At 70.7% G+C, this 57,671-nt stretch carries 40 protein-coding genes (1 of these 40 running past the window's edge); 19 read left to right on the top strand and 21 right to left on the bottom strand.

All coding sequences use genetic code 11. The features are described 5' to 3' along the window. The 4 genes from ACFYWI_RS07125 to ACFYWI_RS07110 form a co-directional block, all read right to left on the bottom strand. Positions 1-602, bottom strand: partial view of a hypothetical protein gene (locus tag ACFYWI_RS07125; protein WP_389226472.1) — the 5' portion only. It extends 88 nt beyond the left edge of the window; only the first 602 of its 690 coding nucleotides appear in the window; it begins with the start codon at positions 600-602; its stop codon lies beyond the left edge, outside the window. A gap of 270 nt (positions 603-872) precedes the next feature. Further along, the gene (prfB, locus tag ACFYWI_RS07120) at positions 873-1,979 is read right to left on the bottom strand and encodes a peptide chain release factor 2 (protein WP_389226469.1); all 1,107 of its coding nucleotides are present in this window, start codon (positions 1,977-1,979) and stop codon (positions 873-875) included. Positions 1,980-2,081: 102 nt separating this feature from the next. After that, positions 2,082-3,353 (bottom strand): serine/threonine-protein kinase, encoded by a 1,272-nt coding sequence (locus ACFYWI_RS07115; RefSeq protein ID WP_389226466.1) that lies wholly within the window; start codon positions 3,351-3,353, stop codon positions 2,082-2,084. Positions 3,354-3,492: 139 nt separating this feature from the next. Further along, complete coding sequence (locus ACFYWI_RS07110; RefSeq protein WP_389226462.1) at positions 3,493-5,145, bottom strand: serine/threonine-protein kinase; 1,653 nt, start codon at positions 5,143-5,145, stop codon at positions 3,493-3,495. A 475-nt stretch (positions 5,146-5,620) separates the two neighbouring features. On the opposite strand from ACFYWI_RS07110, the gene ACFYWI_RS07105 reads away from it, so the two are divergent. The 6 genes from ACFYWI_RS07105 (at position 5,621) to ACFYWI_RS07080 (ending at position 17,975) form a co-directional block, all read left to right on the top strand. After that, complete coding sequence (locus ACFYWI_RS07105; protein ID WP_389226459.1) at positions 5,621-9,172, top strand: FtsK/SpoIIIE domain-containing protein; 3,552 nt, start codon at positions 5,621-5,623, stop codon at positions 9,170-9,172. A 372-nt stretch (positions 9,173-9,544) separates the two neighbouring features. Beyond that, on the top strand, positions 9,545-10,900 hold the full coding sequence (locus ACFYWI_RS07100; protein ID WP_389226456.1) for an ABC transporter substrate-binding protein: 1,356 nt from the start codon (positions 9,545-9,547) through the stop codon (positions 10,898-10,900). Between the two features lie 4 nt (positions 10,901-10,904). Further along, on the top strand, positions 10,905-12,251 hold the full coding sequence (locus ACFYWI_RS07095) for a carbohydrate ABC transporter permease (protein WP_389226453.1): 1,347 nt from the start codon (positions 10,905-10,907) through the stop codon (positions 12,249-12,251). Next, entirely contained in the window at positions 12,248-13,156 is a 909-nt protein-coding gene (locus ACFYWI_RS07090) for a carbohydrate ABC transporter permease (RefSeq protein ID WP_389226450.1), read from the top strand. The genes ACFYWI_RS07095 and ACFYWI_RS07090 overlap by 4 nt, the downstream gene beginning before the upstream one ends. Before the next feature lie 156 nt (positions 13,157-13,312). Next, complete coding sequence (locus ACFYWI_RS07085) at positions 13,313-15,574, top strand: CDP-glycerol glycerophosphotransferase family protein (protein ID WP_389226447.1); 2,262 nt, start codon at positions 13,313-13,315, stop codon at positions 15,572-15,574. Positions 15,575-15,644: 70 nt separating this feature from the next. Then, positions 15,645-17,975, top strand: a complete 2,331-nt coding sequence (locus tag ACFYWI_RS07080) for a CDP-glycerol glycerophosphotransferase family protein (RefSeq protein ID WP_389226444.1) — start codon at positions 15,645-15,647, stop codon at positions 17,973-17,975. A 42-nt stretch (positions 17,976-18,017) separates the two neighbouring features. On the opposite strand, the gene ACFYWI_RS07075 is transcribed toward ACFYWI_RS07080, so the two are convergent. The 5 genes from ACFYWI_RS07075 to ACFYWI_RS07055 all read right to left on the bottom strand — a co-directional run bounded on the left by ACFYWI_RS07075 (position 18,018) and on the right by ACFYWI_RS07055 (position 25,657). Continuing rightward, positions 18,018-18,392: a hypothetical protein gene (locus ACFYWI_RS07075; protein ID WP_389226441.1), complete on the bottom strand. Its 375-nt coding sequence runs from the start codon at positions 18,390-18,392 to the stop codon at positions 18,018-18,020. 34 nt (positions 18,393-18,426) lie between these two features. Then, entirely contained in the window at positions 18,427-19,962 is a 1,536-nt protein-coding gene (locus tag ACFYWI_RS07070) for a methyltransferase domain-containing protein (protein WP_389226438.1), read from the bottom strand. A gap of 44 nt (positions 19,963-20,006) precedes the next feature. Beyond that, complete coding sequence (locus tag ACFYWI_RS07065) at positions 20,007-21,212, bottom strand: glycosyltransferase 87 family protein (RefSeq protein ID WP_389226435.1); 1,206 nt, start codon at positions 21,210-21,212, stop codon at positions 20,007-20,009. Positions 21,213-21,459: 247 nt separating this feature from the next. Further along, positions 21,460-24,924 (bottom strand): CDP-glycerol glycerophosphotransferase family protein, encoded by a 3,465-nt coding sequence (locus ACFYWI_RS07060; protein WP_389227305.1) that lies wholly within the window; start codon positions 24,922-24,924, stop codon positions 21,460-21,462. A 115-nt stretch (positions 24,925-25,039) separates the two neighbouring features. Further along, positions 25,040-25,657 (bottom strand): TetR/AcrR family transcriptional regulator, encoded by a 618-nt coding sequence (locus tag ACFYWI_RS07055; protein WP_389226432.1) that lies wholly within the window; start codon positions 25,655-25,657, stop codon positions 25,040-25,042. A 116-nt stretch (positions 25,658-25,773) separates the two neighbouring features. On the opposite strand from ACFYWI_RS07055, the gene ACFYWI_RS07050 reads away from it, so the two are divergent. Genes ACFYWI_RS07050 through ACFYWI_RS07040 form a run of 3 tightly spaced genes read left to right on the top strand, consistent with a single transcriptional unit; the run spans position 25,774 to position 28,483 of the window. Continuing rightward, entirely contained in the window at positions 25,774-26,673 is a 900-nt protein-coding gene (locus tag ACFYWI_RS07050) for an ABC transporter permease (protein ID WP_389226429.1), read from the top strand. Next, complete coding sequence (locus tag ACFYWI_RS07045) at positions 26,666-27,442, top strand: ABC transporter ATP-binding protein (protein WP_389226426.1); 777 nt, start codon at positions 26,666-26,668, stop codon at positions 27,440-27,442. The genes ACFYWI_RS07050 and ACFYWI_RS07045 overlap by 8 nt, the downstream gene beginning before the upstream one ends. 60 nt (positions 27,443-27,502) lie before the next feature. Beyond that, complete coding sequence (locus tag ACFYWI_RS07040; RefSeq protein WP_389226423.1) at positions 27,503-28,483, top strand: serine/threonine-protein kinase; 981 nt, start codon at positions 27,503-27,505, stop codon at positions 28,481-28,483. Positions 28,484-28,739: 256 nt separating this feature from the next. Here the strand turns inward: ACFYWI_RS07040 and ACFYWI_RS07035 are convergent, their stop codons facing one another. Further along, on the bottom strand, positions 28,740-33,677 hold the full coding sequence (locus tag ACFYWI_RS07035) for an NAD-glutamate dehydrogenase (protein WP_389226420.1): 4,938 nt from the start codon (positions 33,675-33,677) through the stop codon (positions 28,740-28,742). 445 nt (positions 33,678-34,122) lie between these two features. Between ACFYWI_RS07035 and ACFYWI_RS07030 the strand changes: the two genes are divergently transcribed. Further along, positions 34,123-34,689, top strand: coding sequence for a DJ-1/PfpI family protein (locus ACFYWI_RS07030; protein WP_389226417.1), 567 nt, complete (start codon positions 34,123-34,125; stop codon positions 34,687-34,689). Positions 34,690-34,929: 240 nt separating this feature from the next. Here the strand turns inward: ACFYWI_RS07030 and ACFYWI_RS07025 are convergent, their stop codons facing one another. Together ACFYWI_RS07025 and ACFYWI_RS07020 are read right to left on the bottom strand one after the other, a co-directional pair. Further along, a complete protein-coding gene (locus tag ACFYWI_RS07025) occupies positions 34,930-35,595 on the bottom strand; it encodes an HAD family hydrolase (protein WP_389226414.1) in 666 nt (221 codons plus the stop codon). Positions 35,596-35,641: 46 nt separating this feature from the next. Next, on the bottom strand, positions 35,642-36,148 hold the full coding sequence (locus ACFYWI_RS07020) for a DUF6912 family protein (protein ID WP_389226410.1): 507 nt from the start codon (positions 36,146-36,148) through the stop codon (positions 35,642-35,644). Between the two features lie 277 nt (positions 36,149-36,425). On the opposite strand from ACFYWI_RS07020, the gene ACFYWI_RS07015 reads away from it, so the two are divergent. Continuing rightward, positions 36,426-36,851: an Rv3235 family protein gene (locus tag ACFYWI_RS07015; protein WP_389226407.1), complete on the top strand. Its 426-nt coding sequence runs from the start codon at positions 36,426-36,428 to the stop codon at positions 36,849-36,851. A gap of 395 nt (positions 36,852-37,246) precedes the next feature. On the opposite strand, the gene ACFYWI_RS07010 is transcribed toward ACFYWI_RS07015, so the two are convergent. Next, the gene (locus ACFYWI_RS07010; RefSeq protein WP_389226403.1) at positions 37,247-37,690 is read right to left on the bottom strand and encodes a MarR family winged helix-turn-helix transcriptional regulator; all 444 of its coding nucleotides are present in this window, start codon (positions 37,688-37,690) and stop codon (positions 37,247-37,249) included. 81 nt (positions 37,691-37,771) lie between these two features. Between ACFYWI_RS07010 and ACFYWI_RS07005 the strand changes: the two genes are divergently transcribed. Continuing rightward, positions 37,772-38,266, top strand: a complete 495-nt coding sequence (locus ACFYWI_RS07005; protein WP_389226400.1) for an SgcJ/EcaC family oxidoreductase — start codon at positions 37,772-37,774, stop codon at positions 38,264-38,266. 112 nt (positions 38,267-38,378) lie between these two features. On the opposite strand, the gene secA is transcribed toward ACFYWI_RS07005, so the two are convergent. Further along, positions 38,379-41,198, bottom strand: coding sequence for a preprotein translocase subunit SecA (gene secA / locus ACFYWI_RS07000; RefSeq protein ID WP_389226395.1), 2,820 nt, complete (start codon positions 41,196-41,198; stop codon positions 38,379-38,381). 240 nt (positions 41,199-41,438) lie between these two features. Here secA and ACFYWI_RS06995 point away from each other — a divergent pair, with 240 nt between their 5' ends. Together ACFYWI_RS06995 and ACFYWI_RS06990 are read left to right on the top strand one after the other, a co-directional pair. Next, positions 41,439-42,014: a GNAT family N-acetyltransferase gene (locus ACFYWI_RS06995; protein ID WP_389226392.1), complete on the top strand. Its 576-nt coding sequence runs from the start codon at positions 41,439-41,441 to the stop codon at positions 42,012-42,014. A gap of 191 nt (positions 42,015-42,205) precedes the next feature. Then, complete coding sequence (locus tag ACFYWI_RS06990; protein WP_389226389.1) at positions 42,206-43,369, top strand: winged helix-turn-helix domain-containing protein; 1,164 nt, start codon at positions 42,206-42,208, stop codon at positions 43,367-43,369. A 54-nt stretch (positions 43,370-43,423) separates the two neighbouring features. On the opposite strand, the gene ACFYWI_RS06985 is transcribed toward ACFYWI_RS06990, so the two are convergent. The 7 genes from ACFYWI_RS06985 to mtnA all read right to left on the bottom strand — a co-directional run bounded on the left by ACFYWI_RS06985 (position 43,424) and on the right by mtnA (position 51,907). Further along, a complete protein-coding gene (locus ACFYWI_RS06985; protein WP_389226386.1) occupies positions 43,424-44,179 on the bottom strand; it encodes a response regulator in 756 nt (251 codons plus the stop codon). A 189-nt stretch (positions 44,180-44,368) separates the two neighbouring features. After that, complete coding sequence (gene hpf / locus ACFYWI_RS06980; RefSeq protein WP_389226383.1) at positions 44,369-45,061, bottom strand: ribosome hibernation-promoting factor, HPF/YfiA family; 693 nt, start codon at positions 45,059-45,061, stop codon at positions 44,369-44,371. Between the two features lie 331 nt (positions 45,062-45,392). Further along, a complete protein-coding gene (locus tag ACFYWI_RS06975; RefSeq protein ID WP_389226380.1) occupies positions 45,393-46,118 on the bottom strand; it encodes a ComF family protein in 726 nt (241 codons plus the stop codon). Between the two features lie 101 nt (positions 46,119-46,219). Then, entirely contained in the window at positions 46,220-48,079 is a 1,860-nt protein-coding gene (locus ACFYWI_RS06970) for an LpqB family beta-propeller domain-containing protein (RefSeq protein WP_389226377.1), read from the bottom strand. Then, positions 48,069-50,063 carry an MtrAB system histidine kinase MtrB gene (mtrB, locus tag ACFYWI_RS06965; RefSeq protein WP_389226374.1) on the bottom strand — a complete coding sequence of 665 codons (1,995 nt, stop codon included), beginning with the start codon at positions 50,061-50,063 and terminating at the stop codon, positions 48,069-48,071. The genes ACFYWI_RS06970 and mtrB overlap by 11 nt, the downstream gene beginning before the upstream one ends. Before the next feature lies 1 nt (position 50,064). Further along, positions 50,065-50,754 (bottom strand): two-component system response regulator MtrA, encoded by a 690-nt coding sequence (mtrA, locus tag ACFYWI_RS06960; RefSeq protein WP_199922743.1) that lies wholly within the window; start codon positions 50,752-50,754, stop codon positions 50,065-50,067. Positions 50,755-50,758: 4 nt separating this feature from the next. Further along, entirely contained in the window at positions 50,759-51,907 is a 1,149-nt protein-coding gene (gene mtnA / locus ACFYWI_RS06955; RefSeq protein WP_389226370.1) for an S-methyl-5-thioribose-1-phosphate isomerase, read from the bottom strand. 182 nt (positions 51,908-52,089) lie between these two features. Here mtnA and ACFYWI_RS06950 point away from each other — a divergent pair, with 182 nt between their 5' ends. From ACFYWI_RS06950 to ACFYWI_RS06930, 5 genes are read left to right on the top strand one after another with little or no spacing between them, the layout of a single operon-like run. Then, positions 52,090-53,310: a hypothetical protein gene (locus tag ACFYWI_RS06950; protein ID WP_389226367.1), complete on the top strand. Its 1,221-nt coding sequence runs from the start codon at positions 52,090-52,092 to the stop codon at positions 53,308-53,310. 4 nt (positions 53,311-53,314) lie between these two features. Continuing rightward, complete coding sequence (locus ACFYWI_RS06945) at positions 53,315-54,004, top strand: DUF4129 domain-containing protein (RefSeq protein WP_389226364.1); 690 nt, start codon at positions 53,315-53,317, stop codon at positions 54,002-54,004. Then, entirely contained in the window at positions 54,001-55,227 is a 1,227-nt protein-coding gene (locus tag ACFYWI_RS06940) for a DUF4350 domain-containing protein (RefSeq protein WP_389226361.1), read from the top strand. The genes ACFYWI_RS06945 and ACFYWI_RS06940 overlap by 4 nt, the downstream gene beginning before the upstream one ends. Then, positions 55,224-56,207, top strand: a complete 984-nt coding sequence (locus tag ACFYWI_RS06935) for an AAA family ATPase (protein ID WP_389226358.1) — start codon at positions 55,224-55,226, stop codon at positions 56,205-56,207. The genes ACFYWI_RS06940 and ACFYWI_RS06935 overlap by 4 nt, the downstream gene beginning before the upstream one ends. A gap of 13 nt (positions 56,208-56,220) precedes the next feature. Then, complete coding sequence (locus ACFYWI_RS06930; RefSeq protein WP_389226355.1) at positions 56,221-57,531, top strand: DUF58 domain-containing protein; 1,311 nt, start codon at positions 56,221-56,223, stop codon at positions 57,529-57,531. Positions 57,532-57,671 lie beyond the last annotated feature (140 nt).

Raw genomic sequence — 57,671 nt, 5'->3', positions numbered from 1 at the left:
AGGAACGTGGTCTCGGCGGCGCCGGTCTCCGCCAGCTCCTCCTTGGCCTTGCCCTGCTCGACCGGCTGGGAGCCGGCGCTGTCGGTGTCGGTGTTGTCGCTGCACGCGGCACCGTCGGCGTCAACGGTGCAGGTGCCGGCGTCACCGTCGGCGTCGTTGTCGTTACCGCCGCCGTTGCCGTTTCCGCCACCGTTGCCGTTTCCGCCGCCATTGCCGTTGCCCGGCTGCGACGGGGTCGGCTCCGGGTCCTCGGTCGGGTCCGGGTCCTCGGTCGGGTCCGTCGGAACGTCGGTGGGGACGTCCGTCGGAACGTCCGTCGGGACGTCGGTGGGAACGTCGGTGGGAATGTCCGTCGGAACGTCGGTCGGGATCTCCGTCGGGATCTCGGTCGGCTCCTCCGTCGGCTCGTCGGTCGGGTCCTCCTTGATGCCGAGACCCACGTCGATGCTGTTCTTGCCGGCGTTCGCCTTGGCCTCGAGGGGACCCACGTCGATACCGATGCCCACGGCGCTCGCGGCGCCGGCGGCGGTCAGCGACGCACCCGCGGCGATCACCGCACCGGCGGCTATGCGCGCGACACGGAGCCGCGTCTTCTTCGTCATCTGGCTGCTACCCCCAGTAGCTGATCTCGTCAATGGAGCAGCGTCCGGGGCAGCGATCCCAGAGGGCGTATTACCGCGCCCCAGGACACACACGCCCCAGAAATACGCATGCCGCGCGTCAGCTTTGCTGGTTGTCGCATGACCGTCAAGCTCGTTGCGCGTGCGATGTCCGATATGAAGTCAGTTGACTGACCTGCGGGGATGCAACTGTGACATAAAAGGGAACTGCCGCCCACGGGGCGGCAGTTCCCTTGTCGATAAAGCGAGTTGCTACTTCTCCTGCTGCTTGCGCCAGCGAATACCGGCCTCGAGGAAGCCGTCGATCTCACCGTCAAGCACCGCCTGCGGGTTGCCCACTTCGAACTCCGTACGCAGATCCTTGACCATCTGGTACGGGTGCAGGACGTACGAACGCATCTGGTTTCCCCAGGAGTTGCCGCCGTCGCCCTTGAGGGCGTCCATCTTGGCCTGCTCCTCCTGGCGGCGGCGCTCGAGCAGCTTCGCCTGCAGGACGTTCATCGCGCTCGCCTTGTTCTGGATCTGGGAGCGCTCGTTCTGGCAGGAGACGACGATGCCGGTGGGGATGTGCGTGATGCGGACCGCGGAGTCGGTGGTGTTGACGCCCTGGCCACCGGGGCCGGAGGCGCGGTACACGTCGATGCGCAGTTCCGTCTCGTCGATCTCGACGTGGTCGCTCTGCTCGACGACCGGGAGAACCTCGACACCGGCGAAGGACGTCTGGCGGCGGCCCTGGTTGTCGAAGGGCGAGATCCGCACCAGACGGTGCGTGCCCTGCTCGACGGAGAGCGTGCCGTATGCGTACGGGGCCTTGACGACGAAGGTGGTCGACTTGATGCCGGCCTCTTCCGCGTACGACGTCTCGTAGACCTCGGTGCCGTAGTTGTGCCGCTCGGCCCAGCGCATGTACATGCGCTGCAGCTGCTCGGCGAAGTCCGCCGCGTCCACGCCGCCGGCCTCGGCCCGGATGTTGACCAGCGCCTCGCGCTCGTCGTACTCGCCGGACAGCAGCGTGCGGACCTCCATCTCGTCCAGAGCCTTCCTGACCGACACGAGCTCGGTCTCGGCCTCGGCGAGGGTGTCCGCGTCGTCCTCCGTCTCGGCGAGCTCGAAGAGCACGGCGAGATCATCGATCCGCCCACGGAGCGCCTCGGCCTTGCGCACCTCGGCCTGGAGGTGCGAAAGCTTGCTGGTGATCTTCTGCGCCGCCTCCGGGTCGTCCCACAGGGACGGCGCCGCGGCCTGCTCCTCGAGCACGGCAATGTCTGCCCTCAGCCTCTCGAGGTCCAGGACGGCCTCGATCGACCCCATGGTCGAGGAGAGGGACTTCAGCTCTTCGGATACATCGACGACTGCCACGGGTCCAGCGTAACGGCTGAACGGGGGAGACCGTGCTGGCCCCGTTCCACGGTGCCAGGGCCCGCGAGCGGGGCAGGCCCCGACGACAGCCGATGGCGGCCCCTACGGCTCCGAGGGGGCCGACTGCTTCGAGTCGCGGGGCGGGGTCTCGATGTCGTCCCCGCCCGTGGCCAGCCAGCTGCCGACGCCGACCGCCACCACGACCGCGAGCGCCGCGACCCCCAGGGTGATACGGCGCTTGCGCACGGCGTCGGACCGGTGGCGGGCCGAGCCGGGGCGGCGCTGGCCGGGGGCTCGGGGGGCCCGGGCCGTGCCGTGGGCGCCACCGGCGAGCTCGTCAGGGGCCGGAACGCGCATGGAGGTGTGGGTGTCGCGGTTGGAGTCCGCGGGGGCCGCGCCGGGGACCAGGGGGACGGCACCACGGCGGCGGGGCTCGCCGGGGGTGGCCGGGGCGATCTCCTCGTACGGCTCGGCGGGCGGCTCGGCGTCCGGCTCGTCCACATCCAGCGGCGGCATGCCCGCCAGCAGCGGAAGCACGTCGTGCAGCCGGGCGGCCAGCTCCGAGGCGCGCAGCCGGGACGCGGGGGCCTTGGCCAGGCACTGGACGATCAGCTGCCACAGCTCGTCGGGGATGCCCGGCAGCGGGACGACGGTCTCGGTCACATGCCTGCGCAGCACCGCGCCGGGGTGGCCGCCGCCGAAGGGGGTGAAGCCGGCCAGGAGCTCGTACAGGACCGTGGCCAGCGCATAGATGTCGACCGCCGCGCGCGGCGGCAGGCCCTCGACGATCTCGGGCGCGATGTAGTCGGGGGTGCCGATGATGCCCGAGGGGCTCGGTGCGCCGCCCGAGGCGGGGCGCAGCGCCTTGGTGCGGCGCGGGGTGTCGATCAGCTTGGCGACGCCGAAGTCGGTGAGCAGCGCGGGGTGGGAGCCGGCGGGTCCGAGCGGACCCTCCATGTCCAGCAGGATGTTCTCCGGCTTGACGTCCCGGTGCACCACCCCGGCCGCGTGGGCGACCGCGAGTGCTTCGGCGACGTCCGCGATGATCGCGACGGCGGCCTCCGGGGCGAGGCGGCGCTCGCGGTCGAGCCGGGTGCGCAGATCGGTGCCGCGTACGAGGTCCATGACCAGCGCCAGGTCGTTGCCGTCCACGACGAGGTCGCGGACGCCGACGACACAGGGGTGGTCGAGCCCGAGCAGGGCGGTGCGCTCCTGTACGAAGCGGCCGACGAGCTCCTGGTCGGATGCCAGGTCCTCGCGCAACAGCTTGATGGCGACGGGCCCCTCGGGTCCTTCACCGAGCCACACCGTGCCGGCGCTGCCCCGCCCCAGGATCTGATGGGCCGTGTACCGGCTGCCGATATTCCGTGCCAAGACTGCTCCCTCAGCGGCTGGCGTTGGCCCTTAACGTACGCGGGCATCCGGGTGCTGTGTGCCCAGGATGGCGCCAACCTTCACTCCTGCGGGACGAATCGGCCCGCAGGAGTCGACAAATCGACAGAGTTACTGTGGGTTACGGCACGTTGTTGCCGACCTCGTCGGCGGTGCCCTTCGCCTCGCCGAGCTCGGAGACCCAATTCGTGACCTTCGAAATGCCGTCACCGATCGCGTCCCAGTAACTTTTGCCCTCGGCGATCCAGCCCTGGAGCGGGGTCAGCTCCCAGATGAGCCAGCCCGCGACGAAGAACAGCACCACGGTGAACAGACACCCCTTGAGGCATCCGAGGCCGGGGATCCGCATCCGGTTCGCGCTGCGCTGCCGCGGCTCGCGGGGTGGGCGCCGCGCGGGCTGCTGGGGTGGCGGCTGCGGGGGCGCGTACTGCTGCTGCGGCGGCGGCGCGTACGCGTGGGGCTGCGGGCGCTGGGGCTGCTGGTACCGGGGCTGCGGCGGCTGCGCGTACGGCTGCGGCTGGGGGCGCTGAGGAGGCCGTTGCTGCTGCGGCTGCTGGGCGTGGCGCTGCGGACGGCGGCGCAGCGGGTCCTGGCTCGGGTCCAGGTACTGCATCTGCGTCTGCTCGTTGCGGTCACGCACCCCCTGCAGCTGCGACTGCCAGGGGTGCGGGTCCTGGGGACCCTGCCCCTGCGGTACGGGCGGCATCACCGAGGTCGGGTCGCCGCCGCCCCCGGGCGGCCCCGTCTGCGGCAGCACGCTGGTCGCGGCCGCCGGGTCGAACGCGCCGGCGCCCGCGGCGTTGCTCGGAAGCACCTGCGTCGGATCTGCGGCACCGGGAGTCTGCGGCACCGGGGCCGGCGAGGGGTCGGGCGCGAGCAGCGCGGCCACACCGAGCGCGGCCTCGACCTGTGCGCTGGAGGAGTGGACACCGATGCCGGCCGCGACGGTGCGCAGGCCACGGGCGAGGTTCTCGGCGCTGGGCCGTTCGGCGGGCTCCTTGCGAAGACACCTCTCTATGACCGTCCACAGCGGCTCGGGGACGGTCGTGGGCCGGCGCGGCTCCTCGCTGAGGTGCCGGTGCAGCACCTCGAGTGCGGTGCCTCCCGCGAACGGTGGCCGTCCCGTGACGAGCTCGTACAGCAGGATGCCGGCGCCGTAGATGTCGACCGCGGAGGTCTGCGGGCGGCCCTCGGCGGACTCGGGCGCGACATACGCGGGGGTGCCGACGAACTCGTGCGTCCGGGTCAGGCCCGGGGAGTCCGCGAGGCGGGCGATGCCGAAGTCGGTCAGCATCGGGTGCATCTGGCCGTCGGCGTCCGTCTTGAGCAGGACGTTCGCGGGCTTCAGATCACGGTGGACCACGCCGTCGGTATGGCTGGCGGCGAGCGCGTCGGCGATCTGCGCGGTCATCAGCGAGGCGGCGACCGGGCTGAGCGGGCCGCTTTCCCGCAGATAGCGGTGCAGGTCGGGACCGTCGACCAGGTCCATGACGAGGGCGAGCAGATCGCCCTCGACGACGAGGTCGCGGGTGCGCACGATGTTCGGGTGGGTGAGGCGGAGCAGGACGGAACGCTCCCGCAGGAAGCGCATCACCACATCCGCGTCGTTCGCGAGCTCCTCCTTGAGGACTTTGATCGCGACGGTCTCACCGGGCTGGCCGGCAACGGCCGCCTCGGCGCCCGCGGTCTCGCGCTGGCGGGCTCGCCAGACGGTACCCGTGGCACCGCGCCCGAGGGGCTCCTCGAGCAGGTACTTGCTGCCTACCGGCCGCACGTCATGTGCTCCCTGCTGATCGTGGTCCTCTTACGGTCCCGAGCGTGCCAGGTCGATCCTGTGCCCGCGAGGGTGTCCGACCCACTTTAGTGCCGGAGTAGAAACACTGGCGGATCGTCGTACCGCCGGCCTTCCGGTCGTGTTCGAAAGAGAGACGCGGGCATCGTACGGACGGTTGCCGTGTGCCCGTGCAGTGAACATCACCTCGGGGCTCCCGGACCTTCCGGATCGGACCCAACCAGGCACTTTTACGTCCAGAGCCGACCATTCAAGATCACTGACAGATGAAGGCCGGGCGTGTTGTCAGTGGCAGGTGCGAGGATGCCCCCAGCACACAGTCACATGGGGGTGGCTCCTCGGCGCGCCTGCGCGCAGGGGGTGTGGGGGCCCGTGGCTCGTGCCGACCTGCCGGGTGGGGCGATCACAGGGCGGCTCCCCTGCCGGGTACCCCGCGCAGAAGGGATTGCTGACGGCGATGCAGATCCGGCTGACCGTTCTCGCGCCGCGCGGCGGCCAGTCCGTGCCCGCGGGGCGCCCGTGCGACGTGCTGGTCACCGCGCCCGCCGGGACCGCGCTGGCCGCGGTTGCCTCCGGTCTGGCGGCCGCAGTCTCCGGTCCGGACGCCTCGGGCTCCGTGGTGCTGTACGCGGGAGCGGAGCGCCTCGATCCGCAACGCCGCACCCTGGGCGAGCCACCGCTGGTCGACGGCGCGGTGCTCTCCCTCCAGCTGCCGGGTGAGGAGGAGACCCCGGGGACGGATGTCTCGGCGCAGCTCCATGTCGTCGCCGGTCCCGACGCGGGCGGGGTCCATCTGCTGCACGGCGGCCGGGTCAGCATAGGCAGGTCCGCCGAGGCGGACGTGCCGCTGGACGACCCGGACGTCTCCCGCCTCCACTGCGCGGTCACGGTCGGGGACGACGGCCGGGTGACGGTCGCCGACCTCGGCTCCACGAACGGCACGACGGTGGACGGCAGCGCCGTGACCACCCGTCCCACGCGCCTCCCGGCGGGCGCCCTGCTGCGCCTCGGCGAGTCCACGCTGCGCCTGGCTTCTCCCCAGGGTTCCGCACCCCTGCGGACCGCCCCGGACGGCGAGGGTCATCTCCGGGTGACGCGTCCGTCCGCGGACAGGAAGGCCTCGGGGTCCGCCGGGGCGGGGGCTCAGGACCCGACCGGGCCGCAGGGACCGGCCGACCCCGGTGGGACACATGACGAGGCGCTCGCGTCGTACGGGTCCGCCGTACGGGACGCGCCTGGCCACGAGGCGTACGGGTCCGCCCAGCAGGGAGCGGCCTCCGGACCCGCCTGGCTGCCGGCGCAGACCGGGCCGGTCACCGGAGCCGCGGGGGCGTTCGGCGCCGGCGGGGCCTCAGGTGCCCCGGGACACACCACGCCCTCCGCGTCGCGTCGCACCCCCGGACATGAGGCTCCTGGCGCGGCCGCGGCGGCCCCCGGCGACGGGCGCGCGTCGGCCGGCCCTCCCCGCCGGCACGGTCGCGGCGAGCCCACGTGGGCCGCGAGGCCGGCCGGTGCCGACACGACGGCCGACGGCGGACGCGGGTCCTACGGATCCGCCGGACCGGACAGCCCGGCAGGGCCGCACGGGCCGGCCGGAACCGGTGCCCCCGGCGCGGTGGGACCGGGTAGCGGGCAGGCCGGCGACGAGACGCACCACCTGGTGGCCCGTCCGCAGGCCCCCGACGGCACTCACCCCCGCGTGCCCGACCCGTACGACCGCGCCGCGCCGACGAGCGGCGGGCACAGGCCGGACACGGCCCCGTACACCGGCCCCCCCTCCGCGCACGGCCGGGCCGGTGAAGAGACGCACCCGGAGGGGCCCGCAGGGCACAGCCGGGGCGCCGGGACGCCCCCGCGGGGCACCCGCACGAGCGAGAGCCCCCGGAGGCGGGGCATAGGCGCCTGGGCGCGGCGGCTCGCGGGCGGCCGGGAGGACCGGGCGCCCGAGCAGTTCAGCGCGCCCGGTCCCGCGGCAGGCGCCGCGGCGCCTGCCGCCGAGCGCTGGCCCGACCCCGCCGCGGTGCTGCTCACCGCGCTCGGACCGGGGCCCCGGCTGTGGGAGCGGGAGCCCGGGCACCCCGAGTCCCTCGTACTGCGCCTCGGTACCACCGACCGGGCCGAACTGCCCTCCGTGCCGGTGACCGTCGCCCTGCGCGAGGCAGGATCGCTCGGCCTCGCCGGCCCCAGGGCACGGCTGGCCGGGCTGACCAGGTCCGCCGTGGCCCAGCTCGCAGCGCTGCACTCCCCCTCGGATCTGGAGATCGTGCTGATCAGCGCGGACCGGACCAGGAGCCTGGAGGAGCGCAGGAGCGAATGGGCCTGGCTCGGCTGGCTGCCGCATCTGCGCCCGGCGCACGGCCAGGACTGCCGGCTGCTGCTCGCCTACGACCGCGACCAGGCCGGTGCCCGTACCGCCGAGCTGACCCGCCGGCTGGACGACGGACCGCTCGGTCCCGGCTGGCCCAGTGCCGACCGCAGGGCCGTCGCGGACGCCGCCGCGCGTCACACAGGTCCGCGCACGGTGGTGATCGTCGACGGCGACCCGGGTTCGGCCGAGCTGCGCGAGACGACGGCCCGGCTGGCCGGTGCGGGCTGGGCCGCCGGGATCCATCTGCTCTGTCTGGCCGAGACCCCGGCCGCCTCCCCGCTCTCCCCGGTCGCAGCGACGTACGAGACGGCCTGTGCGACCTCGCTGCCCTTCCGCGAGTGCGGGGCGGTCGCGCTGCTGAGCGGCGATGTGGCGACGGCACTGCGGCTGATGCGGGTGGCCGGCGGGCAGCCCGCGGGCCATGGCACGGTCGGCGCGGTGGATGCGGTGTCGGCGGCCTGGGCGGAGCGTTTCGGGCGGGCCCTCGCGCCTCTGCGCACGGACTCCCCCGCCACCGGCTCCGGTGGCCGGGTCACGGCGCTGCCCCGGTCCGCGCGCCTGCTGGACGAACTGGAGCTGGCCCGCGCCACCCCCGCATCGCTGATGGCGCGCTGGGCCTCGGCCGGCGACGGCACGGTGGTGCTGGGCGCGGGCCCCCGCGGCCCGCTGGCCGTGGACCTCGCCGAAGAGGGCCCGCATCTGCTGATCGAGGGCCCCGCGGGCAGCGGCCGCACCGAACTGCTCCGCTCGGTCGCGGCCTCGCTGGCCGCCGCCGGCCGCCCCGACCGGCTCGGCCTGCTCCTGGTCGACGGCGCGGGCGGTGAACGCGGCGAGGGACTCGCGGCCTGTACGGAACTGCCGCATGTCACCGAGCATCTGGTGGCGAGCGACCCGGTCCGTATGAGGGCGTTCGCGCAGGCCCTCGGCGCCGAGCTGAAGCGGCGCGCCGAACTGCTGGGCGAGGACGGCTTCGCCGCCCGGCACGGGCGGAACGAGACGGCCGGCCGGCGCGCCCCGAGCGCGGCCGAGCAGCGCGGCGACCTGGACTCCCCCGCGTCCGGGACGCTCCGGCTGCGTCCGGGCGCGCGTACGACGAGCCACGAGCCGGACCCGCTGCCGCGTCTTGTGGTGCTGGTGGACGACTTCGACGCCCTGGTGGCCCCCGCGCTCGGCAGCCCGGGCCGCCCGGCGGCCGGTTCGGTGGTGCGGGCGCTGGAGGCCGTGGCCCGGGACGGCGAGCGGCTCGGCATCCATCTGGTGGCGACGTCCTCGCGGCCCGACCGGACCGCGGACACCGCGCTGGCCGAGGGGGCACGGCTGCGGGTCGTCCTGGAGGCGCCGCCCGTGTCCCCGGGCCCGGACGATCCGGCTCCCGGCCGCGGCAGGCTGGGGCATCCGGACGGCCGGGTGACCCCGTTCCAGGGCGGCCGGGTGACCGGCCGTATTCCTCGGACGGCGACCTTGCGTCCCACTGTGGTCCCTCTCGAGTGGGAGCGCATGGGCGATCCGCCCACCCGCCGGCCCGTGCGCGAACTGGGCAACGGCCCCACCGACCTGGCGCTGCTGGCCAGTGCCCTGGAACGAGCTGCGCGTTCGGTGGACGCGGCTCCGCTCGCGCCGCTGACCCCTGCTCGTCCCTGACACCGCACCGCCCCCGAGCGGGCCGAAGGGGCGCGCGGCCCACGGCCGGAGGCCGCTGTCGAGCAGAGCGAAAAGGGTGGGGTTCCCCCGGACAGGGTCCGGGGGAACCGGAGGTCCCGGGGGCTGTGGTCGATGTGCGGCTCCGCCGCGTGCGGGATCGAGCACGATCGAGTGTCGACACACGCTGAGGCGCCCGGGGGCCCACGGAGAAGCCAGGGGGAGAGCCGAGCCCCGAAGACGCCGTCGTCCTGACATCGCGTCACAAGGCCATCACGAAAGGCCGGTTGTCGCCGGGGGCGGTATTGCGACACCCGTACCACGGGCGTAGACCTGGATCACGGGACAGCAGCGCACGGGAGAGACGGGGCAGTGATGCGCACAACTCTTCGTACGGGCAGGGCCGCAGTGATATGCGTCGCCATCGGGGCGCTCGCCCTTGCCGGATGCGGCGGCGACAAGGACAGCGGAAAACCGAAGGACAACGAGAGCGAGGACGCGGCCGCAGCGGTCCAACTGCCCAAGCTGAACGGCGAGAAGATCGAGGTGGCCGCCGTCTGGAGCGGCCCGGAGCAGGAGAACTTCACCAGGGTTCTCAAGGAGTTCGAGAAGCGCACCGGAGCCACGGTCACGTTCGTCCCGGCGCAGGACCCGATCGTCAACTTCCTCGGCACGAAGATCGCGGGCGGCTCTCCCCCGGATGTGGCGATGCTGCCCCAGGTCGGCGCGATCCAGCAGGCCGTGGAGCGCAAGTGGGCCAAGCCCGTCGGCCCCGAGGCCAAGGCGCAGCTGGCGAAGAACTACTCGACGGGCTGGCAGCGGCTCGGGGCGGTCGACGGCACGCAGTACGGCGTGTACTACAAGGCCGCCAACAAGTCGCTGATCTGGTACAACAACACGGCCTTCGAGAACGCGGGCGCGCAGGAGCCGAAGACCTGGAAGGACTTCCTGGCGACGGCCGAGACGATCTCCGCCTCGGGTGTCACCCCGGTCTCGGTCGCGGGCGCGGACGGCTGGACACTCACCGACTGGTTCGAGAACGTCTATCTCTCCCAGGCCGGCCCCGAGAAGTACGACCAGCTCGCCCAGCACAGGATCAAGTGGACCGACCCCTCGGTGAAGAACGCGCTGACCACGCTCGGCGAGCTGTTCGGCAAACCGGCGCTCATCGCGGGCGGCGCGGACGGCGCGCTGCAGACGGAGTTCCCGGCCTCGGTCACCCAGACGTTCAGCGGCGGCGACCAGCCCAAGGGCGCGATGGTCTTCGAGGGCGACTTCGTGACCGTGAACATCGCACAGACCGACGCCAGGATCGGTACGGACGCCAAGGTGTTCCCGTTCCCGGCGGTCGGCGCGCAGCCCCCGGTGGTGACGGGCGGCGACGCGGCCGTGGCGCTGAAGGACAGCAAGGGCGCGCAGGCGCTGCTGACATTCCTCGCCTCGCCGGACGCCGCGAAGATCCAGGCCCAGGCGGGCGGGTTCATCTCGCCCAACAAGTCCCTGGACCCGGCGGCGTATCCGAACGACGTCCAGCGCGACATCGCCAAGGCGCTGATCGCGTCGGGCGACGACTTCCGCTTCGACATGTCGGACCAGATGCCGCAGTCGTTCGGCGGCACGCCCGGCAAGGGTGAGTGGAAGGCGCTGCAGGACTTCCTGAAGAACCCGAAGGACGTCGCGGGCGCCCAGCAGAAACTGGAGCGGGACGCGGCCAAGGCGTACAAGGGCTGACGAGATGCCGGCCGTCACCGCGGGGGGCCCGGCAGGCCCGGTGCCCCCCGCCGGCACACGCAAGAGCGTGACAGGCACCCGGAAAATCGTCGCGGCCGGCTTTCTGCTGCCCGCGCTGGTGCTGCTGGGCGCGCTCGTGGTCTACCCGATCGGGTACTCCCTCTACCGGTCCTTCTTCGACCAGTCCGGCAGCGGCTTCGCCGGACTCGGCAACTACCAGGAGATCTTCACCGACGACACCATTCTGACCGCGGTCGAGAACAACGCGATCTGGGTGGTCGTCGCGCCGACCGTCTCCACGGCCCTCGGTCTCATCTTCGCGGTGCTCACCGAACGGGTGCGCTGGGGCACGGCGTTCAAGCTGATCGTCTTCATGCCGATGGCGATCTCGATGCTCGCGGCGGGCATCATCTTCCGGCTGGTGTACGAGCAGGACCCGCAGCGCGGCGTGGCCAACGCCGTGTGGGTGGGCGTCCATGACACCTTCGCCGAGTCGGCCGGGTTCCCCAAGGCGCATCCACTGCCCGTCCACCCGCTGAAGGCGGCGGACGGCGGGGCGTTCGTCACCAGGCAGCCGGTCGCCGCGGGCACCCCGGTCCAGCTTCCGCTGGTCGGTGTGGCGCCCGCGAAGATGCCGTCCGACGCGAAGCCCGCGAAGGCGCCCGGTCCCGGCGACGGCAGCATCACCGGAACGGCCTGGCTGGACTTCACCAAAGGCGGCGGCGGCAGGCCGAACGCGATCGACCCCGAGGAACTCGGGCTCAAGGGCATCAAGGTGGAGGCGGTCAAGGACGGCACCGTGGTCGCCGACGCCCGGGCCGACGCGGACGGCACCTTCACCCTGCCGGCCGCCGCCGACGGCGCCCTGCTGCGGCTGCCCGCCGAGAACTTCCGGGAGCCGTACAACGGCGTGAACTGGCTCGGCCCGAACCTGGTCACCCCCGCGATCATCGGCAGCTACGTGTGGATGTGGGCGGGCTTCGCGATGGTGCTGATCGCGGCGGGACTGGCGAGCGTGCCGCGCGAGCTCCTCGAAGCGGCCCGGGTCGACGGCGCGAACGAGTGGCAGGTCTTCCGCAAGGTCACCGTGCCGCTGCTGGCTCCCGTGCTGGCGGTCGTCCTGGTCACCCTGATGATCAATGTGCTGAAGATCTTCGACCTGGTCTTCATCATCGCGCCGGGCTCCTCCCAGGACGACGCGAACGTACTCGCCCTCCAGCTCTACCGCTCCTCGTTCGGCACGGACGCGGATCTGGGCCTGGGCAGCGCGATCGCCGTCCTGCTGCTTCTGCTGGTACTGCCGGTGATGTTCTTCAACATCCGCAGGATGCGAAGGGAGGCCCGGCGATGAGCACGTCCGACCTCGTGGTGAAGGCGCGGGAGGCCCCTGCCGCGGTGAAGGCGAAAGGGTCCGTCGCCGCCCGCCTCGCCGCCCGCACCGGGGGCGGCGCCCTGCGCGTCTTCCTCGTCCTGGCCGGCCTGTTCTGGCTGATGCCGACCATCGGGCTGCTGCTCTCCTCGTTGCGGGGCTCCAGCGACATCGGCGAGAGCGGCTGGTGGCGGGTGTTCTCCGCACCCGCCCAGCTGACCGGCGAGAACTACTCGCGGCTGCTGGAGAACGAGGCCATCACCGACTCCCTCCTCTCCACCGTGATGATCACCGTCCCGGCCACCGTGCTGGTCGTGGTGATCGGCGCGCTCGCCGGGTACGCCTTCGCCTGGATGGAGTTCCCCGGCCGCGACTGGTGGTTCATGGTGGTGGTCGGCCTGCTGGTGGTCCCCGTGCAGGTCGCGCTCGTGCCCGTGTCCAAGCTGTTCGGCGCGATCGGGATCTTCGAGACAACCATCGGCGTGATCCTCTTCCATGTCGCCTTCGGTCTGCCGTTCGCGATCTTCCTGCTCCGCAACTTCTTCGCGGAGATCCCGCGTGAGCTGCTCGAGGCGGCCCGCCTCGACGGGGCGGGTGAGATACGGCTGTTCACCCAGGTCGTGATGCCGCTGGGCGGGCCCGCGATCGCCTCGCTCGGCATCTTCCAGTTCCTGTGGGTCTGGAACGACATGCTGGTCGCGCTGATCTTCGCGGACTCCGAGTCCGCGCCGATCACGGTCGCACTCCAGCGCCAGGTACGGCAGTTCGGCAACAACATCGATGTGCTGGCTCCCGGCGCCTTCGTCTCGATGATCATCCCGCTCGCCGTGTTCTTCGCCTTCCAGCGCCAGTTCGTCACGGGCGTGATGGCGGGGGCGGTCAAGTGAGCTGCTGACGCACGGACGAACGCAGGAGGGCGGCCCGGTTACCCCGTAACCGGGCCGCCCTCCGCCGTTCGTCCCCCGTATGCCACGTCCGGCGTAACCAACTCACCCCATTGGCCGTTCTCGGGCCATCTGTCCGCGCCGATCCATGGATGTGACGTGCCCCGGTTCAGCGTCATCGTGCCCGCGTTCAAGGTCCAGGCGTATCTGCATGAGTGCCTGGAATCGGTCCTGACACAGGGCTTCGACGATCTCGAACTGATCGCGGTCGACGACTGCTCCCCGGACGCCTGCGGCGCGATCATGGACGAGTTCGCGGCGGGCGACCCCCGCGTCACCGTGGTGCATCTGGCCGAGAACGGGGGTCTCGGCCAGGCCCGCAACGCCGGTCTCGCCCGCGCGAGCGGCGAGTACGTGATCTTCCTGGACAGCGACGACACCCTCGTCCCCGGCTCGCTGCAGGCCATCGCCGACCGGCTGGAGCACACCGACGACCCGGACGTGCTGATCTACGACTACGCCCGTACGTACTGGACGGGCGAGGTGACCCGCAACACGTTCGCCCCGCTGCTCACCGAGCAGGGGCCTGCGACCTTCCGGCTCGACGACCGCCCCGGCCTGCTCAAGCTGCTGATGGTGGTCTGGAACAAGGCGTACAAGCGGGAGTTCGTCGAGCGCGAGGGCCTCACCTTCCCGCCCGGCTACTACGAGGACACGCCCTGGACCTATCCCGCCCTGCTGGCGGCCTCCAGCCTCGCCACCCTGGACCGGGTGTGCGTTCACTACCGCCAGCGCCGCCAGGGCGGCAACATCCTCGCCACCACCAGCCGCAAGCACTTCGACATCTTCGACCAGTACGACCGGGTGTTCGCGTTCCTCGACGCCCGGCCCGCGCTCGCGCACTTCAGGCCCGTCCTGTTCCGCCGCATGATCGACCACTTCTCGACGCTGGCCACCGCCCGGGGCCGGCTGCCGCGCGGCAGCCGCGCCGAGTTCTTCCGCCGGGCCCGCGCCCACTGCAAGCGCCACCGCTGTGCCGGCGCCACCCTGCCCCTGCGCGGCCGGCTGCGCCATGCGCTGATCCGGCACGGCAGCCACCGTCTCTACCGCGCCCTGTGGTCGGCCGATCTGCTGCGGGTACGGGCCCGCCGCCTCGCCGGATCCGGCCACCGGGCCGTACGGGCGGCCGCGTTGCAGCTGCACTACCGCATCCAGCTGCGGCTTCCGGTCCGCTCCGACCTCGCGGTGTTCGCGGCGTACTGGAACCGGGGATACGCCTGCAATCCGGCGGCGATCGAGGCGGCCGTACGCGAACTCGCCCCGCACATCCGCACCGCCTGGATCTCCTCGGCCGAGCACCGGCACACCGTCCCGGTGGCGACCCGCAGGCTCACCCCGGGCACGTTCGGCTACTGGTCGGCGCTGGCCCGCGCCAAGTACCTCGTCAACAACGTCAACTTCGACCGCCGCATGGTCAAGCGGCCCGGCCAGATCATGCTGCAGACCCATCACGGCACCCCGCTGAAGACCATGGGCGTCGATCTGCGGGAACGCCCCGCGGCGGGCGGAGCGATGGACTTCGAGCAACTGCTCGCCAATGCTGACAAGTGGGACTACTCGCTGTCCGCCAACCGCCACTCCACCCTCGTGTGGGAGAGGGCGTATCCGTCCCGGTGCACCACGCTCGAGTACGGCTATCCGCGCAACGACATCTTCCAGCGCGCCACCCGCGACGACATGGCGCGCCAGCGAGCCCTGCTCGGCATCCCCGAGGGCGCCACGGCCGTGCTGTACGCCCCCACCCATCGCGACTACCGCCGCACGCAGCGGCCGCCGATCGACGTGGCACGTCTCGCCGGCGCTCTCGGTCCGCGCTTCGTCCTGCTCACCCGCGCCCACTACCTCAGCGACACGACGCTCGGTGGCGATGCGGCGCACCGCGTCGTGGACGTCTCCGGACACCCCCGCGTCGAGTCCCTGGCGCTCGCCTCGGACGCGCTGATCACCGACTACTCGTCCCTGATGTTCGACTACGCCAACCTGGACCGGCCGATCGTGCTGCACACCGGCGACTGGGAGGCGTACCAGGCGGCACGCGGCACGTACTTCGACGTGCGGTCCTGCCCGCCGGGCGCGGTGGCCCGCACCGAGGACGAGCTGATCGACATCTTCACCGGCGGCCAGTGGCACAGCTCCCGCTCGGCCCAGCTCCGGGCGGCGTTCCGTGAGCGCTTCTGCCCCTACGACGACGGGTACGCGGCCGAGCGCGTGGTGCGACGGGTCTTCCTGAACGAGACCGGCGGCCTGCCCGCCGTCCTGCCCCTGCCGCACCGGGTTCCCACGCGGGCAGGCGGGTCCGTCCCGCGCCAGCAGGCGCCTCAGCGCGTCCCCGGCGGGCGGGTGCCCCTCCCCCGCACCTGACGGGCTCGTGCCCCTCCGCCCCATCCGACACAGACCGTCCGAAGCCGTACGTGCGCGAGAAAGAGTGTCCATGCCCCGCCTGAGCATCATCGTCCCTGTCCGTCGTGTGCGCGGGAGTCTGCGCGAGTGCCTGCGGTCGGTGCTCGACCAGTCCTTCACCGACTTCGAGATCATCGGGGTCGCCGACGGTTCACCGGACGGCTCGGGGCAGTTGCTCGACGAGATCGCCTCCGGCGACCCCCGGGTGCGCGCCGTCCATCTCGCGCAGCCCGCGGGCTCCGACGGCCGGCGCACCGCCGGCACCGAGCGGGCAAGGGGCGACTATCTGCTGTTCCTGGAGGGCACCCATGTCCTGCTGCCCGGGGCGCTGCGGCGCATCACCGACCGGCTCGCGGCCGCCGAGGACCCGGATGTGCTGCTCTACGGCCATGTCCGCACCCCTTTCCGCGGTGTTCCGCAGCCCAGCCACTCCCTGCAGCTGCTGAGCGAGCTCGGCGACAGCACGGTGTGCACGCTCGCCGAGCGTCCTGAGCTGCTGCAGGTCGCGGCCGTGTGCTGGAACCGGGCCGTGCGCCGCGACTTCCACGAGGCGGGTCAGGTGTCCTTCGCCCCGGGGCAGTACGGCGACCGGATGTACGCCCTCGGCACGCTCGCCGCAGCGCGGCGTGTCGCCGCCCTCCCCGTGCCCTGTGTCGAACACCGGCAGCAGCGCCGGATGCCCGCGCCTGCCGAACCGGAGGAGCGGGTCGTGCCGCACGATCTGGTCGAGCAGTTCAGCGACCTGTTCGGGGCCCTGCAGGGCACGGAGCGCTTCGACGCCGTGCACGGCCCGCTGTTCACAGTGGCCTGCAGGGAGCTGCTGGAGACGTACGCGACGCTCCCGGGCCGACGGCGTTCCTTCGCACGGGCCGTGGCCGCCTTCCACCGGGACCACCGGCCGCGGGACCACACGGCGCCCGGCGGGTTCGCGGCGCTGCGGATGAGGCTGCTGACCAGGGGCCGCTGGGGCAGGCTGAGGGCGCTCGATGCGGCGCTCACCGTCCGGCGGGGGCTGCTGGCCGCCGTGCCGGCGTCCCGCAGGGAGGCGGCACGGCGGCTGTTCCCGCTCTACTACCGGCTCCAGCGGCTGCGGCCGCTGGACCGCAGGCTCGCCGTCTACAGCGCGTACTGGAACCGCGGTGTGAGCTGCAACCCGGCCGCGATCCACCGCAAGGCCGCCGAGCTGGCGCCGGCCGTGCGCGGGGTGTGGGTGGTGTCGCCCAAGGCCGCGGCCGAACTGCCGCCCGGTGTCGCGCATGTGGTGCCGGGAACACGCCGCTACTGGTCGGTGATGGCCCGGGCCACGTACTTCATCAGCAACGTCAACTTCCCCAACCAGGTGGTCAAGCGGCGTGGCCAGGTGCATGTGATGACCCACCACGGCACCCCGCTCAAGGTGATGGGCGTGGGCCAGCACCAGTACCCGGCGGCCGCCCAGGGGCTCAACTTCAAGGAGCTGCTGGGCCGCATCGACCGCTGGGACGTGAGCCTGTCGTCCAACCCGCACTCCACGGAGGTCTGGTCGCACGCCTACCCCAACGCCGCCCGCCATCTGGAGTCCGGCTATCCGCGCAACGACGTGCTGGTCACCGCCACTGACGAGCAGATCGGCGCCGCCCGTGCCGCGCTCGGTATCCGTCCCGGGCAGCGGGCGATCCTGTACGCCCCCACGTTCCGCGACTACGAGCGGACCTTCACCTGCCGCCTCGATCTGGAGCGGTTCGCGGCACAGCTCGGCGAGGACAGCGTGCTGCTCGTCCGCGCCCACTACTTCCACGAGGGCAGCGGGCTGAACGCGCACCCCGGCATCGTGGACGTCTCGGGCCACCCGAGCACCGAGGAGCTGTGTCTGGCGGCCGACGCACTGATCACCGACTACTCGTCCGTGATGTTCGACTACGCCAACCTCGACCGGCCGATCGTGGTGCACGCCCCCGACTGGGAGATCTACCGGGCCGTGCGCGGGGTCTGCTTCGATCTGCTCTCCGGCGCGCCCGGCGACACTCCGGGGGCGGTGACGCGTACGACGGACGAGCTGATCCGGGTCTTCTCGGACGGCACCTGGGACAGTGCGGACAACCGGGAGCTGCGTGCCGCGTTCCGGGCCCGGTTCTGCGCGTTCGACGACGGCCGGGCGGCCGAGCGGGTCGTACGGCACGTGCTGCTCGGTGAGCGGGAGCCGCTCGAGGTGGTGCCGCTGGCACAGCGCCGCCCGGTCGCGGTGCCGCGCCAGACGGATGTCAGCACGGCTCCTGAGCCGAAGGCGAAGCGCAGGCCGAGGCCCAAGCCAAAGGCCAAGGCCAAGCAGCAGCCGAAGGCGAAGCCGGAACCGGTGCCCGAGCCGGTCGAGCACGACGCCTGATGCGTACGGGCGGGCTCCGGGATCCCGCCCGTACGCCGCGGATCAGCGTTGCTGGCCTGCCATCACCGTGACCAGGCCGGCCACCACCATCAACGATCCGCCCCAGGTCCAGATCGAGGTCCGCTCGTGCAGCACGGTGGAGCTGGCCAGCACGATCAGCAGGTACCCCAGTGCGTTGAAGGGGTACGCGATGTTCAGCGGCACCTGCGCCAGGGTCGACATCCAGGCCAGGGCCGACACGGCGAACACGAGCAGCCCGAGCACCACCCAGGGGGTGGACGCGGCCCGCAGCATCGGCGAGACCCCGCTGTGCTCGGCCGCGGCGGCCGCGGACCGCATCCCGTGCTTGAGCATGATCTGGCCGGCCGCCGACGAGAAGACCGCGAAGAGCAGCAGCAACAGACTGGGCAGCGTCAAGATCTTCCTCCTGGCAGGGGGCCCGGGCCTCGGCTCAGGTACCGGCGCCCACTCGGCCCGCTCGCTCGGTGGGGACGTACTGGCGGTTGAGAATGTCTTGGACATCGACGTGCTCCCCGGCGATGATCGTCTGTGCCGCATGCGGGGTGAGCACTGCGACGTACTGATAGCCGAAGAGTGTCGGCCGCATACGGGTCAGGAGCCTGGAAAGTGCGCCCAGGGTCCCGGCGATGATCCCGCCACCGAGCACGGACCAGAACGGCGCGCCGGTCGAGGTCACCTTCAGCAGGTCGTAGCCGGCCGAGCGCACCGTACGGCGCAGGCTGGCGCGGGTGAAGAAGCGCAGATGCGTCTCGTCGAGGATGCCGCGCCGGTCGTAGTCGAAGATGCCGAGCGCGACGCGCAGGCGTGCGTACCAGTGGCTGAAGTTCGGTACGGACAGCAGCACCTTGCCGCCCGGGCGCAGTACCTCGGCGAACTGGGCCAGCACCCGTTCCGGGCGGGAGAGATGCTCGATGACGTCGCCCGCGACGACATAGTCGAAGTCGACGCCGAGGTCCTGCGGCAGCCCTTCCTCCAGGTCGGCGAGGTGGAACTTCGCGCAGCGCTCGCGCACACCGGGCACCTCGACGAAGTCGATGCCGGTGACGGTGTGGCCGAGGGCCTTCAGGCGCTCGGCGAACAGCCCGCCCGAGCAGCCGACGTCCAGGACCCGGCCCGGTGGCAGGGTGCGCATGATGCGCAGGATGGCGGAGTGCGAGGAGCCGTCGCCCTCCTTGAAGGCGTAGTCGACCGGCTTGGGGATCCAGGGGCAGGTGCCGAAGCCCTTGAGCGCGAGCCGGTATTCGAGGACGTCCTTGACGACGTCCTTGGCGTAGCGCAGACCGTTGACGTAGCAGATCTCGTCGCCGTAGTAGGTCGGGACGGGGATCTCCTTGATCCGCATCCCGGCGTCGAGCAGCTGGACGATGATCTGGGTGTCGAAGTCGAAGGCGTCGGTGTTGCGGTCGATCGGCAGGCGGCGCAGCGCGGCGACGCTGTAGGCGCGGTAGCCGGAGTGGAACTCGGTGAGCCGCGAGCCGAGCAGTGCGTTCTCCAGCCGGGTCAGGATGCGGTTGCCGAGCCACTTGTAGAGCGGCATTCCGCCCTGGAGTGCGCTGCCGGCCCGCATCATCCGGGAGCCGAACACCGCCTCGCACTCACCTCGTTCGATGGGGGCGACCATCTCGGGCAGCAGCTCGGGGGCGTACTGCCCGTCGCCGTGCAGCAGCACCACGATGTCCAGTCCGCGCTCGGCGGCGAGCGCGTACCCCGCCTTCTGGTTGCCGCCGTAGCCGAGGTTCTTGGTGTGCCGCATGACGACGGTCGGCGGCATCCCGGCCAGCTGGGACCATCGGCAGCCCGCGGTGAACGTCTCGTCGTTGCTGGCGTCGTCGAGGATGAGGATCTCGGCGATACGGGTCCGGAAGTCCTTCGGAATGCGGTCGAGCGTCTTCTCCAGCGTGGACTCGGCGTTGTACGCCACTACCAGGATGCCGATCCTTGGGCTCGGACGGCTCGGGCTTTCCATCACGAGGGCTTCTCAACTCTCCGTTGGTTCGGTTCGGTCGGGGGTCAGTTGACGGGGGAGGCGGGTGTGGCGGGCGGCTCGGCGCGCGGGGCCACGACGGGCGCCCGCGCGGGCGCCGAGGGGGTGGGGGGCGCGGCGAGGACTCTGCGGACGCCGGTGGCGATTCCTGCCGCGAGCAGCCACCAGCCGACGGCGGTCAGACTGAGCGCCGTCTCGCTCCAGCGGACGGCACTCGCCCCCCGGTAGACGAGGACCGTGGCGATGCCGACGACGACGCTGAACGCGGTCCCTTCCCAGAGGCCGAACAGGAAGAGGCCGACGACGGGCCAGGCCAGGTACTGGACGGCCGAGCCGGTGCTCAGCAGCAGCAGAAGCGTCAGCGAGAGGCCGACGGCGTGGGCGGGCGCGGTGGGCCGCATCCAGGCGAGCCAGGCGCCCGCGGCCATGCACAGCAGCACGAACAGGAGGTGGAAGTTCTCGTGCAGGGCGAGGATGAACGCGTCGGACAGACCCAGCCAGTCGGAGAACCGGACGAAGCCCCACATGCGGGTCCGTCCGCCCTTGTACTCGAGGACCTTCTCCCGCAGCGGCACGGGGACGGTCGCCAGCACCGGGCCCCAGAGCAGCAGCAGGACCGCGCCGAGTCCCGCGGCGAACCGTGTCAGGGCGGGCCGCCCGGCGCGGGCGGCGGCCACGATCAGCGCGGGGATCGCCACGACCGGAATGAGTTTGATGCTGACGGCGACGGCGGCGGAGATTCCGGCCGCGAGCGGACTGCGGCGGTCGACGAGCAGATAGGCGGCGGCAACGGCGAACATGATGGCGACCGAATCGGTGTTCCCGTGATATCCGGAGGTCGTGATCAGAAGCGGGCTCAGGGCACAGCCGAGTGCGCACGCCATCGCCGCCTTCACCGTACGGCGCCTGCGCAGGATTTCGAAGACGAGAACGGCCGAGACGAAATCGGCCAGACAGGCCGGTGTGCGAATGAGGAACGCGAAAGGAATTCCCAGCCGGTCCAGTTCGTCCATCCCGAGCAGCATCCAGCTCGCCAGCGGCGGATGGTTGTAGACGGGGACCCGCGGCATCGGGTGTTCATAGATGCGCAGCGGGCCGACCTGGGAGATCGCCCTGGCGAACGCGCCGAAGAACCGGACATCGGCGGGACCTGGAAGCTGGGCGGCGATGACCACCTTCGCCACGAAGGCGACAGCGGATACGGAAAGGACGACGGTACGTGCTCGTCGCACATCCGGCGTTCCGGTTGTCGTTCGCGTGCGCAGGTCCATGGCCGCCGAACGTAGCAATCCACAACGTCAACAGCGCGCACCGATAAACACACTTAAATGCTGTACAGTTCACTGCGCTGCGATCTTTGGCGCAGGACCGGCGCGTGAATCACCCGGACGGTCCAGACCCGCCCATAACCCGAACGATTCAGCGCCCGTTCGCCACCCGTCCTGCCCCTCGGTCGCCGCCGTCAACCCGGCGGCCTTTTCAGAACTCCTGCAGCATGCGGTCGACGACCGCCGCCGCGGCATGCGCGTCGTCGAGATCGCAGAACACCTGGCGGAACGACTCGTACGCGTCTTCGTACGTGGCGGTCGCGGCCGCCGGGGCCCGCAGCGCCTCGATCAGCTCCGCGCTGCCCGGCACCAGCGGCCCCGGAGCTCTGCCCTCGAAGTCGAAATAGAAGCCGCGCAGGGTGTCCCGGTAGTGCTCCAGGTCGTAGGTGTGGAACAGCATCGGCCGGCCGGTCTGCGCGAAGTCGAACATCAGCGAGGAGTAGTCGGTGACCAGCGCGTCGCTCACCAGCATCAGTTCGGCGACATCCGGGTAGCGCGAGACGTCGCGGGCGAAACCGCCGGTCTCGGGCAGCCGGTCGTTGACCAGATAGTGCCTGCGCACCAGCAGGACGTGGCTGTCGCCGAGCCGTTCGCGGGCGGCTGCCAGGTCCAGCCGCAGATCCAGGGCGTACCGGCCCCCGCCCTTGGGCCGGTCCTCGCGCCACGTCGGCGCGTACAGCACGACCGTCCTGCCCTCGGGGATGCCCAGGCATTCACGCACGCTCGCTGCGGTCTTCGCCCGGTCCTCGGCATGCAGCAGGGCGTTGCGCGGATAGCCGGACTCGAGCACCTCGCCCTCGTACCCGAAGGCCCGGCGCAGGATCGGTGTGGAGAAGCGGTTGGGCGAGATCAGCAGGCTCCACTGCGCGGCCCGGCGCGGCAGGGACTCGATGTAGGGGCGATTGGCCTGGGCGGTACCCGCCAGGTCCCGGCCGATGCGCTTGAGAGGCGTCCCGTGCCAGGTCTGCACCACGAACCGGCCCGTCCCGCGCTCGAACCACTCCGGCAGCTGGGTGTTGGTGACCACGGCCCGCGACGTCGCCAGCGCCTCGTGCCACTCGGCGCTGCCGTACACGACCGCGCGGACCCCCGCGGGCAGCCGCGCCTGCTGGTCCCGGACCACCCACAGATGCTCGAACGGGCTGTCACGGCGGAGCAGTTCCTCGTGGACGGCGCGCGGCGAGTCGGAGTACTGGCGGCCGTCGAAGCTGCTGAAGAGCACGGTGTCGCGGCGCGGACCGCGGCGCAGTGCCGCGAAGCGCTCCCGCATCCGGCGCTCGTTGAAACCGCCGCGCTCGCCCGGCGGCAGCACCGGGCCGGACTCCAGCACCAGCTGGTCGTGGAAGCGGCGGTTCAGGGCGAAGTCCCGCCCGCGCACGCGCTGTACGGCGGGTACGGCCGTGTGCTCGGCGAGCGCCAGACGCATCGGGGCGTAGCGCGCGGGGTCGCTCTCCCCACGCTCCCGGAAGAAGACGTACCAGCGGCCTTCGGCCAGTGGCAGCTCACCGCCGGGGCCCTCGACCGCGCCGGGGGCAAGGACGGCACGGAACCGGCCACGGCCACCGTCCCGTGGCTCGGTGACGAACACCGCCTCCTCCTCGGTGCCGCTGTGCTGGAGCACCACCTCGCTTCGCCGCAGGAGCGGTTCGGGGAAGCTTCCCTCCAGCACCAGTTCGCCGGAGATGGCCCAGGCGAAGGTGTCCGCGACGGGCTGCGGGATCTGCTCGGACAGGACGAGGTCGGCGGATGCGTCGGCGGTGAAAACGAGTTCGCGGCCCTGGCCGGCGAGAGGGTAACGGCCCGGTTCGACCGCGGCACGTACGGCGATCGGGACGCTGGTTCCGTCGGTGCGCAGGAGGCGGAGCTTCCACGGGGAGGTGCGGGAAGCGCCCCCGGACGCGAGGGTCTCCAGGGCGACCTCGGCGGCGAAGGCGCCGGGCGTGGGCGTGAGCGTGACGGGAACCTCGGCCTGCTCCTTGGTGTGGCGGTTCTCCAGCCGGAGCACCTGGGGTGCGGGACCGGTGCCGATCAGCCTGCCTTCGATGCGTACGCATCCGTCCGGCCCGGCCCGGTGCCCGGTGAGCAGGGCGGTGACCCGCTCGGTCCTCAGCCGCAGCTTGTTGCCGGACAGCAGGGGCACGATGCGCAGATCGTCGCTCGTGTGGTGGACGGCGGGCGCGGCGGGATTGCCGGGCATCCGCAGCGGGCCGCGGTGCAGCTTCCCTCCGTCGAGGATGCCGACTTCGAGGCTCCACATGGCGCATGCCGCCTTGAGCCGCCGGGGATCGACGACCGTCTCGAAGCCGGCCCGGTCGTAACAGTGCAGATTCTGCCGGGAGTCGGCGCTCGCCTCGGGCACGTCGGCGGCGCGCAGCCGCAGCGGCACCACGCGCCGCTTGCCGGCCCGCAGCCACCCGAAGGTGACCGGCCGCCGCTCGCCCGCGGGGCGGTTGCGCACATACGCGTACCCCTTCAGGTGAAGCATGCCCTCGCGCCAGGCCACTTCGGTGAGATGCGCGATCACCGGCAGGTCCGCTGCCCCGAGCCGGTCCGCTCTGCGCGGCAGGGGCGCGGTGAGGACCGTGTACTGCGCACGGGGGCGGCGCAGACCACGGACCCGGAAGGCGTCGCGGCCGCCCTGCTTCTCGTAGGCGATCAGCTCGAGCAGTTCGGCCAGGCGGCGTTCGCGTACGAGCTGCCACTTGACGCGCAGATGCAGGGGGAGCCCGTCGAGCACCTGCTGCCCGGCGGTGTCGGCGAAGGCCCCGGCGTGCCGGAGGAACGCCTCGTGGTACTCCGCGTCCCCGTCCACGAGCGCTTCCATGAACAGCCAGAGATCGCTGGCGAGCACGGTGGCCTCGTAACGCCTCCTGCCCTCGGCCCACTTGGCGTCGCCGGCGAGGAACTGCTGTGCGTGGGCCACGGAGGCCGCCCGGTCGCGTACGGCGTGCGGCCTGGCCCTGCGGGTGGTGATCGAACCGTCCCGGTCCCGCCAGAGGTAGACGGTGTCGTGCAGCACGTCGACGGAGGCGGCGAGGAAGTGGGCGGGCAGGATCACGGGAATGTCCTCGTACAGGACGCCCTCGGGAAAGGCGAAGGAGTGCCGGTCCCAGAACGCCCTGCGGAAGACCTTGTTGCAGGCGATCCGGTCGTAGAGCAAGGCCCAGTGCCGGGTGACATGGGTTCCCGTACGGGACTTCGCCATCGGCTCGCGGAACATCGGCGACTGCGCCGTCCTGCCGCCCGCGCGCAGGCGCAGGACATTGCCGGTGGCGAAGTCGGAGCCCGACGCGTCGAGCGAGGCGATCATCTTCTCGTACGCGTCCTCGGGCACGACGTCGTCGCTGTCGACGAACGCGAGGAACTCCCCGCGGGCGTGGGCGATCCCGGCATTGCGCGCCGCGCCGAGCCCCGCATTCTCCTGCGACACCAGCCGGAACCGCTCGTCCTCGTCCGCGAAGCCGCGGGCGATCCGGGCGCTGCCGTCCGTGGAGCCGTCGTCGACCATGACGACCTCGAGTTCGCGAAGACTCTGCCCTGCCAGCGAGCGCAGGCACTCCTGGAGAAAGTCCTCCACGTTGTACACGGGAACGACGACGCTGAGCCGAACCGGCATGGTGAGCACGTCCATTCAAAAAGCGCGGGGTTGCCGGGGAGAACAACCCGTTTGCCGGACAGGGGTCACCACGGCTGAGCCATCCGGGTGACGCTCACTGTGCTTCGTCCTGCGGCTACGCCTTGAGCGCGGCCACCGCCGACCGTGCCAACTCGTCCAGGTATCCCTTCGGCAGGTCCCCGCGCACCACCACGAGCCGCCAGTACAGCGGGCCCACGATCACGTCGAGCGCCCGGTCCGGGGACGTCGATTCGGGGAGTTCGCCGCGCGCGATCGCATCCCGTACGACCAGCGTGGCGACACCCCGCTGCGTGTCCAGCAGCGCCGACTTGATCGCGTCCGAGATCTCGGGCTGGCGGGCCGCCTCGACCAGCAGGTCGGGGATGACCCGGGAGGCGACCGGGTGGCGCAGGGCGTGGGAGACGACCTCCAGCAGCGCGCGCACATCGCCGTACAGCGAACCCGTCGCCGGCGTCGGCAGGCCTTGTGCCGCGAAGGCGGAGAGCAGGTCCAGCACCAGCGACAGTTTCGACTTCCAGCGCCGGTAGACCGCTGTCTTGCCGACCCCTGCCCGTCGTGCGATCCCTTCGATCGACATGCGGGCGAAGCCGACCGCCGCCAGTTCCTCGAAGACGGCGGCGCGGATGGCCTCCGTCACGTCCTCCCGGAGCACGGCGGCTCCCGCCGGGGCGCGGCGCGGGGTTCCAGGGTCGGTGGGCATGCACAGGAGCATACCCAGGACGACGAGACGGTTGCGTCGCGACGTGGAACCGTCCTAACCTCCACGTAGCGACGAAACGGTCCCGTCCCGTCGTGAGTCATGCCTCTCCCCCACCGAAAGCGAGACCCGTGAGCAGTCCGCCGACGCCGACCGCCGACCTCGCCGACCTCGCCGCACTCGCCGCTCGCCATGGCCTGACCGTGAGCGGCGCCCGCCCCTCGCTGCCCGCGTACATCAGCCGGCTCTGGTCGCGCCGCCACTTCATCGCCGCGTTCGCGACCGCCAAGCTCACCGCCCAGTACAGCCAGGCGAAGCTCGGCCAGATCTGGCAGCTGGCGACCCCCCTGCTGAACGCCGCGGTCTACTACTTCATCTTCGGCGTGCTGCTCCGCACCAGCCAGAACGTCCCCGACTTCGTTCCGTTCCTGGTCACGGGCGTCTTCATCTGGACCTTCACGGCCAACTCGATCATGGCCGGCACCCGCGCGATCTCCGGCAACATCGGGCTCGTACGGGCCCTGCACTTCCCGCGCGCCTCCCTGCCGATCGCACTGGCTCTGCAGCAGCTCCAGCAGCTGCTGTTCTCGCTCGGCGCGCTCGTCGTGATCCTGATCGGCTTCGGCCAGTTCCCGCGGCCGTCCTGGCTGCTGGCGATCCCGGCGCTGGCGCTCCAGGCGTTGTTCAACACCGGTCTGTCGATGGTCATGGCCCGTCTCGCCGCCCGCACCCCCGACATCGCGCAGCTGATGCCGTTCCTGCTGCGCACCTGGATGTACGCGTCCGGCGTGATGTGGAGCATCCAACAGGTACTCAAGGGCCGGAACCTCCCGGACCTGGTCGTGCTGGCACTCACGTGCAACCCCGCCGCCGTCTACATCGACCTGGTCCGTTTCGCGTTCATCGACTCCTTCACCGCCGACCGGCTCCCGCCGCACGTCTGGGCCCTGGCCCTGGGGTGGGCCGTGCTGCTGGGCGTCGGAGGATTCGTCTACTTCTGGAAGGCAGAGGAGCGGTACGGCCGTGGCTGAGCCCGAGCAGACCCCCACCGTCGTCGTCGACGGCGTCCACATCACCTACAAGGTCAACGGCGCGCGCACCGGCAAGGGCAGCGCCACCTCCGCCCTCAGCCGGATCATGTCGCGCAGGACCGTTCCCGGCGTACGCGAGGTGCACGCGGTCAAGGGCGTCAGCTTCGCCGCGTACAAGGGCGAGGCGATCGGACTGATCGGCACCAACGGTTCCGGGAAGTCGACCCTCCTGAAGGCCATCGCGGGCCTGTTGCCGACCGCCAAGGGCAAGGTCTACACCTGCGGCCAGCCCTCCCTGCTGGGGGTGAACGCGGCCCTGATGTCCGATCTGACCGGCGAACGCAACGTCATCCTCGGCGGACTCGCGATGGGCATGACCCGCGAACAGATCCGGGAGCGCTACGACGGCATCGTCGACTTCTCCGGAATCAACGACAAGGGCGACTTCATCTCGCTGCCGATGCGTACGTACTCCTCCGGCATGGGGGCCCGGCTGCGTTTCTCCATCGCCGCCGCGAAGAGCCATGACGTCCTGCTCATCGACGAGGCGCTGTCCACCGGCGACGCCCGGTTCCGCCGCCGCAGCCAGCAGCGCATCGAAGAACTGCGCAAGGAGGCCGGCACGGTCTTCCTGGTCAGCCACAGCAACTCGACCATCACCGAGAGCTGCGACCGGGCCATCTGGCTGGAGGCGGGGGTGCTCCGGATGGACGGGCCGGCGAAGGAAGTCGTCGCCGCGTACGAGGAGTTCACCGGCTCCGGGAAGTGACCTCGCGCGGTGCGGCCCCGCGCGATAATTTCCCCTGCCGGCAACCAGGGGGTTGGGACGATGGGGAACCGTGGGCCACAGCCGCTGCGGGACGACGACCCGCGCGAGATCGCCGGCTATGTACTGGCGGCACGGATCGGCGAGGGCGGCATGGGCACCGTCTTCCTCACCCGAACCCGCGACGGCCGCCACCCCGTCGCCCTCAAGCTGATCCGCCGCGAGCACGCGCAGAGCGAGAACTTCCGCAAGCGCTTCGCCCGCGAGGTCGCGGCCGCCCGCCGCGTCCACGGACACCATCTGGCCCCGGTCGTCGACCATGACGCCGAGGGCCCGCAGCCCTGGCTCGCCACCCGCTATGTTCCGGGACTGCCGCTCGACGCCGCGCTGGCGGAGTTCGGCCCGCTTCCGGTGGACTGCGTCCTGCAGCTCACGGCCGGCGCGGCGCAGGCCCTGCATGCCGTGCACACGGCGGGTGTCATCCACCGGGATGTGAAACCGGGCAACCTGCTGCTGACGGCCCAGGGGCCGTGGCTTCTCGACTTCGGCATCGCACGCGCCGCCGACGGCACCTCCGTGCTGACCACGGTGGGCCGGATGGTCGGCACCCCCAAGTACATGTCGCCCGAGCATGCCCTGGGCCGCCCGCTGACACCCGCCTCCGATGTGTTCACCCTCGGCCTGGTCGCCGCCGAGGCCGCCACCGGGCACCATCCGTACGGCGAGGGCGGCGGCTTTGTCGTCGCCACCCGGATCGCCGGCACCGCGCACGAGCCTCCCGACCTGAGCGCCCATCCGGCGGCGCTGCGCCAGGTGCTGGCCGCTGCCCTCGCGGCCCGGCCCGAGGACCGGCCGTCCGCGGCGGAGATGGAGCAGTTGTGCGGGCGGGCGGCGCAACGCGACGTGGGCCGCTTCGGCGGCTGGCTGCCGAAGCGGGTCGCGGCGGCCGTGACCGGGATCGAACGGGCCGCGGGCACGGCGGGGGGCCGGGTGAAGGACCCCAGAGCCTCGGGCTGGCTGCGCAGGCCACGCCGCGACACCTGACACGCCGACGGCCCCCGAGCCGGGGTGTCCCAGGGCTGGTCCAGCGTCCATGGCGCACACACGCCGTGCACGGTCAGAGCCTGCGGCCGCACCGCCCAGACGCGCACGGGCGACGAAAGCCCGTACCGGCCCGGCGTGCACGGCCCGGGCACCGGCTACCCGGCCGGTGCCGCAACGCGAAGTGCGCACACCCGCTGGAACGCACAGGGGCGTCCCCGCACCGGTCGGTTCGGTGCGGGGACGCCCCTGTCACGTACTAGCCGCGCTGCCGCAGCAGCTGGCGCATCGTCCGCATCGCGACCGACAGGTTCGCCAGGTCGAACGTGTCCGAGCCCTGGATCTCATCCAGCGTCGTCCGGGCCCTGCCCAGAAGCGCAGCGTTCTTGTCCTCCCAGCTCTTGAACCGCTGCTCCGGCGTCGAGGCGCCGTTGCCCACCCTGAGCACATCCTCGGTCAGGGCCGCGTGCGCCGCGTACAGGTCCTCGCGGATGGAGGCGCGGGCCATGGACTGCCAGCGATCGGCCCGCGGCAGTTCGATGATCCGGTCCATCAGCTGGGTGATGTCCAGCCGGTCGGCGAGGTCGTAGTACACCTCCGCGACCTCCATCGGCTCGTGTCCGGTGCGGTCCGCGATCGCGACGATGTCGAGTGTCGGGAAGGCGGACGAGAACCCGGCCACCCGCAGCGCGAGTTCCTCCGGAACGCCCGCCGCGGTGAGCTCGTCCAGGATGCCCTGGTACCACTCCAGGTCCGCGCCGCGCAGCATCTTCGGCAGCCCCGCCCACACCTGCTCCACGCGATCGGCGAAGAAGCCGATGGTCTCGGCGAGCTCCAGCGGCTGCGGCCGGTTGCCCAGGAGCCAGCGCGTACCGCGCTCGACGAGGCGGCGCGAGTGCAGCCGGATCCGGGTCTGGACGTCGGCGGCGACCTGGTTGTCGAGCGCCTCGACGGCGTCCCACACCGCTCCGAGCCCGAAGATCTCACGGGCCGCGGTCTGCGCCCGCACGATCTCCTCGATCGATGCCCCGGTCTCCTCGCGCAGCCGGTGCAGGAAGGTCGAACCACCGGTGTTCACGGTGTCGTTGACCAGTACCGTCGTGACGATCTCGCGGCGCAGTGCGTGCGTGTCGATCGCCTCGCCGAACTTCTCGCGCAGCGGCTTCGGGAAGTACGCGTGCAGCAGCCGGCGCAGATACGGGTCGTCCGGCAGGGACGTCCCGATCAGTTCGTCCGCCACCGTGATCTTGGTGTAGGCGAGGAGCACGGCCAGCTCGGGCTGGCTGAGGCCCTTGCCCGTGTTGAGCAGTTCGCGGATCTGGCGGTCGTTCGGCAGGAACTCCAGCGCCCGGTCCAGGCGTCCGTCCCGCCCGAGGCGCCGGATGTAGCGCTGGTGGGCGTGGAGCAGCGAGGGTGCCTGGGTGACGGCGTTGGCCAGGGCCACGTTCTGCGCGTAGTTGTTGCGCAGCACCAGTGCGCCGACCTCGTCGGTCATCTGCGCGAGCAGCTGGTTGCGCTGCTTGACGGTCAGATCCCCGTCCGCGACCAGGCCGTTCAGCAGGATCTTGATGTTGACCTCGTGGTCGGAGGTGTCCACACCGGCGCTGTTGTCGATCGCGTCGGTGTTGATCCTGCCGCCGTTGCGGTCGAACTCGATCCGGCCGAGCTGGGTCAGACCCAGGTTTCCGCCCTCGCCGACGACCTTGACCCGCAGGTCCTCGCCGTTGACGCGGATGGCGTCGTTGGCCTTGTCGCCGACGTCGGCGTGCGTCTCGGTGTGCGCCTTTACGTAGGTGCCGATGCCGCCGTTCCACAACAGGTCCACGGGGGCCTTGAGGATGGCCTGCATCAGCTCGGCCGGCGTCATCTTGGCGATGCCGGGCTCGATGCCGAGGGCCTCGCGCACCGCCGCGTTCACGGGGATGGACTTGGCCGTACGGGGGTAGATGCCGCCGCCGTGCGACAGCAGCTCCTTGTCGTAGTCCGCCCAGGAGGAACGGGGCAGCTCGAACAGCCGGCGGCGCTCGGCGTACGAGACGGCCGCGTCCGGTTCCGGGTCGATGACGATGTGCCGGTGGTCGAAGGCCGCGACGAGACGGATGTGCTCGCTCAGCAGCATGCCGTTGCCGAACACGTCACCGGACATGTCACCGACGCCGACGACCGTGAAGTCCTGGGTCTGGGTGTCGTGACCGAGCGAGCGGAAGTGGCGCTTGACCGACTCCCAGGCGCCGCGGGCGGTGATGCCCATGGCCTTGTGGTCGTATCCCGCGGAACCGCCCGATGCGAAGGCGTCCCCGAGCCAGAAGTTGTACGCGACCGCGACCTCGTTGGCGATGTCGGAGAAGGTCGCCGTGCCCTTGTCCGCGGCGACAACGAGGTAGGTGTCGTCCTCGTCGTGGCGCACGACGTCGGCCGGCGGCACGACCTCGCCCCCGACCAGGTTGTCGGTGATGTCGAGCAGGGCGGAAATGAAGGTCCGGTAGGAGGCGATGCCCTCGGCGAGCCAGGCGTCACGGTCCACCGACGGGTCCGGGAGCTGCTTGGCGACGAAGCCGCCCTTCGCACCGACCGGCACGATCACGGTGTTCTTCACCATCTGCGCCTTGACCAGGCCGAGGATCTCCGTACGGAAGTCCTCACGCCGGTCGGACCAGCGCAGACCACCGCGGGCGACCTTGCCGAAACGCAGATGGACGCCCTCGACGCGCGGGGAGTAGACCCAGATCTCGAACGCGGGCCGGGGCGCCGGCAGATCCGGAATGGCCTGCGGGTCGAACTTCATCGACACGTAGTCGTGCGGCTCGCCGCGCAGCGTCTCCTGGAAGAAATTCGTCCTCAGGGTGGCCTTGATGACGGTGAGGAAGGAGCGCAGGATGCGGTCCTCGTCGAGCGAGGCGACCTGGTCGAGCGCGCCGTCCAGCTCCTCGAGGAGACCGTCGATCAGCTCGGTACCGGCGTGCTGGCGGTCCGGGGACATCCGGGCCTCGAAGAGGGAGACCAGCAGCCGGGTGGTGTGGACGTTGGTACGGAGGGTGTCCTCCATGTAGTCCTGGCTGAAGGTCGAACCGGCCTGGCGCAGGTACTTGGCGTACGCACGCAGCACCACGGCCTGCCGCCAGGTGAGCCCGGCGCCCAGGACGAGGGAGTTGAAGCCGTCGTTCTCCGCGGCACCCGTCCACGTGGCGGCGAACGCGTTCTGGAAACGCTCGCGGGCGTCGTCGCCGAAGTGGTCGCCGCCGTTTCCGGCGGGCACGGGGATCCGCAGACCGAAGTCGTAGACCCAGGCGTGCGTACCGTCCGCGCAGCGCAGCTCGTACGGGCGCTCGTCGATCACCTCGACGCCGAGCCGGTTGAGGACCGGCAGAACGGCGGAGAGCGAGACCTGCTCGCCCATCCGGTAGATCTTGAAACGGCGCTCGCCCGGGGCCGCGCCGACCGGCTCGTACAGCGACAGGGCGAAGTCCTTGTGGCTGGCCGTCAGCTGCTCCAGGTGGACCAGGTCGGCCACCGCTGCGCGCGGCGAGTGGTCGGCCTTGTAGCCCTCGGGGAAGGCGTGGCCGTAGTTGCGCAGCAGCTCGGCCGCGCGCTCCTCGCCGCACTCGGCGTTCAACGCCTCGGCGAAGCCGTCGGCCCAGGAGCGGGCGGCCTCGACCAGCCGCGCCTCGATGCGCTCGGTGTCGGCGTCGGTGAGGTCGGGCAGTTCGGTGCCGGCCGGGACGCGGACCACGAAGTGCAGCCGGGACAGGATCGACTCGGTGTTCCACGCGGTGAAGTCGACGCTGGTTCCGCCGAGCTCCTCCTTGAGGATATCGATGATCCGCAGCCGGACGCCGGTGGTGTAGCGGTCGCGGGGGAGGTAGACGAGGGCCGAGTAGTAGCGGCCGTACTCGTCCTGGCGCAGGTACAGCCGCAGCCGTCGGCGCTCCTGCAGGTACAGCACGCTGGTGACGATCTCGCGCAGCTTGTCGACCGGGGTCTGGAAGAGCTCGTCGCGGGGGTAGGTCTCGAGGATCTGCAGCAGGTCGCGGCCGTCGTGGCTGTGGGGCGAGAAGCCGGCACCCTGAAGCACCTCGTCGACCTTGCGGCGGATGACAGGGACGCGGCGCACGGACTCGGTGTACGCGGCGGACGAGAAGAGGCCGAGGAAACGGCGCTCGCCGACCACATTGCCCTGCTCGTCGAACTTCTTGACGCCGACGTAGTCCAGGTAGCTGGGCCGGTGCACGGTCGAGCGGCTGTTGGCCTTCGTCAGGACGAGGAGCTTGTGCTCGCGCGCCTTGGCGCGCGCGTCGGCAGGCAGCCTGCTGAAGGACGGACTCACGGGGTGGTCCTCGTCCTCGCTGTGCTGCGGGTCCGAGCGCAGTATGCCGAGGCCGGTGCCGGGCACCGCGGCCAGGGCGTCGCTGTCGGTGAGTTCGTACTCGCGGTAGCCGAGAAAGGTGAAGTGGTCGGCGGAGAGCCAGCGCAGCAGCTCGCGCGCCTCCTCGACCTCCTGCTCGGGCAGATCGTCGGCAGTGGGCTCGCTCGGCAGCTGTTCAGCGATGCGCAGCGCGCAGTCGCGCATCTTCTCCCAGTCCTCGACGGCCTCGCGGACGTCGGACAGGACGCGCAGCAGATCGGCGGTGATCTGCTTCAGATCGGCGCGGTCGGTCTCCCGGTCGATCTCGACATGGATCCAGGACTCGACGAGCGCGTCGTGCGGCAGGTCCTTGGCGTGCGTGTCCTTGGGCAGCACCTCGATGAGCTTGCCGGTCACATCGCGGCGGACGACCACCTGCGGATGGATCACGAGATGGATGCCGCGGCCCTGGCGGGAAAGCTCATTGGTGACCGAGTCGACCAGGAAGGGCATGTCGTCGGTGACGACCTCGACGACGGAGTGGCTGCACGTCCAGCCGTTCTCCTCGACGGTCGGGGTGTGCACCCGGACGTTCGCGGTGCCCTGCGGCCGGTTCTCGGCGAGCCGGTAGTGGGAAAGTGACGCACCGAAGATGTCGACCGGGTCGCGGTCGGTGAGGTCCTCCGGAGCGGTGTGCAGGTAGTAGCGCTGGAGGTACGCGAGAAGGGTGCCCCGGTCGGGACGCTTCCCCCGCTCGGTCCCAGTCGGAAGGTGCCCCCCGGCCGGGCTGTTCTCAGCTACCCGGGCGGCCCGTGCGAGCAGCTCGGCCTTGGCTTCGTCCAGCTTGGTCTGCATGTCCTCTGGCTCCTGTCGCGCGCCGTTGCGTGACGTAGGTGAAGGGTGCTGCGGCGCAACGCCACGACGCGGGGTGTCCGGTCGGATTCGACGTTATGCCGCCGTGAGAGATGTCCGAGCCGGTTTTTGCCAAATCTGGCCGACGGATCGGACGGAGAAGATCAGAGATCGCCCGGGCGCTGTGGCGCTCCGGGCGCAGTCCCCCAGCTACGGCTGGACGGTGCCTCAAGAGGGCTTCGCTGCCCCCACGGCATATCGCGCTGATCACTGGTCCAGGCTATCGCCCCGCACCCCCGAACCGTCATGAGCTGTATGTGTACAAAAGAGGGGCCCGAAGTTTGACACTCTGGACAGCGACACAGGCCCTCTTGGCAAGCAGCCGACGAACGGTGCACGTTGACGGAGGCACCATGGAACCGTCGACAGCCCGACACCGGGAGTAGTCATGACCACGAAAATCCTGATCGTCACAGGGGACGCCGCCGAGTCCCTGGAAGTGCTCTACCCCTACCAGCGTCTGCTGGAGGAGGGGTACGAGGTGCATATTGCCGCCCCCGCGCGCAAGAAGCTCCAGTTCGTCGTGCACGACTTCGAGCCGGGCTTCGACACCTACACCGAGAAGCCGGGCTACACCTGGCCCGCCGACCTGGGGTTCTCGGAGGTGGACCCCGGACAGTACGCGGCGGTGGTGATCCCGGGCGGCCGCGCTCCCGAGTATCTGCGCAACGACCCGGAGCTGCGCAAGATTCTCAAGGCCTTCTTCGACGCCGACAAGCCGGTGGCGCAGATCTGTCACGGCCCGCTGCTGACCGCGGCGATCGGCAGCCTGGAAGGCCGAAGAGTCACCGCGTACCCGGCACTGGAACTCGACATGCAGGCGTCGGGGGCGTCGTTCCAGGACACGGAGGCGGTCGTGGACGGCACGCTGATCTCGTCGCGGGCCTGGCCGGACCATCCGGCGTGGATGCGTGAGTTCCTCAAGGTGCTGCGGGCGAAGGCACCGGCGACGTAGGGCCAGGGCGCCGGGGCAGCGACGGCCTGCTCCGGCCGGCGCTTGTCGCGGGGGCGGTGCGCAGTGGCGTCGCGGTCACGTGAGGGTGCGCGTGGTGCCGCCGCAGTACAGGGACGTGGTGCCGCCGCGGTCACGGGCACGGGCGTGGCGCCGCGGTCACGCAGCCGGGCGCCCTGCCCCGGTCATGAAGCCGGGAGCAGGGCCTGCGCGGTCATGAGCGAGGCACAGTGGCCTGTCCCGTCAGGAAGCGAGGCACAGCGCCTCCTCCACGGCCTGGGCGAGCGTGTCCACCACGGGCACGCCCACCGACTCCAGGCTGGACCTGCTGTGCGAGCCGCCCGCGTAGAGCACCGCAAGCGCCCCCACGTGCGCGGCCGCGAGGGCGTCGTCGACCGCATCGCCGATGACCACGGTCCGCCCAGGGGCGGCGGCCCCGCCCAGGGCCCTGAGATGGCGCTCCATGTGGAGCGCCTTGGCGCCGCCGGACGGCCCGGTGCGCCCGTCCACGCGGATGAAGTGACTCTCGATGCCGTATCCCCGCACCGCCGGGACCAGCTGCTCGTGTCCGTACATGCTCAGCAGCGACTGGCTGCGGCCGGCCTGCCGCCACTCCCTCAGCAGGTCCTCGACACCGTCGGTGAGGCTGCAGCCGATGCGGTGCTCGCTGTAGTGCCGGTGGAAGGCCTCGTCCATGACGAGCCACTCGGCCTCGGTCGGCAGCCGGCCCATCAGGCGCTCGTAGAAGCGGGGAATCGGCACGCAGTACAGCTGGCGGTAGCGCTCGAGCGTGATCGGCTCGAGGCCGATCTCCGCGAAGGCGGCGTTCGTCGCAGCGATGACCGCGCCCATGTCGTCGAGCAGTGTGCCGTTCCAGTCCCAGACCAGATGCGTGGTGTGCTTCCCCATGCGGAAACGGTACCGGCCCGGTAGGACAGCCCCGGATGCGCGGGTCTCAGCCGACGATGTTCGGGATCTCCTGCACGCCGTACCAGAGGAGGTCATGGTCCTCGGCCCCGTCGACCGTGAACCGGGCGTCCTCGTCGCCGTGGTCGGCCGCGCCCAGCGCCTCCACCGCGGCCACGACGTCGACCACCGCGTCGTCCGCGTCGACATGGACCGCCGCTGCCTTTGCCATCGGGACCGCGGAGGCGATCCGCACCTCGCCGAGCGCACCCGCGTCGAGCACCCGGTCGGGGTCGGCGACCGCGTCCTGGTCCCGTACGTCGACCGCGACCACCACGCGGCGGCGGGGGGCGTCGGGGTCTCCGGCCAGCATCCGCAGTGAAGCGGCGGCGGCACGGTTGAGCGCGGCGTACTCCAGTTCCTCGATGTCGTCGGAGACGTACCACTCGCGCAGGCCCGGCGTGACGGCGTATGCGGTCAGGGGGCCGGGGGCCAGTTCACCCGTCTTGTGCGCCTCTGCGAGACCGGGAAGGGTCAGGGGGACGTAGACGCGCATGGGAGGCCGCTTTCGTAGTCGGAAGACGCCATCAGGATACGTGCGGCGTACCCCTTCGGGGTGCCGCCGACGCCCTTGCGCACCGTCCACACCGCACCCCCGGATGCCGGTGCGGCAAGGGCCGGTACGGCCTCCCGTCACCCTGATAGGTGAATCCCTCGGCCGGGGCCGCCCGGGGCCGTGAACGTTGCGGCGGCCGGCGCCACGCCGTAGAAGATCACCGACGAAGTTACCTCCCGGTACTCATTCCGGGCCCGGCACATCGGGGGCGATCTGCATGGACAGGACCCGGCCCGCGGGACGGCACGACCAGCGCCGGCCCGCCGTGGCAGCGGCGGCGGCACTGGCACGCGCCCGGAGCAGGCAGCACAAACCGCACTACTGGTTCGCCGACCGCCTCCTCGCGGTACTGAGCGGCCGGCGCCCGGTCCACTGGATGCTCGGCCACACCATCGGCGAGGCGTACGACCAGCTGGTCCGCCTCGCACCGGGGGCGCCGCTGCGCCCGTCGGACCGGGTGACCCCCGTGGTCCGCCACTGCGGCGAGTTCCACCCCGGTCCGGGCGTGATCGAGGCCTTCGCCCGCATCGGCTCGGGCGATCGGGTCAGCGCGATGGCCTTCCGCCTGGAACAGGGCGCGGACCTGCGCTGGCGCTGCGCGGCGGTGGAACTGGGCGGCGAACGCGCGGGCACCGCGGGCTGACACCTCGAAGGGCCTACCGGGCCCGCGACTACGCCCGGGACCTGGCGCCCGGCCGTGACCCCAGGCTCGGCGCGCAGTGGTCCGGCGCCGCACAGCCGTCGCCGGCGGAACCAGGCCGGGCACCCGGCCCCCGGACAGCGGTCCAGGGGCCGGCGCATCGCACGGAACGCCCTGCGCAAGCGCGGCGCACCGTATGCATCGCCGCAGGCACAGCGGCCGACCCGGCCGCCCCGGCCGCCGGACTCCGTACTCAGTCGGCTCCTGGCCCGCCGCCGGGACGCCCACCGGCCGGACACCGTGCCGACCGACCGGACGCCGTTGCACACCCTCACCGTTCTGCGCGACGCCCGGCAGACAGCCTCCCAAACGCCTCCCCACGCCGTCCGGGAGACGGCCTAGCCCTCCTGGACTCCCAGGCGCGCCGCCTGGGCCTCCTGGACCTCTCGGGCGGCCCGGAGGAAGTCCAGGATCACGGCCAGCTGTTCCTCGTCGTAGCGTCCGAGCGCTTCCGCCCCGGCCTCGCCGACGGGGAGATAGACCTCCGCCTCGGCCGCGCGCGCCGCATCCGTGGGGGTGACGAGCACCCGCCGCCGGTTGGCTTCGTCGCGGGTTCGAGCGACCAGGCCCGCCCGCTCAAGCCGGTCGATCACCGTTGTCGTGGCTGCAGGGCTCAGCCTCAGCGCCGCGCTGAGTTCACCGGCCGACAGCGCCTCCGCCCCCAGCACCAGATCCAGACAGCGCAGGTCGGTGCGGTTGATCCCGAGCCGCCCCGCCGCGGCCTCGTCGAAGACGTCGAAGCTCTGCTGCAGCGAGCGCAGCTGCTGGGCGACGTCCCTCATCCGAGCTTCTTTCGACATTCGAATCTTTCTGTTATCGTAAATTTCGACAGTCGAAAGGATACCACTCGGAAGGACCCCGTCATGAACACGAGCGACCTTCAGATCCAGGATCTCTTCCACCGATTCATGCGTGCCTGGAAGGACGGCGACGCGGTCGCCTTCGGCGCATGCTTCACCGAGGACTCCGACTACGTCTCGTACGACGGCACCCGAGCCGTCGGACGCGCCGAGCACCAGGGCAACCACGACCGTCTGTTCCGCGGCGTGCTCGCCGGCTCGAAGCTGGTCGGTGAGATCGAGGCGATCCGGCACGTCACAGGCGACGTCGCGATCCTGTACGGCACCGCCTCCGTGCTGATGCCGTGGCGCTCCCGGCTCCCCCGGCGGCGGGTGTCCCGGCAGACCGTGGTGGTCGTGCACACCGGCGACGGCTGGCGGATCACCGCGATCCACAACGGCCGGGTCCGACCGGTCACCGCCCCCGCACCGGACTCGATGCCGTCCAGGATGTCCCAGGCCTTGGCCCGCACAGCCCGCCGCCTCGGCCTGGGCGGGGCCACCGCAGAACACCCCTGAGCGCGCGGGCGAGCGCCGGATACGGAAGAGGGCCGGGCCGGACACCCCCATCGGTGTCCGGCCCGGCCTTCACACGCGGTCCCCGCGCCTGCCCACTAACAGCGGCGACGGCTCACTTCTTGCGGCGGCGGCTCGCGCCCTTCTGCGCCTTGCGCCGCTCCGCACGCGTCATCCCGTCCGACTCGGACCGGGCCGGGCCGCCGTCGTTGTCGAAGTCGCCCTCGACGACACCGCCCTCGCCGTCCACCGTCGGAGCGGAGAAGTGCAGCCGGTCGGGACGCTGCGGGGCGCCGAGCCCCTTCGCGCGGATCTCCGGCCTGGCGGCGCCCGCCGGAACCGCGTCCTTCTTCGCGAGCGAGGTCTTCTCCGCCGCGTCCTGCACCGGGACCTCCTCGACCTGCTGCTCGACCTGGACCTCCAGGTTGAACAGGTAGCCGACGGACTCCTCCTTGATGCCCTCCATCATGGCGGTGAACATGTCGAAGCCCTCGCGCTGGTACTCGACCAGGGGGTCCTTCTGCGCCATCGCGCGCAGACCGATGCCCTCCTGGAGGTAGTCCATCTCGTAGAGGTGCTCGCGCCACTTGCGGTCCAGAACCGACAGCACCACACGTCGCTCGAGCTCACGCATGATGTCCGAGCCCAGCTGCTTCTCGCGCTCGTCGTACTGCTCGTGGATGTCGTCCTTGATCGACTCGGCGATGAACTCTGCGGTGATCCCGGCGCGGTCGCCGGCGGCCTCCTCCAGCTCCTCGATCGTCGCCTTCACCGGGTAGAGCTGCTTGAACGCGCCCCACAGCCGGTCCAGGTCCCACTCCTCGGCGAAGCCCTCGACGGTCTCCGCCTCGATGTAGGCGTCGATGGTGTCGTCCATGAAGTGGCGGATCTGCTCGTGCAGGTCCTCGCCCTCGAGAACGCGGCGGCGCTCGCCGTAGATGACCTCACGCTGCCGGTTGAGCACCTCGTCGTACTTCAGGACGTTCTTGCGCGTCTCGAAGTTCTGCTGCTCGACCTGAGACTGGGCCGACGCGATCGCGCGCGTCACCATCTTGTTCTCGATCGGGACGTCGTCGGGGACATTCGCCATCGACATGACGCGCTCGACCATCTGCGCCTTGAACAGCCGCATCAGGTCGTCGCCGAGAGACAGGTAGAAGCGGGACTCGCCCGGGTCGCCCTGACGGCCACTACGGCCGCGCAGCTGGTTGTCGATACGGCGCGACTCGTGGCGCTCGGTGCCCAGGACGTACAGTCCGCCGAGCTCCGTGACCTCGTCGTGCTCGGCCTTGACGGCCTCCTCGGCACGCTCCAGCGCGGCGGGCAGGGCCGCGGCCCACTCCTCGACGTGCTCGACCGGGTCCAGGCCGCGCTGGCGCAGCTCCGCCTCGGCGAGGTCGTCGGGATTGCCGCCGAGCTTGATGTCCGTACCACGGCCGGCCATGTTCGTGGCGACGGTCACGGCGCCCCTGCGGCCCGCCTGGGCAACGATCGTCGCCTCCCGGTCGTGCTGCTTGGCATTGAGTACCTCGTGCTGCACGCCGCGCTTGTTCAGCTGCTGCGAGAGGTACTCGGACTTCTCGACCGAGGTGGTGCCGACCAGGATCGGCTGCCCTTTCTCGTGCTTCTCCACGATGTCGTCGACGACCGCGGCGAACTTGGCGACCTCGGTGCGGTAGATCAGGTCGGACTGGTCCATACGGACCATCGGCCGGTTCGTCGGGATCGGTACGACACCGAGCTTGTAGATCTGGTGGAACTCGGCGGCCTCCGTCATGGCCGTACCGGTCATTCCGGACAGCTTGCCGTAGAGACGGAAGAAGTTCTGCAGGGTGATCGTGGCGAGGGTCTGGTTCTCGTCCTTGATGTCCACCCCTTCCTTCGCCTCGATCGCCTGGTGCATTCCCTCGTTGTAGCGGCGGCCGGCGAGGATACGGCCGGTGTGCTCGTCGACGATCATGACTTCGCCGTCGATGACGACGTAGTCCTTGTCCTTCTTGAACAGTTCCTTCGCCTTGATGGCGTTGTTCAGGTAGCCCACGAGCGGGGTGTTCACCGACTCGTAGAGGTTGTCGATGCCCAGCCAGTCCTCGACCTTCGCGACACCCGATTCGTGGATGGCGACGGTGCGCTTCTTCTCGTCGACCTCGTAGTCGCCGGTCTCCTCGATGCCCTTGAGCGGGTTGCCCGCCTCGCCCTTGGTCAGACGGGTGACCAGCTTGGCGAAATCGCCGTACCACTTGGTGGCCTGGTCGGCGGGGCCGGAGATGATCAGCGGCGTACGCGCCTCGTCGACGAGGATCGAGTCGACCTCGTCGACGATCGCGAAGTTGTGGCCGCGCTGGACGAGCTCGTCCTGGGACCACGCCATGTTGTCGCGCAGGTAGTCGAAGCCGAACTCGTTGTTCGTGCCGTACGTGATGTCGCAGTTGTACATCTCACGGCGCTGCGCCGGAGTCATGTTCGCGAGGATGCAGCCGACGCTCAGGCCCAGGAACTTGTGGACCCGGCCCATCATCTCGGAGTCGCGCTCGGCCAGATAGTCGTTGACCGTGATCAGGTGGACACCCTTGCCGGACAACGCGTTGAGGTAGGCCGGCAGCGTGCCGACGAGGGTCTTGCCCTCACCGGTCTTCATCTCGGCCACGAAGCCGAGGTGCAGGGCGGCGCCACCCATCAGCTGTACGTCGTAGTGGCGCTGGCCGAGAACACGCTTGGCGGCCTCGCGAACGGTCGCGAACGCTTCGGGGAGCAGGTCGTCCAGGCTCTCACCGTCGGCATGCCGCTGCTTGTACTCGTCGGTGAGCGCCCGCAACTCGGCGTCGGAGAGGGAGACGAAGTCCTCCTCGATGGAGTTGACCTGGTCCGCGATGCGGTGCAGTTTGCGCAGGATCTTGCCTTCGCCTGCACGCATGAGCTTGTTGAAGACGGACACTGAGGCTGGTCTCCTTGCCGGTCGGGCCTGGCGCCGGGGTCGATATGGACACGGGCACTGGCACGGCAGGTGGTCCCCACCGCAACGGCCATCGTAAGCGAGGACCCCGCCGCGTCGGGAGGTCCGTCGCCACCCAGGCCTGCTGTCACCCGTCAGGAGAACGCGCGGGAAGCACGGAAGGTGCCGGGAACCCGCCAAAAGTGCTCGCATCGGTCCCGTGGACATGACCACAATCCGGTCATGGAGCCGATCACACTCACCACCGAGCGCCTGCTGCTGCGTACGTTCACGGCAAAGGACACGGACGCCGTCTACCGGGCTTGTCAGGATCCCGACATTCAGCGGTGGACGACGGTGCCGTCCCCGTACGCGCGACAGCACGCGGCCGAGTTCACGGAGCAGATGGTTCCGGCCGGCTGGCACAGCAACACGATGTACACCTTCGCGGTGCTGCCGCGCGAGGGCGGCCCGCTGATGGCGTCGGTCGCGGTGACTCTGCGTACGCTCTCGGGCACCTGGGAGATCGGTTTCTGGACGGGCAAGGAGCACCGCGGACGCGGGGTGATGGCGGAGAGCGTCGCCGCCGTGTCCCACTGGGCGTTCATGCGGCTCGGCGCCACCCGTCTCGAATGGCGGGCCGAGGTGGGCAACACGGGATCCCGCGCGGTCGCCGAGAAGGCCGGGTTCCGGATCGAGGGCGAGCTGCGCGCCGCCCTGATGAACAAGGACACGCTGCGCGACGCCTGGGTCGGGGGCCTGCTTCCCTCCGATCTGGGCCTGACCGGCTCGCACCCCTATCTCCCGGCCACATCCTGACGGAGCGCGGACGCCGCCCGGCCGGTCGGGCGGGTGCCGGCGGCGCTCGGGAGGGTTCCCAGGTACCTAGGGGTGCTTGGGGGGCTCAGGGGGTGCCCGGGGCACTTGGGCGGGCTCAGGCACGGCGGGCTCTGCCCGGGGGCTCGCTCGCGGCGGTTCGCGTGTCAGTGCCTCCGTCTATCGTGCGGGACATGACGATGCAGCCGCCTCCCGCCGCCGAACTGTCCGCGATCGAGGCGCGCCGTATAGCGCTGCGCGCCCAGGGATTCCTGGGCGCACCCGACCGGCGCGGCGGAGTGCGGGGCGTACTGCGTCATCTCGGCGCCGTCCAGTTGGACACGATCTCGGTGCTGGCGCGTTCGCACGAGCTGATTCCCTACGCCCGCCTCGGCGCGGTCGGCCGCCGCACCGTCGAGGATGCGTACTGGACGCAGGGCCACAGCTTCGAGTACTGGTCGCATGCGGCCTGCATCCTGCCGGTCGAGGAATGGCCGCACTTCGCCTTCCGCCGCCGCGCCTACCGCTCCCGGCCGCACTGGTACCACGACCTGCCGGACGGCGCGTACGACGCGGTGATCAAACAGCTGCGCGCCGAAGGTCCGCTGACCGCGACCGAATTGGGCGGCGCGAAGAACGGCGGCGAGTGGTGGGACTGGTCGGCCTCCAAGGTCGCCGTCGAGCGCGCGCTGATGTACGGCGAGGTGGTGTGCACCGAGCGCCGCAGCTGGAAGCGGGTGTACGACCTGGCCGAGCGGGCGATCCCGGACGCCGTGCTGCACGACGACCTGGACGACCGCGAGTGCCTGCGCCGGCTCGTCCGGCTCGCCGGGCAGTCGCTGGGTGTGGGCACCCGAGCGGACATCGCGGACTATCACCGCCTCAAGGGCGAGCAGTTCGACGCGGTGGTCGCCGACTCCGGTCTGGTGCCGGTGACCGTCGAGGGCTGGTCCAAGCCCGCCTGGGCCGACCCGCAGGCCCTCGCCTTCGAGCCGCGCGGCCGACACCGTACGACCCTGCTCTCGCCGTTCGATTCCCTCATCTGGGAACGGGCGCGCACCGAGCGGATCTTCGGTTTCACGCACCGCCTCGAGGCGTACGTCCCCAAGCCGAAGCGGGTGTACGGGTATTTCGCGATGCCCCTGCTCGCGGGCGGAAAGCTGCTGGGCCGCGTCGACCCGGCGCGCGAGGGCAGGACCCTGGTGGCACGCCAGGTTTCCCTGGAGACCCCGAAGGCGGTGGCGCCGATGGCCCAGGCGCTGCGTGAGGCTGCGCAGTGGGTCGGCTGCGACGGTGTGCGGATCGAGCGGATGGACCGCCCCGAGCTCACCGCGGACCTGGTCAAGGCCCTCGGCTGACTGCATCTTTCGAAGACGGCCCGAGGACCCCGAGCAGGGCCTTGGCGGGGCCGCTCAGCGGATCTCGAGAATCTTCTCCCGCATCGCGTAGACCACGGCCTCCATCCGGGAGTGCAGTTGCAGCTTCTCCAGGATGTTGCGGACGTGGTTCTTCACCGTGTTCTCGGAGATGAACAGCTCTTTGGCGATGTCACGGTTGTTCATGCCCGTGGCGACGAGCTTGAGCACCTCCAGCTCCCGTTCGGTGAGCCGGGGCGCCGGCACCAGTCGGCGCTCGTCGGTGCGCTGGATCATCGACTTGAACTCGGTGAGGAGCTTGGAGGCCATGGACGGCGAGATCTGCGACTGCCCGTCGGCCACCGCGCGAATGGCCGTGGCCACCTCGTCGGTGGAGATCTCCTTGAGGAGATAGCCGGTGGCGCCCGCCTTGATCGCCTCGTAGAGGTCCGCCTCCTCGTCGCTGATCGTCAGCATGATGATCTTCGCGCTGGGGGCCACCTCCTTGATGGACGTGCACGCCTCGATGCCGCCGCGCTTGGGCATCCGCACATCCATCAGCACGATGTCGGGCAGCAGATCGGCGGCCTTGTCCACCGCCTCCGCCCCGTCACCCGCCTCGCCGACGACCTGGATGTCCTCCTCCTGCTGGAGGACGATCTCCAGGCCGCGCCGGAACAGCGCGTGGTCGTCCACGACGAGGACCCGGATCGGCTCCTTGCGGGGCTCACCGCTGTCCTCGTCGGTGTCGGCGAGCGCGCCACTGTGGTCGCCCGCGTGGTGGTGATGCACCGGACCGAAGCTGTCCGCCATCGTTCCTCCCCCTAAGGCCGTGGACCGAAGATCATGTTGTGGTCGCCAACGCGAGTCCACAGCGCATCGGTTGGCTTGCGACGCCATGCTTTCATGCCCGGACGGCAGTGCGGGTGATCCTGGGGTGGCACACGGGTGCCCCTGAGGGCGCACAGGGCGCTCAGGGGCACCGCCTGTCTGCTGACGGGGTCAGCCGCCGAGTGCACCTCCGGCGCCGCTGCCCGCATCGGAACCGGCCAGCGGGTCGGACTCGAGGTGGATGACGCCATAGTCATAGGCGTGTCGCCGGTAGACGACACTGGGATGCTTCGTCTCCGAGTCGACGAAGAGGTAGAAGTCGTGTCCGACCAGCTCCATCTCGTAGAGGGCCTGGTCGAGCGTCATGGGTGCTGCGGTGTGCATCTTCTCGCGTACCACCAGCGGTCCTTCGCCCTGTACTTCGAGCGAGCCGAGCATGGTGGAGGGAATGGATTCCGCCGCCTCCTGGGCGATGGGCTGTCCGTTGGCGTTCAACTCCGCGACGCCGGGCACTACATCGGCCACCTCGGCCGCGGGGACTCGGCCGTTGCCACGGCGGGTGTGGCGCTTGTCGTGCTGCCTGCGCAGCCGGGCCTCCAGCTTGCCGGTGGCAAGGTCCAACGCTGCGTACGGGTCGCCCGCCGCGGCCTCCGCCCGGATCACCGGTCCGCGGGAGTAGAGCGTGATCTCCACACGGTCTGAACGGTCCGCCTGCCTCGGGTTGTGCTCCTTGGACACCTCGACGTCGAGGCTGATCACCTTGCCGTCGAGCTTCTGGATCTTCTCCAGCTTCAGCTTCTCGGCCACGTGCTTGCGGAACCGCTCGGGCACCTCGGTCTTGCGGCCCTTGACGACGATGTCCACGCAGAACTCCGTTCCCGGATCGCTCCGTCCGCCCTACAGGCTGCGGAGCGTCTCCCTCTTGCACCAGGCTCCGGTGGTCACCGGAGCCTCGGACTTGGCGACTTTCACCTCCTCCTCCCCAGTCGACAAGATCTCCACCCCACCAATTTCGAGGTTCTCGTACCTCGAATCCCTGACCGGAAACATGGCCGTACATTCGGTGAGGGTGGCGTCCGCCATTCCTCACAACCGAACATAGCTCGGTCGGACGGATGTCGGCACCCTCTACCCGCACGTACCTCCGATCAGGTGTTTTTGCCCTCTCACTACCTGCAACGTTGCGAGTTCCCGGTCAGTTCCGATTTATTTCGAACGACAGGGCCGGAACAGCGACTACGGCGGCGCTCGGCCGTACGAATCCATGAAGGCCGGAGCGCATTGCGGCACTCAGTGCCCTCGCCGCCTCCACCAGTGACGCACCGGTCGTCATCAGGTCGTCCACCAGCACCGCTCTGCCGCCCGCCAGCAGCCTTTCACCCCCGGCCCGTACCTCCAGGGCCCCCGACAGATTCGCGACCCTCTGGCGGGCCGTGAGACCGGACTGGTCGGCCACCGCGCGACGCTGCCGCAGCACCGGAAGCACCCTGGCAGACGTCCCCGTACGCCTCAGCTCCGCCGCTGCCGCAAGCGCGATACGCCGCCCCGCGTCATGGCCCCGGGCCCTGACCGCACGCCGGGCGGAGGGCACCGGCACGAGCAGCAGCGGGCCGCCGCTGTGCGCGGACCCGGGCGTAGCGGCCCGCACCGCGCCCGCCAGAGCCGTGCCCAGTGGTCCTGCGAGCCCGCGCGCACCCCGTTCCTTGTGTGCCAGCAGCACCGCACGCACCGCGTCCGTGTACGCAGCGGCGGCATGTACGACGGGCAGTCCTCCCGGTTCCGGCACAGGCCGTGCACGCCGTGCCCCGGCGCCGTACAGCGCGCCCGCGCACACCGGGCACAGCTGTGTGCGAGGCATGCCACACCCGCCGCAGGCTCCGGGCAGGACCAGACCGGTGATTTCCCGCCACCACGTCCGCATGACCACCACTGTCCTCTGGGCGTGCACGGTCTGCCACCCCTGTGGACAACCGGCGTCCACAGGGGTCCGGTCCCGTACGACCAACCGGGGTATCCGTACGGCTAACCGGGGTAAACGGGCGAGGATCCCTGCTCGACCAAGGTCTGCCAGTTGGCACCGGCCGGCAGCCGCACGATGCCGTCCTCCTCGGAATACGCCACCAGCGGGCGGCTTTCGTCGTCGGAGGCGGCGACCGCCTTCACCTGGTTGAGCCCGGGAAGGATCGCATTGGGCAGGGTCGAGCCGTCGGTCTGGATGTAGCGCACCTGCTGGACACCGCCGGACTCCTTGCCGACCACCACCAGCCGGCTGGGACCCGCCCACGAGACGGCCGTCACCGTCTCCATCTGCGGTGCGGCGGGACGCAGTTCGGTGACGGACACCACCGGCTCGCTCAGGGTGCCGTGCCGCTCCACGCGTCCGATCTTCAGCGTGGTCCTTCCGTCCTTCGTCAGCAGCAGCGCTACGCGCACACCGTCGGCCGACACCTTCAGCGCCTCGATACGAGCGCCCTCCAGATCAGGAACGATCTTGACTTCCTGGGGCTTGCCCTCGCCACCGGCGAGGCGCAGCAGCGCCGGGTCCGCCGGGTTGCGGTCCGCGACCCACAGATCACCCCGGCCGTCCCAGCTCGGCGCGGAGAGCCTGTTGTCCGGGGTCGTGCCCTTGCTGGTCACCAGCGGGGTGCCCAGCTCGCTGTTCGAGGCTATGGACGCCGTGAACAGCTTGCTGTTGTCCTTGAGGACCGCCGCCGCCGTGTGCTCGTCGCGGGCCACCGCGACCATGCTCATCTGCAGCCGCCCGTCACCGAACGGCCCCGGCACGTTCTGCGGTTCGCCTATCTCCTTGGCACCGCCTGCCAGCAGCGCGAGCCGGCTCTTGTTGTCGACGAAGTACTGGTTGTCGGGCCTTCCGGAGGCGTGGTCCGGCGCGTACTCCTCCGCCTGGCCGCTGCTCAGCACGCACAGTTGCGAGCCGTCCGAGCGCAGCAGCTCCACCTGCTCCACCCGGGCGGACGTGAGGTCCTTGAGTGTGAACAGGATCTGCGCCGCCATCCTCAGACACTGCGGCCGCCCCACATGGGACGCCTTGTCGTTGAGCGGCACCTTCAGCCCGTTGCGGTCGTCGAACGACAGCGACCTGACGCCTTCCTTCAGCTTCAGCGCCGTGCCGGTGGGAAAGCGCGACTCGACGACCGGCTTCAGCCAGTTCGTCGGGCCTTCCAGCAGGGCGCTGACGGCCTGCGTGACCGGATCCATCCGGGTCACCGGATCCTGCCGCTGCCTGATGTAGACGGGGTCGGCGACCATCACACCGCGCCCGGAGGCGAAGAAGTACTTGTTCACCGAGTGGTAGTTGCGCTGGAAGTCGGACGTACCGAGCAGCAACCCGGGCGGCAGACTGTCGATCCGCCACTCCTTGCTGCCGTCCTTGCCGCTCTGCTGCGACAGATGGATGCTCCTGCGGTAGTCGGCCGGCGTGATGGGCTGATACGCGTGCTGGGCGTCCACCGTCGCGATCTGCCGGCCGAACAGCGGATAGCTCATCCCCGGGTTGTCCCGTTCGCCGAGCACCGGTGCGCCGGGGTCCGGCGCGGCCACCAGCACCGTGGTGCTCGCCTCCGGGCGCCACTTCTTGGACGTCTGCGGCGTCAGATACGAGCGGGCCGTGCCGAAGTTGGGGTCGTCACTGGTCATCGCCTCCAGGAAGCCTGTGACGATCTCGTCGGGCGTCGCGCCCTTGCGCGGCGGTACCGCGTACACCCGTACCTGGGAATCGGCCCGCTGGGACGCCTTCACGGCATGGACATCACCGCTGTCCGGCATCGACGCGCAGCCGGCCAGCAGCACACCGCTGCAGCTGAGCAGCGCGGATACCCGCAGCACGCCCGCACGGCCCTTACGACGGGGGTCAGCGCCCACGAGTCGTGTCCTCCCGGTCCGAAGAAACCTGTGCCGTGGGGCCCTCGCCCCGCTCTCCCGCCTGCCGCGCCACCACCCGGGCACCATTGCCCGGCAGTGCCGCTGGGTTCACCCCTGACGGCGCCGTACGCGGCGGACCCAGCGGGGCGAGGTCCGACACCGGCTGGGCCGGCAGGGTCGCCAGTCGGCGCCCGCTCGCCTTGGGCCCCTCTGAGCCCGACCGCTCCCGGTTCTGCCTCGAGTCCTCGGGCTCCAGCGGTATCGGAGAACCGCGCAGCGGCTCGTCCGCCGTACGCGGCAGGGTCAGCCGGAACTGCGAACCGCCGCCCGGCTCGCCCCACGCCTGCAGCCAGCCGCCGTGCAGACGCGCGTCCTCGACGGCGATGGACAGGCCGAGACCGGTACCGCCGGTGGTGCGGGCACGCGCCGGATCGGCGCGCCAGAACCGGTTGAACACCCGGGTCGCCTCGCCCGGCTTGAGTCCCACCCCGTAGTCCCGCACCGCGATCGCGACGGCCCCACCGGCCGCCGCCAGGCGCACCACGACGTCCTTGCCGTCGCCGTGCTCCACGGCGTTGACCACCAGGTTGCGCAGGACGCGCTCGACGCGCCGGGCGTCGGCCTCCGCCACCACCGGCTGCTCGTCGCCCACCACGCGTATCCGGCTCCCCTTGCGCTCGGCCAGCGGCTCGGCTCCGCCGATCACCCGCCGCACGACCTCGCGCAGATCTATCGGCTCGGCCTCCAGCGCCGCCGCGCCCGCATCGAAGCGGCTGATCTCGAGCAGGTCGGACAGCAACGACTCGAAGCGGTCGAGCTGGTCACCGAGCAGCTCCGCGGAACGCGCCGTCACCGGGTCGAAGTCACTGCGCGCCTCATGGATGACATCCGCCGCCATGCGCACCGTCGTCAGCGGCGTGCGCAGCTCGTGCGAAACGTCCGAAACGAAGCGCCGCTGCATCCGTGAGAGCTCCTCCAGCTGCTGGATCTTCAGCTGCAGGTTCTGCGCCATTTTGTTGAAGGCCTCGCCGAGCCTGGCGATGTCGTCCTCGCCGGTGACCTTCATCCGCTCCTGGAGCCGGCCGGCGGCAAGCCGCTCGGCGATCCCCGCGGCCATGCGCACAGGTGTGACGATCTGCCGCACCACCAGCCAGGCGATGGCGCCCAGCAGCACCACCACGAACAGGCCGGCTGTCGCCAGGGTGCCCCGGACCAGGCTGAGCGACTGCTCCTCCTGCGCCAGCGGGAAGAGGTAGTACAGCTCGTACGGATTGCCCTCGATGTCGTTCAGCCGGGTGCCGACGACCAGCCCGGGCTCCGCTTCGAGCCCTTCCTTGTTGTAATCGATCCGCAGGTACGTCTCGAACGTGCCCGTCCCCGGCCCGACCGCCTCCCGCAGGGCCGGCGGAATGCTCGCGGGATCGACATTGCCCGAGGTCCGCGCGGCGCGGCTGGAGCCCGCCCCCTGGGAGTCGGCGCTCAGCGCCACCACGTGGAACGCGCCCTGTCCGCCGCTCGCGAGCTGCACCACCAGGTCGGACCGCCAGGAGTTGCGCGTATTCCTGCCGTCCGTGGCACCGCTGCCGCCGGGCCCCACGGGAACATTGGCCTTGTCCCGGGCCACCGCGAAGCCGCCGGCCGCCTGACTCTGAGCTGCCTTGCTCTTGGCGTCGAGCAGCCCGTTGCGCACCTGCCCGATGACGACGAAGCCCAGCAGGACCACGACACCGAGCGACATCAGCAGTGTGCTCGCGACCACCCTGAGCTGGATGTTCCGCCGCCACAGCCGCAGGGCCGGCAGCAGCGGACGGCGCACCCAGCGCATGACGAGCCGGGGCACCGGCCCGCCGGACGCACCGTCCTGGAGAAGCCGTCCGCCATGGAGCAGACGGCCGAATCGCGAGGGCCTGCGCCCCGGTCCGGCAGTCCGCTCCGTACGGACTCCCGGCTCCCCGGGCTTCGGAGCACCACTGCCTGCGGACATATCAGCTCGGTCCGGCCTTGTAACCGACGCCTCGGACGGTCACCACGATCTCCGGCCGCTCCGGGTCCTTCTCGACCTTGGAGCGCAGCCGCTGCACATGCACATTGACCAGCCGCGTGTCCGCCGCGTGCCGGTAGCCCCACACCTGTTCCAGGAGCACCTCACGGGTGAACACCTGCCACGGCTTGCGGGCGAGCGCGACCAGCAGGTCGAACTCGAGCGGTGTCAGGGCTATCGACTGACCGTCGCGCTTCACGGAGTGCCCGGCCACGTCGATGACCAGATCCCCGATCGCCAGTTGTTCCGGCGCGGGCTCCTCCGACCTCCGCAGCCGCGCCCTGATACGGGCCACCAGCTCCTTCGGCTTGAACGGCTTGACGATGTAGTCGTCGGCGCCGGACTCCAGCCCGACCACCACATCGACGGTGTCGCTCTTGGCGGTGAGCATCACGATCGGCACACCGGACTCGGCCCTGATGAGCCGGCACACCTCGATGCCGTCCCGTCCGGGCAGCATCAGGTCCAGCAGCACCAGGTCCGGCTTGGCCTCCCGGAACGCCGCAAGCGCCTTGTCGCCGTCCGCTACGAACGACGGCTCGAAACCCTCACCACGCAGCACAATCCCGAGCATCTCGGCCAGTGCGGTGTCGTCGTCGACGACAAGGACTCGTCCCTTCATAGTCGACATCATCCCATTATCTAATCGTTACCTGTCGTGACCTGACACACAGCTCTGCTATTCCGCCCCTGGTGACCGGGGACAAAGCACCTTCCTCGGTGACGATCGCCGTCACCAGATCGGGCGGAGTGACGTCGAAGGCGGGATTGTACGCCTGTGTCCCCAGAGGTGCCGTCAACGGCCCTCCTCCGCCGCTCACACCGCTCGCATCGGACCGGGGCGCTCCGATCTCCGTCACCTCCCGCCCGGCCCGCTGCTCCACCTCTATCGACGCCCCGTCCGGGGTGTCGGGATCCACCGTCGTCGTCGGCGCCACCACGATGAACGGCACATGGTGGTATTTCGCCAGTACCGCGAGAGGGTAGCTGCCCACCTTGTTGGCCACCGAGCCGTCCGCGGCGATGCGGTCGGCGCCGATCAGTACGGCATCCACCTCTCCGGCCGAGAACAGCGACCCCGCCGCACTGTCCGTGAGCAGCGTGTACGGCATCCCGTTGCGCGCCGCCTCGTACGCGGTCAGGCGCGCGCCCTGCAGCAACGGTCGCGTCTCGTCCACCCACAGCCGCCGCAGCCGGCCCGTGCGGTGCGCGGCAAGTGCCACGGCGAACGCCGTGCCCTCCCCGCCCGACACCAGCGCACCCGTGTTGCAGTGGGTCAGGATCCGATGCCCGCCGCCGGGCAGAAGCTCCTCCAGGAGCGCCAGCCCGTGCCCGGCCATCCGCCTGCTGGCCTCGGCATCCGCCCGGTGCAGCTCCCGGGCCGCGGCGAGGGCGGCAGCGGCCGCCTCCTCGCCGTCCGCCCCCTTGGCCAGGGCCCCCCGGTACGCGGCGGCCGCCCGCCGCACCCCGTAGCCCAGATTCACCGCGGTGGGCCGCGCACTCTCCAGCAGCACCGCCGCTTCGTCGACGTCGAAACCCCGTGCGGCGGCCAGCGCCACACCATAGGCGCCGGCGATTCCGAGCACGGGCGCTCCGCGCACCGCGAGCGTCTGGATCGCCAGCACCAGGGCGGGAACGTCCGTACACGCCAGCTCGACCTCCTCGGCAGGCAGCCGGGTCTGGTCGAGAAGCACCAGTACGGGGCCTTCGGGCGGCTCGTCCCAGCGCAGCACCGGGAGCGTCCGCGGCTCGTTCCCGGCCGGGTTTTGTACGTGCTGATCAGCCATCCGCCCAGTCTGCCCGGTGAGCCTTCGACATTGAAGGCGCGAAGGAGAGAGACGGCCCGGCCCACCAGCAGCCGACGCGTGGCACGATGGCAGCCAACCGGCCGCCCCAACAGGCGTACGGGCACCGTGAGCGCGCCGACTTCCCGAGCCGGCCCTGTGACCAACGCATGAGGTGGACGACCGTGAACGACACTCCGGGCTGGGCCTCGCCCGGATCGGCTGCTTCCGACGGGCACAACGGAAGCGTGCCCCGGCCGTCCGGGTCCACGGACGAGGGCGGACCTGCCTCGAAGTGGTCCAAGGACCAGCCGCATCCCGGGCAGTGGTCCGCTCCCACCGGCCCCGGCCCGAACTCCGTCCCGGGTCCGCCGCCGCCCGGCTGGGGCGGCGGCCGGCCCGGCGGTGGCTGGGGCATGCCGCCGGCCGCCAAGCCCGGTGTCATTCCGCTGCGACCGCTCGGCGTCGGCGAGATCCTCGACGGCGCCGTGTCGACACTGCGCGCCCACTGGCGCACGGTCCTGGGCGTGACGATCACCGTCTCCGTCATCACCCAGATCTGCGGCATCCTCGTGGAGCGCTATCTGCTTCCCGAGCCTCCTGAGGTCGATCCCAACGCGACCCCTTCCGAGGCGCTCGACCAGTCGATCGAGTCGATGCAGGCCAGCCTGATCGCCCTGGGCCCGACCCTGCTCATCGCCCTGATCGGCACACTCTTCACCACCGCCGTGCTCACCGTCGTCATCAGCCGCTCGGTACTCGGCCGCCCCGTGACGCTCTCCGACGCCTGGCAGGAAGCCCGGCCCCGGCTCCCCCAACTCATGGGTCTGACCTTGCTGGTGCCTGCCATGTGCGCCGGCATCATGCTCGTCGGCGTCCTCCCCGGCCTGCTCATCGGAGGAGCGGCGGTCACCCTCTCCGTACTCGGCGGCATCGCGGCATGCGGTGTCATCGTCTGGCTGTGGATCCGGTTCGCCCTGGCCTCGCCCGCTCTCATGCTGGAGCGCCGCGGAGTCATCACGTCCCTGCGCCGCTCCGCGAAGCTGGTTCAGGGTGCCTGGTGGCGCACCTTCGGAATCCTGGCACTGACGGTGCTGCTGACTTTCCTCGTGACAATGATCATCGCGATTCCGTTCACCATCATCGGCTTCGCGGTCGACTCGAAGAGTCTCAGCGACCTCTTCTCCGGCAACAACCCGGACTTCGGCTGGCCCTTCCTCATCGTCACCGGCATCGGCTCGGTGATCGCTTCGTCCATCACCTACCCGATCTCCGCGGGTGTGTCGGTCCTGCTCTACATCGACCAGCGCATCCGTCGCGAGGCCCTCGACCTCGAACTCGCCCGGGCGGCGGGCGTACCCGGCTACGGCTCCGAGCCGCCGGGCAACCACTCCGCCGGGGGCTGACAGGATGCACATCACGGGGGGCGCAACGGCAACGCATCTGCTGAGCCGAGCGAGCGATGACGTACCGGTGGACACTCCTCGGCTTCCCGCCCGCGAGGCGGCGGAGCGGGAACTGTCCAAGCCGATGTACCACGAGAACGATCCCAACCTCCTCGAGCGCGGCCTCAACCGCTTCTGGGACTGGGTCGGTGGCATCTTCGACACGGCGTCCGGCATCGCCCCCGGCGGCGTGCTCGGACTGATCGTCATCCTCCTCGTCGTGGTCGGCCTGGGCGCCGCCCTCTGGTGGCGCCTCGGCACACCCCAACGCACACCGGGATCCTCCGACTCGCTCTTCGACGACCGGCCTCGCAGCGCCGCCGAACACCGCACCGGCGCGGAGGCACACGCCGCCGCCGGCCGCTGGAACCAGGCCGTCCAGGAACGGATGCGTGCCCTCGTCCGCTCTCTCGAGGAACGCACGATTCTCGACCCCCGCCCCGGCCGCACCGCCGACGAGGCTGCCGCAGAAGCGGGCCATGCCCTCCCCGACCAGGCCGGTGCACTCCGCGCCGCCGCTCGTGAGTTCGACGACGTCACATACGGCGGCCGCACCGCCGGCCGACCCGCGTACGAAGCCCTGCGGGACCTGGACCTCCAACTGGAGCACATCAAGCCCCGGCTGAGCAGCGCGGCCCAAGGAGCAGCCGAATGACCGAGGTTGCCCCCGACTCCACCTCCCTGTCTCCCACGAGACGCCAGGTATGGATCCGCATCCGTGGCCTGCTGCTCGCGCTCGCCCTGCTCGTGGTCGCCGGGATCACCATCGCCGTCATGCGCTCCGGCGACCAGCACGGCCGTCTCGACCCCCGGTCCGCCGACCCCAACGGCAGCCGTGCCGTCGCCGAACTCCTCAAGGACCACGGCGTCTCCACACACGTGGTCACCACACTCGACGAGGCCACCGCCGCCGTCGGCCCCGGCACCACCCTTCTCGTCGCAGCACCCGATCTCCTGACGCTCGGTCAGCAACGGACACTCCACACGGCTGTGGGTCCGTCCGGCGGCCGCACGGTCCTGCTCGCCGCCGGCCCGGCATCCGTCGACACCCTGGCCCCCGACGTGTTCACCGCCACCCCCACAAAGGTGTCGGCCCGCGCCCCTCGGTGCAGCTATCCCGCCGCCGAACGCGCGGGCAGTGCCGACCTCGGGGGCGAGCGCTATGTCACCGACGACCCCGGCGCGGACAGTTGCTACATGAGCGATGGTCAGCCGACCCTGGTCAGGCTGGACTCCGGCACCGGCGGCGACACTGTGCTGCTCGGCTCCCCGAACCTTCTCTACAACGATCGTCTGGACAAGCACGGCAACGCCTCCCTCGCCCTCCAACTCCTCGGTTCCCGCCCTGAACTGGTCTGGTACCTCCCTTCACTCAGCGACGCCTCCGCCGCACAGGAGGGCGGCACGGAGACCGGCGGTGACAACGAGGAGGAGAAGAGCAGCAGCAGCACGTTCTTCGATCTGATCCCGTCCGGCTGGCTCTGGGGCACGCTCCAACTCGCCCTCGCCGCCGCCCTCGCCGCCATCTGGCGGGCCCGCCGCCTCGGACCGCTGGTCACGGAACGGCTGCCGGTCGCCATCCGTGCTTCCGAAGCCACCGAGGGCCGCGCCCGCCTCTACCGCAATGTGAACGCCCGCGACCGCGCAGCCGCCTCCCTGCGTTCCGCCACCCGCACGCGCCTGGCTCCGCTGCTCGGCGTGCCCCTGGCCGACGCTCAATCCCCCGAGTCCCTGCTCCCCGCGGTCTCGGCCCATCTCCCCGCAGGAGAGCGGGACATCCGCGCCCTGCTGTTCGGCTCGGCTCCGGCCGACGACGCCGCCCTCATCCACCTGGTTGACCAACTCGACGCCCTCGAAAGAGAGGTACGCACTTCATGAGCGCCCCGACCCCCGAGACAGCTGAGCACTCGGACCGCGCCCGCACCTCCTTGGAGGCACTGCGCACCGAGATCGCCAAGGCCGTGGTCGGCCAGGATCCCGCTGTCACCGGGCTCGTCGTGGCCCTGCTCTGCCGCGGCCACGTCCTTCTCGAGGGAGTACCCGGAGTCGCCAAGACTCTGCTGGTCCGCGCCCTGTCAGCGTCTCTGCAACTGGACACCAAGCGTGTCCAGTTCACCCCCGACCTGATGCCCAGCGATGTCACCGGCTCCCTCGTCTACGACGCGCGCACCGCCGAGTTCTCCTTCCAGCCCGGCCCCGTCTTCACCAACCTCCTCCTCGCCGACGAGATCAACCGCACGCCTCCCAAGACCCAGTCCTCGCTCCTGGAAGCGATGGAGGAACGCCAGGTCACCGTCGACGGCACACCCCGCCCTCTTCCCGATCCCTTCCTGGTCGCGGCGACCCAGAACCCCGTGGAGTACGAGGGCACTTACCCCCTTCCCGAAGCGCAGCTGGACCGCTTCCTCCTCAAGCTGACGGTGCCCCTTCCCTCGCGCGAGGACGAGATCAACGTCCTCGCGCGCCATGCCGACGGCTTCAACCCCCGGGACCTTCACGCGGCCGGTGTGCGCCCTGTCGCCGGCCCCGCCGACCTGGAAGCCGCCCGCGCCGCCGTCGCCAAAACCGCGGTCTCGGCCGAGATCGCCGGCTACATCGTCGATATCTGCCGTGCCACGCGCGAATCTCCCTCACTCAGTCTCGGCGCCTCCCCCCGAGGTGCCACGGCGCTGCTGTCCACTGCCCGCGCGTGGGCCTGGCTCACCGGCCGCGACTACGTCATCCCCGATGACGTGAAGGCGCTGGCCCTGCCCACCCTGCGCCACCGGATCCAGCTCCGGCCCGAAGCGGAGATGGAGGGAGTCACCGCCGACTCCGTCATCACCGCGATCCTGGCTCACGTCCCCGTCCCCCGCTGAGGCACCCGCCCCCATGGCCCTCACCGGACGATCCGCGCTCCTCGCCGCTCTCGGCTCCCTCCCCGTGGGCATCCTCGCCCCCAGCTGGACGGGGATGCTTGCTGTCAACGCGCCCCTCTCACTCGCAATCCTGTGCGACTACGCCCTCGCCGCGCCAGTGCGAACCCTTCGTTTCACCCGAAGCGGTGACACATCAGTTCGACTGGGTGACGTCACCGAGGTACAGCTCACCCTCACCAACCCCTCGGGGCGTCCCCTACGGGCCCAGCTCCGCGACGCATGGCCGCCCAGCAGCTGGATCCCCGGGTCCGAGCAGGCAGCCTCCCGCCACAAGCTGGTCGTTCCTGCCGGAGAGCGCCGACGCCTCACCACCGTGCTGCGCCCCACCCGCCGCGGAGACCGCCAAGCCGAGCGCATCACCGTCCGCTCGTTCGGCCCCCTCGGCCTCGCCGCCCGCCAGGGGCACCATCAAGTGCCCTGGACCGTCCGTGTCCTGCCGCCTTTCACCAGCCGCAAGCACCTCCCGTCCCGGCTGGCCCGACTGCGTGAGCTCGACGGCCGCACCAGTGTCCTGATCCGCGGGCAGGGAACCGAGTTCGACAGCCTTCGCGATTACGTACCAGGGGATGACACCCGCTCCATCGACTGGCGCGCCACCGCCCGCCGGTCCACTGTCGCCGTACGCACCTGGCGTCCCGAACGAGACCGCCACATCCTGATCGTCCTCGACACGGGCCGGACCTCGGCCGGTCGAGTCGGAGATGTCCCGCGTCTCGACGCGGCCATGGACGCAGCACTTCTTCTGGGAGCACTCGCATCCCGTGCCGGCGACCGCGTGGGCCTGTTGGCGTACGACCGCCGCGTCCGCGCTCAGGTGCAGGGCCGCTCAGCCGGCGAGATCCTGCCGGCCATGGTCAACGCGCTCGCCCCGCTGGAACCCGAACTCGTCGAGACCGACGCCCCCGGCCTCAGTGCGACCGCATTGCGGAACGCCCCCAGGCGCTCTCTGATCGTGCTGCTCACCAGCCTCGACGCGGCGTCGATCGAGGAAGGGCTGCTCCCCGTCCTCCCTCAGCTCACCCGGCGTCACACCGTACTGCTGGCCTCTGTCGCCGACCCTCACGTCGAGCAGATGTCGCACAGCCGGGGCAACATCGAAGCCGTCTACGACGCGGCCGCGGCCACCCAGGCCCAGTCCCAGCGCCGACGCACAGCAGAACAACTCCAGCGTCACGGCGTCACCGTTGTCGACGCGACGCCGGACAAACTGGCCCCCGCACTTGCCGACGCCTATCTCGCGCTCAAGGCCGCCGGCCGTCTCTGAAACACCGAGGCGGTTCGGCGGCCTCGCGAGGCCGCAATAAGCCCTCCTGAACGCAGGAAAGCCCCGCACCAGATGGTGCGGGGCTTTCCCACAATGATTGTTCGGCGGCGTCCTACTCTCCCACAGGGTCCCCCCTGCAG

The sequence above is a fragment of the Streptomyces sp. NPDC002889 genome, from assembly GCF_042888425.1.
Taxonomy (GTDB): domain Bacteria; phylum Actinomycetota; class Actinomycetes; order Streptomycetales; family Streptomycetaceae; genus Streptomyces.
Note: the sequence above shows the minus strand (reverse complement) of the source record. Positions and strands in the feature narration are given on the sequence as shown.

What these genes read in the sequence shown, in the direction of transcription:
- ACFYWI_RS07105 (WP_389226459.1), top strand. Translation starts at nt 5,621, where the DNA reads ATGCAGATCCGGCTGACCGTTCTCGCGCCGCGCGGCGGCCAGTCCGTG.
- ACFYWI_RS07100 (WP_389226456.1), top strand. Translation starts at nt 9,545, where the DNA reads ATGCGCACAACTCTTCGTACGGGCAGGGCCGCAGTGATATGCGTCGCC.
- ACFYWI_RS07095 (WP_389226453.1), top strand. Translation starts at nt 10,905, where the DNA reads ATGCCGGCCGTCACCGCGGGGGGCCCGGCAGGCCCGGTGCCCCCCGCC.
- ACFYWI_RS07090 (WP_389226450.1), top strand. Translation starts at nt 12,248, where the DNA reads ATGAGCACGTCCGACCTCGTGGTGAAGGCGCGGGAGGCCCCTGCCGCG.
- ACFYWI_RS07080 (WP_389226444.1), top strand. Translation starts at nt 15,645, where the DNA reads ATGCCCCGCCTGAGCATCATCGTCCCTGTCCGTCGTGTGCGCGGGAGT.
- ACFYWI_RS07070 (WP_389226438.1), bottom strand. Translation starts at nt 19,962, where the DNA reads ATGGAAAGCCCGAGCCGTCCGAGCCCAAGGATCGGCATCCTGGTAGTG.
- ACFYWI_RS07060 (WP_389227305.1), bottom strand. Translation starts at nt 24,924, where the DNA reads ATGCCGGTTCGGCTCAGCGTCGTCGTTCCCGTGTACAACGTGGAGGAC.
- ACFYWI_RS07055 (WP_389226432.1), bottom strand. Translation starts at nt 25,657, where the DNA reads ATGCTCCTGTGCATGCCCACCGACCCTGGAACCCCGCGCCGCGCCCCG.
- ACFYWI_RS07040 (WP_389226423.1), top strand. Translation starts at nt 27,503, where the DNA reads ATGGGGAACCGTGGGCCACAGCCGCTGCGGGACGACGACCCGCGCGAG.
- ACFYWI_RS07035 (WP_389226420.1), bottom strand. Translation starts at nt 33,677, where the DNA reads ATGCAGACCAAGCTGGACGAAGCCAAGGCCGAGCTGCTCGCACGGGCC.
- ACFYWI_RS07030 (WP_389226417.1), top strand. Translation starts at nt 34,123, where the DNA reads ATGACCACGAAAATCCTGATCGTCACAGGGGACGCCGCCGAGTCCCTG.
- ACFYWI_RS07025 (WP_389226414.1), bottom strand. Translation starts at nt 35,595, where the DNA reads ATGGGGAAGCACACCACGCATCTGGTCTGGGACTGGAACGGCACACTG.
- ACFYWI_RS07020 (WP_389226410.1), bottom strand. Translation starts at nt 36,148, where the DNA reads ATGCGCGTCTACGTCCCCCTGACCCTTCCCGGTCTCGCAGAGGCGCAC.
- ACFYWI_RS07015 (WP_389226407.1), top strand. Translation starts at nt 36,426, where the DNA reads ATGGACAGGACCCGGCCCGCGGGACGGCACGACCAGCGCCGGCCCGCC.
- ACFYWI_RS07010 (WP_389226403.1), bottom strand. Translation starts at nt 37,690, where the DNA reads ATGAGGGACGTCGCCCAGCAGCTGCGCTCGCTGCAGCAGAGCTTCGAC.
- ACFYWI_RS07005 (WP_389226400.1), top strand. Translation starts at nt 37,772, where the DNA reads ATGAACACGAGCGACCTTCAGATCCAGGATCTCTTCCACCGATTCATG.
- ACFYWI_RS06995 (WP_389226392.1), top strand. Translation starts at nt 41,439, where the DNA reads ATGGAGCCGATCACACTCACCACCGAGCGCCTGCTGCTGCGTACGTTC.
- ACFYWI_RS06990 (WP_389226389.1), top strand. Translation starts at nt 42,206, where the DNA reads ATGACGATGCAGCCGCCTCCCGCCGCCGAACTGTCCGCGATCGAGGCG.
- ACFYWI_RS06985 (WP_389226386.1), bottom strand. Translation starts at nt 44,179, where the DNA reads ATGGCGGACAGCTTCGGTCCGGTGCATCACCACCACGCGGGCGACCAC.
- ACFYWI_RS06975 (WP_389226380.1), bottom strand. Translation starts at nt 46,118, where the DNA reads ATGCGGACGTGGTGGCGGGAAATCACCGGTCTGGTCCTGCCCGGAGCC.
- mtrB (WP_389226374.1), bottom strand. Translation starts at nt 50,063, where the DNA reads ATGTCCGCAGGCAGTGGTGCTCCGAAGCCCGGGGAGCCGGGAGTCCGT.
- mtrA (WP_199922743.1), bottom strand. Translation starts at nt 50,754, where the DNA reads ATGATGTCGACTATGAAGGGACGAGTCCTTGTCGTCGACGACGACACC.
- mtnA (WP_389226370.1), bottom strand. Translation starts at nt 51,907, where the DNA reads ATGGCTGATCAGCACGTACAAAACCCGGCCGGGAACGAGCCGCGGACG.
- ACFYWI_RS06945 (WP_389226364.1), top strand. Translation starts at nt 53,315, where the DNA reads ATGCACATCACGGGGGGCGCAACGGCAACGCATCTGCTGAGCCGAGCG.
- ACFYWI_RS06940 (WP_389226361.1), top strand. Translation starts at nt 54,001, where the DNA reads ATGACCGAGGTTGCCCCCGACTCCACCTCCCTGTCTCCCACGAGACGC.
- ACFYWI_RS06935 (WP_389226358.1), top strand. Translation starts at nt 55,224, where the DNA reads ATGAGCGCCCCGACCCCCGAGACAGCTGAGCACTCGGACCGCGCCCGC.
- ACFYWI_RS06930 (WP_389226355.1), top strand. Translation starts at nt 56,221, where the DNA reads ATGGCCCTCACCGGACGATCCGCGCTCCTCGCCGCTCTCGGCTCCCTC.